The sequence below is a fragment of the Curtobacterium sp. MCLR17_051 genome (assembly GCF_003234395.1).
Lineage (GTDB): Bacteria > Actinomycetota > Actinomycetes > Actinomycetales > Microbacteriaceae > Curtobacterium > Curtobacterium flaccumfaciens.
On sequence record NZ_QKTA01000010.1, the window covers coordinates 1 to 55,680 of the forward strand.

Sequence of the window (55,680 nt, forward strand, 5' to 3'; positions counted from 1 at the left end):
ACCCCGCCCGACCACCCCACGAACACCTGCACCACCGCGCGATCAGCGCCATTGCGAAGGAGCAAGCACATGTCCGCAGACTCGAGTCCGCGCCTCATCAGCGCACAGCTCGTCGGCCTCGACGAGGACCTCGGCGCCACGTCGACCGACGTCATCCGGGTGCTCGCCGATCGCGTCGCCGCGACCGGCCGCGCCGCCGACGGCGCGACGCTCGCCGACGACGCCATCAAGCGCGAGGCGAGCGTCGGAACGGGCGTCCCCGGCGGCATCGCCATCCCGCACGCCCGGTCGGCGTCGGTGTCCGAGCCAACGCTGGCGTTCTCGCGCCTGGCCCGGAAGGTGCCGTTCGGCGCCCCGGACGGCGACGCCGACATCGTCTTCATGATCGCCGTGCCCGAGGGGGCGGACAAGGACCACCTGACGGTCCTCTCGACCCTGGCCCGTGCGCTCATCCGCGAGGACTTCACCGCCGCGCTCCGTGCCGCGACCACCCCCGACGAGATCGTCCGGTTGGTCGACAACGAGGTGAGCGGCGAAGTGGCCGAGGCCGGCGTCGGGAAGGCGAGCGGTGCCTCCGAACCGGCCACCGCGCCGGAGGCGGGCCGCAAGGTCTTCGTCGGCGTCACCGCCTGCCCGACCGGCATCGCGCACACCTACATGGCGGCGGATGCCCTCGTCGCCGCAGCTCAGCGTGCCGGTGCCGAGATGCACATCGAGACGCAGGGGTCCTCGCAGGTCGAACCCCTCGACCCGGCCCTCATCGCCCGTGCGGACGCCGTCGTGTTCGCGGTCGACGTCGACGTCCGCGATCGCGGTCGGTTCGCCGGCAAGCCGCTCGTGTCCGGACCCGTCAAGCGCGGTGTCGACGAGCCCGACAAGATGATCGCCGAGGCCATCCGCGCCTCGGAGGACCCGCACGCCGCACGCGTGCAGGGTGGTGCCGCCGTCGAGGGCGAGTCCACCGCCAAGAACGAGCACTTCGGCCAGTCGCTCAAGCGCTGGCTCCTCACCGGCGTCAGCTACATGATCCCGTTCGTGGCCGGCGGCGGACTGCTCATCGCGCTCGGCTTCCTGCTCTCCGGGTACGGCATCGCGCTGAACCACGGCGACTCGGGCATGAGCAACGCTGCCTACACGCTGACGAACTCGACGCTGCTGAACCTGCCGCCGGAGGGCCTCGGCTACTACCTCGGCGCCGCCGCGTTCCAGATCGGACAGGTGTCGCTCGGGTTCCTGGTCGCAGCACTCGCCGGGTACATCGCCTACGCCATCGCCGACCGCCCGGGCATCGCACCGGGCTTCGTGGCCGGGTCGATCGCGGTGTTCATGAACGCCGGGTTCCTCGGTGGCCTGGTCGGTGGCCTCATCGCCGGTGCCGCCGCGTACTGGATCGGGCGCATCCCGACCTGGCGCTGGCTGCGTGGTCTGATGCCGGTCGTGATCATCCCGCTGTTCGCGTCGATCATCGCCTCGGGCCTCATGCTCCTGGTGCTCGGTGGCCCGATCGCCTGGGTCATGACCGAGCTCACCGCCTGGCTCAACTCCCTGTCGGGTGCCTCGGCCGTCCTGCTCGGGATCATCCTCGGGCTGATGATGGCGTTCGACCTCGGTGGTCCGGTGAACAAGGTGGCGTACGCGTTCGCCGTCGCCGGGCTCGGTGCCGGGACCGCCACGAACGTGGTGCCGTTCGAGATCATGGCCGCCGTCATGGCGGCCGGCATGGTGCCGCCGCTCGCACTCGCGCTCGCCTCGACCGTGCTCTACCGCAAGGGCTTCACGAAGCCGGAGCGCGAGAACGGCAAGGCCGCGTGGCTCCTCGGTGCGTCCTTCATCTCCGAGGGTGCGATCCCGTTCGCCGCAGCCGACCCGCTGCGCGTCATCCCGGCGTCGATGGTCGGTGCCGCGATCACGGGTGCGATCTCGATGGCTGCCGGCGTGACCTCGCGAGCGCCGCACGGCGGGATCTTCGTCTTCTTCGCGATCGGTGACGTCCTGATGTTCGTCGTCGCGATCCTGGCGGGGACCGTGGTGTCCGCGCTGGTGCTCGTCGCCCTGAAGAAGTGGGTCCGTCGTCCGGTCGCGACGCGTGCTACTCGGCGATGTTCGCCGTCACCGCGTCGATGTACGCCGCCCGCTCCTCACGCGAGTGCGGGCGCCCCGGGACGCCCGGTCGCTGCTCCCACGGGAACGGCCCGGCCTCGTGCCGGTACTCGATGCCCATGGCCTCGAGCCGGGCGGTGTGCTCGGCCAGGCGTCCGCGGAACTCGGCGAGGTCGCGCGGCCCGGTGACGTCCGCCGACCACAGTGCCTCGGCGAGGGCGGCGACGCGGGGGAAGAGCTGGTAGTCGAGCCGACGGGCGGAGTCGACGTGCTCCGTCCACATGTTGCCCTGGCCGCCGATGACGTGGGCGCGCTCGGCGTCGGTGAGTCCGGACGGCACCGGGTCGAAGGCGAAGACGTCGTCGACGGTGAGCACGATCGACACCGGGATCGGCTCGGTCGGCAGGTCGCTCTGGCGGTAGTCGAGGTACACCTGGTCGTCCGGCGACGAGATGACGTCGTGCCCGCGGCGGGCGGCGGTCCGTGCGCCGGTCAGCCCGCGCCAGGAGACCACGGTCGCCGAGGGGTCGAGCGTGCCGCCCTCGAGGATCTCGTCCCACCCGAACGCCCGCCGGCCGTGCGACTCGACGTGTGCGGCGAGCTGTCCGATGATCCAGGCCTGCAGCTGTTCCTCGTCCTGCAGCCCGAGCTCGCGGATGCGCTCCTGGGTGCGGGGGTCGGTCTCCCACTGCACCTTCGGGCACTCGTCGCCGCCGATGCCGATGTAGCCGGAGGGGAAGAGCGCGATGACCTCGTCCAGGACGTCCTTGAAGAAGACGATCGTGGCGTCCTCGGCGTTCAGGACGTCGTCGGCGATGCCCCACTCCGTCCACACCTCGACCGGTTCGCCCGTGACGCCGAGCGACGGGTAGGCCGCCAGTGCGGCGCGGACGTGCCCGGGGGTCTCGATCTCGGGGACGACGGTGACGAACCGGTCGGCCGCGTACGCCACGATCTCGCGGACGTCGTCCTGCGTGTAGTACCCGCCGTGCGGGCGGCCGTCGAACCCGGCGACCACGAGTGTGCCGTCCGGCCCGGGGACGTGCGCGCCGACCTGGGACTCCCGACGCCAGGACCCGACCTCGGTCAGGCGCGGGTACTTCCGGATCTCGATCCGCCACCCCTGGTCCTCGGTGAGGTGGAAGTGCAGGCGGTTGATCCGGTGCGCGGCGAGCTGGTCGACCACCCGCATGACCTCGTGCTTCGTCCGGAAGTGCCGGGCGACGTCGAGCATCACGCCGCGCCAGGCGAAGGCGGGGGCGTCCTCGACGACCACGGCGGGGACGGACCACGGACCGGTCGCGACCCGGCCGCGGCGGTACACGTCCGGGGGCAGCAGCTGCAGCAGGGCCTGCACGCCGTAGAAGACCCCGGCGGGCGAGCCGCCGACGACGTCGACGCCGTCCGGCGTCACCGTGAGGCGGAACGACTCCACTCGGTCGCCCTCCGGCGTCGTCGGGCCCGCGGGCAGGGACGGGTCGTCGGCGACGCGCAGCGCGATCGTGCCGGCCCCCGGTGCCGTGTCGTCGAGGGCGTCCCGCACCGGCAGCCCGGTCGATCCCCGCAGGGTCTGCTGCAGGTACAGTCGGACGGACTCGCTCGCCGGGTCGGCGGCGATCCGGGTCGACGGGGTGATCGCGAAGGCCCCGACACCGGGAGCGGTGCGGCGCGGTCGTGGGACGAGCATGTCGGAGCCACCATTCCTCAATGATCTTTCGTAATGTGGAGGCTATGGCCGTGCAGCAGACCGTGTCAACGACCCCGGGCGCCGTCGGGACGACCCCGGGGGTCCTGCGGCAGATGAACTCGCGGGCGATCCTCGACGAGCTCCTGCGCGACGACGTCTCCCGCACGGTCACCGAGCTCGGCCGCACGGTCGGACTCTCCCGCCCCACGGTCGAGGCGGCGCTCGCCGACCTGGTCGACGAGGGCTGGGTGACCGAGGCCGAGGCGATCGCCACCCCGAACAAGGCCGGTCGTCGCGCCAAGCGCTTCGCCGCGGACGCGTCGGCCGGCTCCGTGCTCGGCGTGGACCTGGGCCTGCACGGGATCGTCGGCGTGCGCGCGGACCTGCGCGGCGTCACGCTCGCCCGCGTCGAGGAGCGCTACACCGACCTCGCCGACGCCGAACAGGCCTGGTCGAGCGTGCAGGACGTCGTCCGTCGGCTGACGGCGCCCGTCGGAGGTACGGTCGGCGGCTCCGTCGGTGGTGCGCCGGTGCTCGGTGCCACGTTCGGCGTCCCGGCGGTCGTCGACCGCGACGGCGCGATCGACTACACGGTCGCGGTGCCGGAGTGGGTCGAGCGACGGGTGCCCGGCCGGATCCAGGACCTCTTCCCCGGGGTCGCCACCTTCTTCGACAACGACGCCAAGCTGGCGGCCACGGCCGAGGCCCGGTGGGGGCGGTTCCACGGCGTCCGGGACGCCCTGTACCTGGTGATGGGTCGGCAGATCGGTGCCGCGCTGGTGGTCGACGGCTCGTTGGCGCGCGGTGCGCGCGGTGCGGCCGGGGAGATGGGCGGCATCGCCTCGACGGGCTGGCCCGCCGCACCCGCCCGCCTGGAGGCCCGGATCCCGTCCGGCACGGACCTCGAGTCCGTCTTCGCGGCGGCGGCCCAGGGCTCGGTGTCGGCCGTCGAGACCGTCCGTGCGTTCGCGGCCGACGTGGCACCCGGCGTCGTGCAGCTCGTGACGACGATCGACCCCGAGGTCGTCGTCGTCGGTGGCGAGGTCCTGCCGGCGGCGGAGGTGTTCTGCGCCGCGCTCGACGAGATCGTCACGCCACAGCTCCGGCACCCGGTGGTGTTCGCCCCGTCGACCGTCGGTCGCGACGCCGTCGCCCGGGGCGCGCTCGCCCGGTCGCTCGCCCACGTCCGGTCCGCTCACATGGGACTCGGCTGACACCCAGGGAGCGTGCCGGGTCCTGACAGGGCGTTCAGGGATGCTGGGGGCATGACGACTGCCGTGACCGCCCGTGCCATGACCGTCGCCAGTGGCGACTCCACCGCCCCGTCGGACCTCGGCGGCCTCTCCGGCCTGGTGCTGCAGCTGATCGACGCGCTGGGGGAGTGGGGCGTCGGGCTGATGCTCTTCGTCGAGACGGTGTTCCCGCCCATCCCGTCCGAGGTCATCCTGCCGCTGGCCGGGTTCCTCGCGGGTGCCGGCCAGATGAACCTCGTGCTGGTCCTGGTGCTGGCGACGATCGGTTCGTACCTCGGGGCGCTGGTGCTGTACTGGCTCGGCGCGAAGATCGGGTTCGAACGCACCACGCGGTGGTTCGGCAAGCTGCCCCTCGTCGACGAGGACGACTTCCGCAAGGCAGCCGGCTGGTTCCACCGGCACGGCAAGAGCGCGGTGTTCTTCGGCCGGTTCGTCCCGATCGTCCGCAGCCTCATCTCGTTGCCGGCCGGCGCCGACCGCATGCACCTCGGCACGTTCTCGGTGTTCACGATCATCGCGAGCGGCATCTGGAACAGCGCGCTCGTGCTGCTCGGTGCCGCGTTCGGGTCGCAGTACGACCAGGTCGAGGCGTACACCGAGTGGATCGACCGCGTGCTCTACGTCGCGATCGCCGCGGTCGTGGTGACCTTCGTCGTGCGCCGGGTCCGCCGTGTCCGCGCCGAGCGGCGCACGGGCGGCCCCGACGACGACCACGACGACGCCGCCGGCAGCCCTGCCGTGGGCGGTGCCCGGGGTCGTCGTCGCGCCGAGCCCGCCCGCGACTGAGCCTCAGGCCTTCGTCAGCGCCGACTCCTTGTGGGCGGCCTGCTTGCCGCTCTTCTCCGACTCGACGATCCAGTACGGGTCGTCGTCGGTCGGCCTGAAGTGCTGCCCGTCGAACTCGAAGTCGCTCGTCCGCTTGCGCACGAGCGTGCCGGTCGTCCTGCCCTGCGAGGTGTTCCAGTGCACCTCGTCACCCTTCGACAACGCCATGCTGTCCTCCTTGCGCGATTCCTCGTCCTGGTGGAGGTCGGACTGTACCCCGTCGATCCCCGGGAACTCAGGGAAGTACGGCGATCACGATGTCGTAACGGCCATGCGGATCGAGAGTCGGACGCGTACCGTTTCCCATGAGCCCACACGCCGGCAGGCGCCGCGGAACCACGGGCTCCGGACGGGACGACGGACACCATGACCCTGCTGGACAGCGCGCGGGCGGACACCGTCCTCTCTGCGCGGTACCGGCTCGTGAAGCTCATCGGCACCGGCGGCATGGGATCCGTCTACGAAGCCCGTGACGAGCACACGTACCGGGCCGTGGCCGTGAAGCTCTTCGCGACCCCGGACAAGATGACCACCGCCGACCGTGTCCGCCAGGAGCGCGAGATCCGGCTGCTCAGCATGCTCTCCCACCCGGGCCTCATCCCGCTGTACGACGCCGGCACCCACGAGTTCGAGGACGGCCCGCACCGGTTCATCGTGATGGAGCTCATCGCCGACACGACCCTCCTCCGCCGGCTGTCCGAGGGTGCCCTGCACAACTACGAGGTGGCCGACCTCGGTGCGCAGCTCGCCGACGCCCTGGCCTACGTGCACTCCCGCGGCATCGTGCACCGCGACGTCAAGCCCGCCAACATCCTGATCAGCGACGAGGGCTCGTCCGGGTTCGCCCGTACGGTCAAGCTCACCGACTTCGGCGTCGCCCACTTCGTCGACGGTTCCCGCCTGACGAACGACGGCACGGTCATCGGCACCGCCGCCTACCTCAGCCCGGAGCAGGTCGCCGGCGAACCGATCAGCTTCGCCACCGACGTGTACTCGCTCGGGCTCGTCCTGCTCGAGGCGCTGACCGGCAAGCAGGAGTACTCGGGCACCCTCATCGAGGCCGCACTCGCCCGGCTCCGCCGCGACCCCGAGGTCCCGGACGACGTCGCCGACGAGTGGCGCGAGCTGCTCAGCCGGATGACGGCCCGCGACCCGGAGCGCCGGCCCACCGCGGTCGCCATCGCCAACGCGCTGCGCGGCGGCTCCACCCAGATCACCGGCCCGGTGCCGCTCGGTCCGGAACGCGTCAAGCACCAGCGCGACCACCGCATGCACCGTGCCGCGCACCGGCACGCCAAGCGCGGCACGTTCTCGGCGGTGCGGCGCTGGCGGCGGCGGAACGTCCTGGTCGGGTCCTTCGCGGCCTTCGGCGTCACCGCGGCCTGCGTGGCCGCCTACGTCGCGGGCGCCCTGCACTGACCCGCTCGGCGGCTCCGTGCTCCGGGTACCGGAGCACCCTGGCAGGATGGACAGCATGACCGACCAGCGCTGGATCAAGATCTGTGGCCTGTCGACGCCCGACACCGTGGACGCCGCCGTCGACGCGGGTGCCGACGCCGTCGGGTTCGTCTTCGCGGCGGGCAGCCCCCGGACCGTCACCGCCGACCTGGCGAAGGAACTCGTCGAGCGGGTGCCGGACGGCATCGACGCCGTCGGGGTCTTCCGGGACCAGAAGATCGACGAGATCGTGGGCATCGCCTCCGAGGTCGGGCTCACGACGCTGCAGCTGCACGGTGGCGAGTCGGCGTCCGACTTCGCCCGCGCGCGCGACGCCGGCTTCTTCACCATCCGGGCCATCGCGGCCGAGGACTACCTGCGCGAGACGCCCGAACAGCGCGCCGCGTTCGACCACGACCTGCTGCTGCTCGACGCCGCCGTGCCCGGCAGCGGTCGCCTGATCGACCCGGCCACCATCGAGGGCGTGGACGAGGCCTGGATCCTCGCTGGCGGGCTGACCCCGGCCAACGTGGTCGCCGCGGTCGAGGCGCTCGACCCCGACGGCGTCGACGTGTCGAGCGGGGTCGAGTCCGAGCGCGGCGTCAAGGACCCCGCCAAGATCCGCGCCTTCGTCGAGGCCGTCCGCAGCCTGGGCTGAGCGCCCGGCCGCGTCGGTCGCGTTCGCGGCTCTGGACGCGACCGCGGACGGACAGGAGGCGCGGTGCGGGCCCGCCACGGGCCTCCCGTCCGCCGCGCGGTCAGCGCAGGGTGGGGATGAGCTCCGTCAGGAACGCGTCCGTGTCCTCCCAGCCCTGCACCGCGTGGCAGGGGACCCCGAGCGCCTTCACCGGGTAGTCGTTGCCCTCGGGGTCGAGCCGGTCGCCCACGAAGAGCATGTCGTCGAGTGCGATGCCGGTGATCTCGGCCAGGCGCTGCATGCCGTAGGCCTTGTCGATGCCCTTGCGGGTGATGTCGATGCTGGTGGAGCCGCCCGATCGGACCTCGAGGTCGGGCAGGTCCTGCTGCACCAGGCGGCGCAGGTGGTCCTTCTTCTCGCCGGTCGGGTCCCACTGCTTCTTGACGTCCACCGGGGCGGACTGGCCGAGTGCGGAGAACGTGATCTGCGACCCGCGGTCCTCGAGGATGGCGCCCCAGGTCTCGGACTCCCAGTACCCGGCTTCCTGCGCACGGGCCTCGACCGCGGCGAGGGCGCGGTCCTTCTGCTCCTCGGTGAGGTCCTCGGCGTACTGCAGTGCCCAGTCCTGGTCCTCCCAGCGGTAGTACCGGGTGCCGCAGGTGGGCAGCAGGTGCAGGGCGTCGAGCGTCAGGCCGTCGCGCTGCCGGAGCGGGGTGACGAGCTGCTGCTCGAACTGGGTGAAGTTGCCGCCGGAGATGACCGCGACCGGCACGACCTCGAGCAGGGACGCGAAGGTCTCGAGCATGCGGGGGTCGAGGGAGGACTTCGACGGGGCGAGCGTGTCGTCCAGGTCGAAGGCGACGAGGCGGGGGGTGGTCATGCCCCCGATCCTGCCAGAGCCCGCCGACCAGCCGCAGGGTGCGACCATCCGGGCGCCCCGGTGCTGCGCGAAGTCTGCGGGGTCACGCGCGGTGCGTGGCGGGCACCCGGTCGCGAGCGTAGGTGATGTCGGTGTAGCCGTGCGGTGCGGGGTTGCCGTCCTCGTCGAGGTTCACGAAGACGACCTCGTCGATCGTCAGGATGCTGCGGTGCGTGAAGAGGTTGCGCGCCTCGGCCCGCATGGTGAGCGACGTCCGGCCGAACCGGGTGGCGACGAGGCCGATCTCGACGATGTCGCCCTCCTTCGCCGAGGACAGGAAGTTGATCTCCGACATGTACTTCGTGACGACCTTGCCGTTGCCGAGCTGGATGATCGCGTAGACCGCGGCCTCCTCGTCGATCCAGCGGAGCAGGCTGCCGCCGAACAGGGTGCCGTTGGCGTTGAGGTCCTCCGGTCGCACCCACTTCCGGGTGTAGAAGTTCATCTCCGGCGGGGCGTCGTCCTGGTGCTGATCCATGTCACGTCATGGTACGCCGACGGCCGCGCCCCCGCAGGGACGCGGCCGTCGTGGCGATCGCGGGCGGCGGTGCCGCCGGAGCTCACTCCTTGACGAGGACGACCTCGTCGAGGGGGATGCGGGTGCGCGGGGCGACCTCGCGCTCGGCGGCCTTGTCGTCGAGCTGCAACGGGTGCGCGACGGTGCCGACGGCCGTGACCGTGTACGGCAGGAAGCGCTCGGGCAGGTCGAACGCGGCACGGAGCCCGGCGGCGTCGATGCCCGCCATCTGGTGCACGTGCAGGCCCTCGGCGTGCGCCTGCACGGTCAGCGCGGCGAGCGACTGGCCGAGGTCGTACTGCGCGAAGGGGCGCTCCTCGCCGTCAGCGGTCACGGTCTCGAGCACGCCGACGACGAGGGCGCTGGCGCGGAAGGCCCAGGCGGCGTTGAAGCCGAGCAGGTTCTCGTTGATCTTCCGGAACGTCTCGGTGCCGCGGCGGCCGGCGATGAAGCGGCGGGGCTGGAAGTTCATGGCCGAGGGTGCCCAGCGAGCGGCCTCGAGGACGGCGTCCAGCTGGTCGTCCGAGATCGTCGCGGTCTCGTCGTAGGAGCGGGGGCTCCAGCGCTCCTCGAGCAGCGGCACGAGCGGCTGGCTGGAGTCGGTGGACCGGGTGAGGGTGTCGGCGTTCGTCGAGGTCATGATGCGCTCAACGGTATTCGATGCGTACGCATTTCCGACCTGAGTGACGTCACATCACCGCCGGCAGGTGCCAGGATGGACGGGATGGGTGGCGTGTTGACCGGCTTCGCGATCATCGGCGCGATCATCGCCGGTGGGTACGTCGTCGGACGTATCGGCCTGCTGGGCCCGCACGCGCAGTTCGTGATGAGCCGGCTCGCCTTCTTCGTGCTGATGCCGTGCCTGCTGTTCCACACCATCGCGACCGCCGACATCGCGTCGCTGCTGTCCTCGATGCTCTGGGTCTCGTTGCTGAGCGCCGCCGTGGTCGCCCTCGGTGCCGCCGCCGTGTTCCGCTTCGTGCTGCGCCGCCCCGTCACCACGACCACCGTCGGCGCCCTGGCGTCGAGCTACGTGAACGCGAACAACATCGGGCTGCCGGTGGCCGTGTACGTGCTCGGCCAGGCGACCGCGGTCGTCCCGGTGATCCTGCTGCAGCTCGTCGTGATGGCCCCGATCGCGCTGACGATCCTCGACGCGGCGACCGCGGGTGGCGGCGGATGGGGACGACGGATCGCGGGGCCGCTCCGGAACCCGATCATCATCGCCTCGCTCGTCGGGCTCGTGTGCTCGGCGACCGGGATCACGCTGCCCGACCCGGTGCTCGAGCCGTTCTCGCTCGTCGGCGCGGCCGCGGTGCCCGTCGTGCTGCTGTCGTTCGGGATGAGCCTGCACGGTGCGACCCCGCTGCGGGACCCGGCCATCCGGACCGACGTCATCGTGGCGTCGTCGATCAAGCTCGTGGTGATGCCGGCCGTGGCGTTCGTGTTCGCCCGGTTCGTGTTCGGGCTCGGCGACCAGGAGGTCTTCGTGCTCACCACCCTCGGCGCCCTGCCGGCGGCGCAGAACGTCTTCAACTACGCGCAGCGGTACGGGGCAGCGGTCCCGGTGGCGCGCGACGTCGTGCTCATCTCGACGCTCGGCTCGGTGCCCGTGCTCGTCGCGATCGCCGCCCTGCTGCACCCATAGCGCGCCCTGGACGCGCGACGCCGGCGTGTGGCCGCCCGGAAGACGCCGTCGTGTTGTCGAGACGCCTCGATGTCGCCGAGACGCCGCCGCATTCGGCGGCGTCTCGCGCTCTTGCGGGCGTCCTGCGGACACGCCGGCGTCTTCCGCGCCGTGGTCGCGCGACATGGCGGACGGGAAGCCCGTGGCGGGGGTGCACCGGGCCTCCCGTCCGGCTGTGGTGGCGACCACCGCGGATGGTGAGCAGAAAAGGTCGGGTGGCGGTCGCAGACTCGACCGTTCCTGCTCACGAAGCGCGGACGGCACGCGCGTACCCTGGCGGGCACACGGGGCGGACCGCCTCGTGACCGATGACCACGACGAGGAGACCGGCGATGGACACGATGGCGATGATGAAGGACATGTCGATGACGGACATGCCCATGGAGATGGACATGGACATGATGCAGGACACGATGATGGCGATGAACGCCGCGTCGATGGCGGCGACGATGTGCTCCGCGGCCGACATGCGGATGGGCGGCGAGATGGCCACCTGCGCCGCGATGTGCTCGAACACCGCGATGCTCGCCGACACCGGCATGCGGATGATGATGCGTCCGATGGGGATGGACACCGCCGCGATGCAGGCGATGCTCATGGCCGTCGTCGCGATGGGCACCGCGTGTGCCGCCGAGTGCCGTCAGCACCAGGACATGGACGAGTCGTGCCGCTACTGCGCCATGGCCTGCGACGAGATGGTGTCGAAGTGCCAGGCGATGCTCGACTCGATGGCGGCCTGACCCGCTCCGTGCGCGCTCCGCGACGCGTGCGCGCTACGCGACGCGTGCGGTGGTCTGTCGACCGCCGGCGCTGAGGATCTCTGCGACCGGGTGGTGGGCGACCGGCTCGCCGACCGACAGGACGCCGTCGGCGTCCGCCACCCGCAGCTGCGTGATGCTCCCGTCGAGGAACAGCACCACGGCGTCGGCTGCGCGGGTCTCGACGACGATGCCGTCGCGCCATGCACCGGGGGCCGCGGTCGCCATGAGGCGCTGGATGGGAAGGATCGTCGTGCGGGACATGGCTTCACCTGCTCTCGAAGGGGTTCGGTGCAGGAAACCTACGTCGGCGTGACGGACGGCTCAATCACGGCGGACGCCGGGCGTAACAGAGTCGGACGTGCGCCGATCCCGGGCCGGGCCGGGCCGGACGGGGCCGGTGACCCGACTCCGGTCAGAAGATCATCGGGCGGTCGTCGTCGAGCGACGTGTCCAGGTCGAGGTCGACCACCACGGGGACGTGGTCGCTCGGGGCGTCGCCCTTGCGCTCGTTCCGGTGGATCGAGGCGTCGGTGACGACGTCGGCGAAGGCCTGCGAACCGAGGACGAAGTCGATGCGCATGCCCTCGTTGCGCGGGAACCGCAGCTGCTTGTAGTCCCAGTAGGTGTAGCCGTCGGGCACGATCGGGCGGACGACGTCCTGCAGGCCCCGCGCCTCGAACTCGCGGAACGCGGCGCGCTCGGGCTCGCTGACGTGGGTGGACCCCTCGAAGACCCGCATGTCCCATACGTCCTGGTCGAGCGGTGCGACGTTCCAGTCGCCCATCAGCGCGAGCGGGGTCTCCGGCGACGCCTCGATCCACTCCGAGGTGCGGTCGGCCAGCTGGGCGAGCCAGTCGAGCTTGTACGTGTAGTGCGGGTCGCCGAGCTCGCGGCCGTTCGGGACGTAGAGGCTCCAGAGCCGCACACCGTCGACCGTGACGCCGATCGCGCGGGCCTCGACCGGCAGGTCCGGCCCCTCGTGGCCCTTCAGGAACCCGGGCTGGCCGGGGAAGTCGCGGGTGATGTCGTCCATCGGCAGCCGGCTGGCGAACGCGACGCCGTTCCACTGGTTCAGGCCGTGCGCCTCGACGTGGTACCCCGCGGCCTCGAACTGCTCGACCGGGAACTGCTCCGGCTTGCACTTGATCTCCTGCATGCCGAGGACGTCGACGTCCTCACGCACCAGCCAGTCGACGATCCGACCCACTCGGGTGCGGACGGAGTTCACGTTCCAGGTCGCCACGCGCATGGAACAAGAACCTACCGGTGCTGACTGACGACGAGGTCGGCACGTGCGCCGTCTGTGCGGCGGGCGCGACGTGCGCCGTCTGTGCGGCGTACGGCACGATGGTGTTCGCTGGAGGCCAGCAATCGACCGCACGGAGGCAGCAATGGCATCGACGACCAACCGCGTCGACGGGACCCCGACCGGGACCACGACCGGAGCCACGCTCGGCACCGGGGCCGGGAGCGCCCAGCCCGCCGGCACCACCACGACGCAGGTCACCGCCAAGGGCAGGACCATCATCGACGACACGGTCGTCGCGAAGGTCGCGGGCATCGCCGCCCGCGACGTCCCCGGCGTCTTCGCGCTCGGCGGCAACGCCTCGCGGGCGTTCGGCGCCATCCGCGACGCCATCGGCTCGAGCGCGCTCGGCCAGGGCGTCCGCGTCGAGGTCGGTGAGACCCAGGTCGCCGTCGACCTGACCATCGTCGTCGACTACCCGACGCCGATGATGGAGGTCGCCTCCGCGGTCCGTGCCGCCGTCACGAACGCCGTCACCGAACTCGTCGGCCTCGAGGTCACCGAGGTCAACATCGCCATCAACGACGTGAACATCCCGGCGCTCAACGGCGTCGCGGACGAGCTCGACACCCGGGACGGTCGAGTCCGGTGAACGCCACCGTCGTCGGGATGGGCACCGGCGCCCTGCTCGCGATCGTCGCCGTGACGCTCGGGTTCTGGGCGTTCGTCGTCGTCGCCGTCTGCATGGCGGTCGGTGCACTGGTCGCCCGCATCGTCACGGGCGACGTCGACTTCCGCCGCCTGCTCGACGTGCTGCGCGGACGCCGGAGCTCGTCGTGAGCGACGCCGCCGTCGCCACGACCGGCGACAGCGGCGTCCGGCTCCGCGGCTCCGACCGCATCGGCACGTCGGCGCTGGTGCACACCGCCCAGGCGGTCGCCGCCGAAGCGCTGCGCGTGGCCTTCCGGGAGGTCCGTGCCCGGGTCGCCGACGACGGTCGCGGCGCGCTGGCGGTCGAGATCACCGCCCCGCTCGCCCTGCCGGTGCTGGGCTCGCACGCACTCCCCGACGAACCCGTCGTCGCCACGGCGCACCGGGCTCGCGGCACGATCGCCGAGCGCTTCCGCACCATCACCGGCCGACAGGTCGCCCGCGTGACCGTGACCTTCGCCTCGTCGGTCGTGGACACCCCGCGGAGGGTCCGGTGACCGCCGCGACAGCCGTCGGGAGCACCGATCCGGTCGTCCCCGCCGGCCCCTCGCACGACGACCACCACGCCACCTACCGCCGCCTGCTGCGCCGCGAGACCCACGTCTCCCGCTCCGGCGCCGTCGTCGTCGCGATGCTCATCGCCCTGGTGCTCGCCGCCGCCGCGGTCTTCGCCGGCGCACTCGTCCTGCTCGACCAGAACGTCCTGGGCGTCGACCCCCGTGCCGTGGTCGACGCCGCGCTCGCCGCGCCGGACGGCCTCGACACCACCATCGTGATCGGCATCGCCGCCGTCGTGGCCCTGATCGGCCTCGTGCTCCTGCTGCAGGGGATCCTGCCCCAGCGCCGTCCGCGGCACGTGATGTCGTCCGACCGGCTCGCAGTCGTCGTCGACGACGAGGTCCTGGCCTCTGCTGCGGCCCGCGCCGCCCGATCCGCGACCCGTCTGGGCGCCGACGCCGCCGTGGGCACCGTCGGCCGCCGCACGGTCGACGTCGTGCTCCGTCCCGCAGCCGGGGTGGACGTCCCCGCGGTCGCCGCGACCGAGGCCGTCGAGCGGGAGTTCGCCGCGATCGACGCGCACCCGACGCTGGCCGCGCGGGTCCGGGTGCAGCCGACCGGGCGGGTGGACGGATGAACGCCACGAACCGCGCGCTCGGCCGCGCGGCGCTCGTCGTGCTCGGGCTCGTCCTGCTCGTCGCCGGGGTCGCCGCGATCCTGGTGCAGACCGCCCAGGGGTTGCCCCTCGTCGCATCGTGGTGGCGCACGGTCGGCGATGCCCTCGCCGGACTCGGCACCGGGGCGTCGCGTGACGACTCGGTGTTCGCGTGGACCTGCGTCCTCGGCGGTGGCGTCGTGCTCGGTGTGCTCGCACTCGTGGTGCTGACGACGCTCGGCGGTGGCCGCGAGAGCACCGTCGTGGACAGCGACGGTTCGGCCGACGGCGTCGCCGGCTCGGTGCGCATCGAGTCCACGGCCGTGCAGCACGCGCTCTCCTCGGCCATCGGCGACATGCCCCAGGTCGGCTCGCTCGCCGTCGACGTCTACCGCGTCCGTGGTGGTCGGGCGATCCGGGTGCGGGTCCGTCCGCGCCGGGGTGCCGCGCCGCGGGAGATCGCCGAACGGGTCGAGGCCGTCGTCGCCGACCTGGACGCCCTGCTCGGTGAGCGCCTGCCCGTGCTGCTCGAGATCGCCCGTGGTGGGTCGGGGTCCTCCCGCCCGGACCGCGTGCACTGAGCGTCGCCGTGGTGCGCTCGATCGGTGGACTGCCCCGGCCGGGTGAGACCGTCCCGGTGCCGCGCGTGGTCACCGACGTCGCCCGAGGGCGTGAGGTCGCGCTCGTCTGGCACAACCAGATCGGCGGGACGACGTTCCGGATCGGACCGGACGCGCACGCCGACGAGTTCGTGAAGGTGCTGCCGCGCGCCTACGGTTCGTGGATCAGTGGCGAGGCCGCGCGGCTGACGTGGGCGTCCCGGTACGCCCGGGTGCCGGAGGTCATCGGCCACGGCTCGGACGACGACGGCGTCTGGCTGCACACCCGTGCCGTGCACGGGTGGAGCGCCGTCGACCCGCGCTGGCACGACGAACCCCGGACCGCGGTGGTCGCGGTGGGGGAGGGCCTGCGCGCGCTGCACGACACGTTGCCCGTCGACGACTGCCCGTTCACGTGGGCGACCGCGGACCGGCTCGATCGTGCGCGCCGGGCTGCCGCCGACGCCGACGCCGTCCGCGGCCCGGGCGGTCTCGGTCCGGAGCCGACGAGTGACCGGATCGTCGTCTGTCACGGTGACCCGTGCACGCCGAACACGCTCATCGGTGCGGACCGGCGGTGGAGCGGGCACGTCGACCTGGACGCGATGGGGGTCGCGGACCGTTGGGCCGACATCGCGGTGGCGACGATGGCGCTCGAGTGGAACTACGGACCCGGGTGGGAGCCGCTGTTCCACCGGGCGTACGGGCTGCCGGACGACCCGGAGCGCACCGCCTGGTACCGGGCGCTGTGGAACGCCGGCGACGACGGGATCGACGAGCCGGAACCGGGGTCGATCGGCTAGAAGGCGACCCCGCGAGCGCCCATGAAGGGCACCGGGTCGGTGGTGGCGCCGTTGATGTGCACCTCGACGTGGCTGTGGCAGCCGGTCGACGCCCCGGTGGAGCCGACGAGCGCGATGAGCTGCCCCGCGGAGACCTGCTGGCCGGTGGCGACCCGGAAGCCGCCGTCGACGATGTGGCCGTACGCGGTCTGCACGCCGCCGCCGTGGTTGATGCGGACGTAGTTGCCGTAGCCGCCGTACCAGCCGACGTAGTCGACGGTGCCGGCCGAGGCCGCGACGATGGGCGTGTAGCAGCCGCTCGCCAGGTCGGTGCCCTCGTGCATGGTGACGACGCCGGTGATCGGGTGGACGCGGTACCCGTAGGGGCTGATGACGTAGCCGCTGGCCGGGCGGACCCAGCCGGTCCCGGAGCCCGCGCCGACGGAACCGCCGCCACCCGAGCCGCTGCTGCCGGTCGAGCCGCCGCCTGACGGAGCGCCCCCGCCGGAGTTCGCGGCGGCCTGTGCGGCGGCTGCTCGCTGCGCGGCGGCTGCGCGCTCTGCGGCTTCGCGTGCGGCCTTCTCCTCCGCCGCCTTGCGGACGCGCTCACCCTTGGCGAACTCGGCTTCGGTCCGGACGCGGCCGGAGGTCAGGGTCGCGAGCTGGGCGTCGAGTCGGGCCTTGTTCGACTGCTGCTCGTCGTAGGCGGCCTGCACGGCGTCGGACGCCGCCTGGGCTTCCTGCATGCGGTCTTCGGCTTCGGCAGCGAGGTCGCCCAGCGCTTCGGCGGCGCGGTCGGCCTGTGCCTCGAGCGAGCTGGCGACGGCGGCGTCGGCGCTCGCGGCGGCCTGCACACGCTCGGCCTGCTCGGAGAGCTTGCTCAGCGCACCGAGGTTGTACAGCAGGTCACTGGCGTCTTCGCCCTGGGTGATCACCGAGGTCGTGACGTCGGCACCACCGGAGCGGGACATCTGCGCGGCGAACTGCCCGGCCTGCGCGGCGCTCTGGTCGGCGACCTTCGCGTGGTCCTTCGCGTCGGCGCGGAGCTGCTGCTCCTTCTCGGCCGCGGTCTGGGCCTTGCGCTGTGCCTTGTAGAACACGTCGCCGAGCTTCTGCGCCTTCGCCTCGGCAGCCTCGACCTTGGCGTCGAGTTCGCTGATGATGCCCCGGATCTCGGTGATCTGGCCCTGCTTCGCGGATTCCTTGCCGCGGGCGGACTTCACTTCGTCCCACGTGGGGTAGGTCACCGCCTGGGCGGCCGGAGCGTCGGCGATGACCGTGCCGACGAGGCCCGCGAGTGCCAGACCGGTGACGGCGAGGCGCAGGCGCACGGGGACACGGTGGGCGCGGGGGCTGGTGGGACGAGACATCGAGCACGAGCCTATACATCCGTACAGCGAGCATCGGACGGCAACGCGCCGCTGTGGACAACTTCAGCAGTGGATCAGAAGCCGCGGTCACGCCGGATGACGTCGGCGCTCCCGACGACGTCGCGCCGCAGGATCGCCTGCCCGGGGGTGCCGGCGTAGTCGTAGACGTCGAACCCGGTGCAGTGGGTGATCGTCGCCGGGGGGCCGAGGGAGTCCTCGACCGCGGTGGTCCAGAGGTCGTGCGAGCCGACCACCACGAAGCTCGGGTCGGCGTCGCGGTAGGCGCCGAGGTCGACGAGCCACGGGTACGTCTCGAAGGTGTCGCGGACCTGCAGCAGCCCGACGTTCGCCGCCGCGTAGGTGGCGAGGGGCCGGACCGTCCAGAACTGCCCGACGCCGGTGACCTGGCGTCCGTCGGCCCAGCGGTCCAGGCACGCGGCCGCCGGGTACCGCGCGGTCGACACGGCGTGGGCGGTGCCGGGGGCCACGGCGATCCCGGTCGCGAGGACGGCGGCCATCGCGACCGCCACCCCCGCCCGGACCCCGCGGTGCGGGCGGTGCACGCGGGTACGGCGGACCGCGGTGCGGGTGAGTTCGGCCACGGCGACGATCGCGAGCAGCGGTGCCGTCACGATCGGCTGCAGGTAGCGCGGGGTCTCGGACCCGGCGACGACGACGCCGACGGACACGGCGACGACGGTCACCAGCGGCAGCACCGTCGCGACCAGCACGGTGCGTGCGGTGCGGACCCGCCAGGCCCAGACCGTGCCGCCGACGGTGACGAGCACCCCGGCGAACAGCAGCAGGAGCCCGAGGTCGCCCGGTGCCGTGCCCGCCCGGTCGTCGGTCAGCGCCGCGAAGAACCGCAGGGTCTCGCCGGCCCGCGACGGCTGCACGTACGTCGCCGGGTCGAGGGAGACGAACGGCCGGAGCGGGATCCGCACGAGGTACCCGACGACCGATCCGACCGTGACGGCACCGGCGAGCAGCGCAGCGGGGCGCCACGGCACCCGCCGTGCCAGCACCAGGAGCCCGAGGGTGACGACGACGGGAGCGGCGGACCACGGCACGTACAGCGGGTTCGACGCGGTCGTGCACGCGGCGACGAGTCCGAGCACCACGAGCAGGGGCACCGACGCCCGGCCGAGGCGCACCGCCCGCAGCACCAGCACCGCGGTGCCGAGCACCGCCAGCACGGCGCCGTAGTAGTAGGTCGTCGTGAGCAGCAGGGACGCCAGCTCGAGCGAGGTCGCGGTCGCCGACGACTCGGTCAGCACGAGCAGCGTGACCAGGCCGAGAGCCCCCGCCGACACCGCGATCCGGGCGGGGCGCCCAGCGGACGGCATCAGTTCGTTCGCAGCGGCACGCACCAGCGCGTAGACCGCGAGGAGCACGAGCACCCCGTTCAGCGCCAGGGCCTGCTGCGGGGTCCCGGTCACCAGCGAGCAGAACAGGTACACGGGCAGCTCGGGGAAGAAGAACAGTGCGGGCGACATCGCCCACTCGAACGGCTGGCCGGCCTGCAGCGAGCGCTCGACGAGCGGCAGCAGCACCGAGTCACCGTCGTACCAGAGCAACGCCACCCGTTCCGTCGCGACGACGTGGCGCAGGGCGATGACGGCCAGGGCCAGCGCGACCAGGCCGCCCAGGGCCTCCCGTCCGATCGTGACGGCCACCCCACCGGTCCGGCGGCCGCCGGACGGAGCCGGCTCCACGGCGGGGCGACGCGGTGCTCGGGACATGCCCCGGAGCGTACCGAGGCCGCCTCGGTGCCGGTACGCACAGACCCACAGGCTGGGGGAGCGCGTTGCGGGCCCGACCGACTACCCTTGTGCGCTGTGACCGACGCGCGCGAACAGTTGATCCAGTACATCTCCTCCGAAGCGGTGTTCCACGGCGACTTCACCCTGACCAGCGGGAAGAAGGCGACGTACTACATCGACCTGCGGAAGGTCAGCCTGGACCACCGCGTCGCGCCGCTGATCGGCCAGGTCATGACCGAGCTCGTGCAGCAGGTGCCGGACGTCTCCGCCGTCGGTGGCCTGACCATGGGCGCCGACCCCATCGCCAGCGCCGTCCTGCACCAGGCCGCCGCCCAGGGCCTGACCTACGACGCCTTCGTCGTCCGCAAGGAGCCGAAGGACCACGGCCGCGGCAAGCAGGTCGAGGGACCGGACCTCAAGGGCAAGCGCGTCGTCGTGCTCGAGGACACCTCCACCACCGGCGGCTCGCCGCTCAAGGCGGCCGAGGCGCTCGAGCGCGAGGGCGCGATCATCGCCGCCGTCGCGGTCGTCGTCGACCGGGACACCGGTGCCAAGGAGACGATCGAGGCGGCTGGCTACCCGTACTTCGCGGCCATCGGGTTGGCTGATCTGGGGCTGACCGCGTGACCGAGGAGCGTCCGGACGACGCACGCGAACCCGACGGCACCGCCGGCCCGGCAGACGGGGACGACGGCCTGGAGGCTCGGCGTGCGTCCGGATCGGACGCTCCGTTCCACGGTCTCCGCAGCGCTGCGGACATCTTCGGGGCTCCGCGCGGCGAGGAGGACTGGCCGTCGCGGCGGGAGCGCCGCGAGGCCGAGCGAACCGCCCGTGAGACGGGCGCGCCGCTGCCGGAGCCGTTCGTGGCCGAGGGGGAGGCGGAGGGCGCCGAGGCTGCTGCTCCTGCTCCTGCTCCTGCTCCTGCTGCGCCGGCTCCTGCCGCTTCCGCTCCGGCGCTCGACGACGGCGCGACCCAGGCCATCTCGATGCCGCCCGAGCTGCTCGCACCCTCCGAGAACCCCGACGCCGTCGTCGAGCACGAGCGCTCCACACTGCACGACCGGATCCCGGCCGCCGCCGACGTCGCGCCGGACTCCACCGCGCCGCACCCGTCGTCGATCGTGCTGCCGACGGCGCAGACCCACCGCGACGAACGAGCTGCCGCGTCGAAGGCCATCGAGGACGAGCGTCGCCGCGTCGACCCGTTCGGCGAGGGCCGCGCCGACGTCGACTGGCTCGGCCGCGCGACCGGCAACCACCCGGAGTCCGTGGCGCCCGCTGCTGCTATTCCCGCTGCGCCGCAGCCCCTCGGCGTCGAGAACGTGCTGCCGCCGACCGAGGAACCGCCGACCTTCACCGACCTGCTGCGCATCACCAGCACCGGGCCGGTCCCCACGCAGACGGGCGGGCACGACCGGCCGTTCGACTGGGCGCTCGGTGACGACGAGCCCGGCGAGGTCCCGGCGACGCTGACCACCGACTCGTTCGACACCACCGCGCTGTCCGCCGGGTCCTGGTCGCTCGCCGACGAGTTGGACGACGAGGACGAGGTCGTCGCCGGCGAGGTCGACACCCCGGCCTCCGGGCTGCCGCAGGCACCGCGGACCTACCCGGTGCCACCGGCGGTCCCCGTGCCGCCGGTGGTGCCCCCGGCGGTCCCGGCTGCTGGCGCCGCTGCTGCTGCCGCTGGTGCCGCTCCGTCGGAGGCGACCGAGGCCGTGGACGTGCCCCGTGAGCCCGCCGGAGACGACGTGCCGGACGCGACCGAGGGCCTCCAGGCCGATGCCCCGACCACCGCGATGCCGGCGGCCGGGACGCCCTGGTGGTCCGAGCCCGACGCGACCGTGCCGCCGACCGCCGCAACGCCGCTCGTGGAGCCCGCTGCGGGTGCCCAGGAGTACCCGGCGCACCTGCCGCCGTCGGTGGGGCAGGACCTCGACGCCGTGCTCGGCCTGCGTGGGAACGACACCGGTCCGCAGCCGGAGTCCCTTCCCGCTGCGGCGCCGGACGACCTGGACCAGTCCGAGTGGGACGGCCGCGAGACCAGTGACACGAGTGCCATCAAGGACCTGTTCGGCACCGAGGCCGTCGGGCAGCTCGGCGGGACCGGCTACGACCCGGAGGACACCGGGACGCGGATGATGCCGGCGGCTGCCGTGCCAGCGGCTGCTGCCGCTCCTGCTGGTGTCCCCGCGCCCGCTGCTGCTGCTGGGCGGCCGGCCGGCGGTCCGGACCGGCAGCCCGGCGATCGCGACAACTTCATCAACGAGGGCTTCGCGCGGCTGCGGAACGAGGGCAAGCGCGGCAAGCAGCTGCTGATCTACGGGTCGATCGCGCTGATCCTCGTGCTCATCGTGCTGGTGTTCCTGCTGTCGAAGTGGATCCTCGGGAACAACATCGCCGACCAGGCCGTGCCGACGAAGTCGCCGGTGGCTGCCTCGTCGGCGCCGGCGACACCGAGCGCTGCGCCGTCGGCGTCGGCCTCGCAGCCGGGTGACGCGGCAGCACCGGCCGCCACGCTGCAGTTCGCCACGACCCCGGCCCTGCCCGGCGAGCACCCGTGGACCGACCTGGCCGGCGGGGAGTGCCTGTCGCCGTTCACGAACGCGTGGTCGCAGACCTTCACGGTGGTGGACTGTGCGACGCCGCACATCGGGCAGCTGACCGCACGCCTCGCCGTCGAAGGTGACACCTACCCCGGTGCCGAGGCCCTGGCGACCCAGGCGGCCGACCAGTGCCAGTCCGACACGGCGCTGAACGCCTCGGCCGCCGCTGCCGTGGGGGACGTGCAGGTGCAGGGCTCCTACGCGCCGGACCAGGCGACGTGGGACCAGGGTGACCGGTTCATCGCGTGCTTCGTGACGCGCTCGTCGGGGCAGCCGCTGACCGGGTCGTTGGCGCCGGGGGCGTAGGCGGGTCTGTCGGCGCGGGTCGCACGCGTTCTGCGACGATCCACCCCGTGATCGACTGGTGGTCTGTCGGAACATGCACACGCAGCGACTGCGTGCGCAACGAACGACATCCCACCCGTCGAACGACGAGTGGGATGTCGGAACATGTACGCGCATCGGCTGAGATGCGCCGGCGTCAGGCGCTCGCGGGCACCTTCGCCGACACATCGGACAGGGTCTGCAGCTCGTCGGCGGTGAGCTCGAGCTCCGCCGAGGCCAGCAGCGCCGGCAGCTGCTCGGTGTTCCGGGCGCTCGCGATCGGCGCGACGACGTCGGGCTGCGCCTGCAGCCAGGCGAGTGCGACGGTGGCGATCTCGGAACCGTGGGCATCCGCGATCGAGGACAGCGCGTCCACGACGGCGAGCCCCTCGTCGGTGAAGTAGCCGGACACCTGGCCCTCGCGGTCCTTGCCGGCGAAGTCGTCCTTCGAGCGGTACTTGCCGGTCAGGAAGCCCGCGGCGAGCGAGAAGTACGGCACGACGCCGAGCCCGTGCTCGTGCGCGAGCGGTGCGATCTCCGCCTCGTACGGCTGGCGGGTGACCAGGTTGTAGTGCGGCTGGATGGCGACGGGCTGGGCGAGGCCGTTCTCCGTCGCGATGCGGATCCACTCCGCGGCGCGGTCCTTCGAGTAGTTCGAGATCGCGGTGTAGCGGACCAGGCCGTCCTGCACGAGCTGGTCGAAGGCGCGGACGGTCTCCTCGAGCGGGGTCGACTGGTCGTCGAAGTGCGCGTAGTACAGGTCGATCCGGTCGGTGCCGAGGCGCTCGAGGCTCGCGCGGGCAGCGGCGGCGACGGTGTCCGCGGCGAGGCCCTGGAACTCCGGGTGCTGCGAGCCCTTCGTGGCGATGACGACGTCGTCCCGCTTGCCCGAGGCGCGCAGCCACGAACCGATGACCCGCTCGGACTCGCCGCCCGAGTTGCCCGGCGCCCAGGCCGAGTAGACGTCCGCGGTGTCGATGAAGTCGCCACCGGCTGCGGTGTAGGCGTCGAGGACCTGGTGCGAGGTCGACTCGTCCGCCGTCCACCCGAAGACGTTGCCGCCGAGGGCGAGGGGGAACACGTGCAGGTCACTGGTACCGATGCGGGGCATGCGGAGGTCCTTTCGTGGTCGGAGGTGCGGTGGGAGCGAACCGCACGTCTCCCGACGCTATGCCCCGATGCTTGACACGGCCCCGGCGCGAGGGGCTTCGATGGACGGATGACCACGCTCACCGATGCCCTCGCCGACCCGCGATCCTCCGCCCGGCTGCAGGCGGTGATGGCCGCGGGGACCACCCCGGACCCCGCGGACCTCGAGGTGCTCGTCGCGCAGTGCGCCGTCGAGCCGGACTTCTTCGTCCGCGACATGCTGACGTGGGCGCTCACCCGGCACCCCGCCGACGACGTCGTCGCCCGCGTCCTGCCCGAGCTCGAGCGCCCCGAGCCCCAGGCCCGCAGCCAGGCGCTCCACACCCTGTCGAAGATCGGCGACCCGGACGCGTGGCCCGCGGTGCGCCCGCTGCTCGAGGACCACGACGACGAGGTGCTCCGCGCCGCCTGGCGCACGGCCGTCGCACTGGTGCCGGACGACGAGCGGGCGTCGCTCGCGCGGACCCTCGCCGTGCAGCTCGGCATCGGTGACCGCGAGCGTCGGCTCAGCCTGTCGCGTGCCCTGGTGGGACTCGGCGAGGACACCGTCGGACCGGTCCTCGCCGCGGCCGCGGACCGGGCGACCGACGCCGTCCGGGAGCACGTGCACGAGACCGAACGGCTGCTGCACGACCCCGGCGTCGCGTCCGAGTACGCGCTCGAACGGGCTCGGCGCGAGGTCGCCCTCGGCCGGACGCGCTCCGTCAAGGGCTAGGGCAGGCGGGCGCTCCCGGCCGGGAGCGCGGGGCGGTCGCGAACCGTCGCTGTCACGGTGGTGGGGTGGGCGCGTCGCGCGGTCACGACACCCCGTGGGCGGGGTGCCGAGTGGTCGCGAACGGTCGGTTGCGGGGCTGCCGGGCGACAGGTGGTGACCGCTCGGCGGACGTGAGCGGGGTGTCGTGACCGGTGGGGGCGTCGGACGGGAGGCGCGTGGCGGTCGCGCGCCGGGCCTCCCGTCCGTCGCCACGCGGGTTCGCGGGCCGCGGTGCGGTCGCGACGCCCCGTGCGTTGGGTGCCGAGTGGTCGCGAACTGTCGGTTGCGGGGCTGCCGGGCGACAGAAGGTGACCGGTCGGCGGAAGTGAGCGGGGTGTCGTGACCGGCAGACCACCCGACTGACCCGCCCGCGCACGCCGTGCGGTCAGTCGCCGTCGGGTGCGAGCCAGATGGAGGACGCGGCGGCGGCCGGCAGGTCGACGAGGGACTCTGAGCCGTCGGTCGCCCGCCGCGACACCGCGATGACGCCGGCGTAGTCCCGCACCCGCTCGACCCGCAGGTGCGTGCCCAGCCCCACCCCGAGCTCGTCGAAGTACCGCAGCAGTGAGGGGTCGTCGTCCGAGACCCGGTCGACGGTGCCGCACGCTCCCGGCTCGATCGCGCCGAGCAGGGTGCCGGGGGAGTCCGGCACGATGCCGTCCGCCCCGGGGATCGGGTCGCCGTGGGGGTCGTGCGTCGGGTGGCCGAGGTCGGCGTCGACCCGGTCGAGGAACTGCTCGGACACGGCGTGCTCCAGGGCCTCGGCCTCGGTGTGGACCTCGTCCCACGAGTAGCCGAGCCGCTCCACCAGGAACGTCTCGATCAGCCGGTGCCGCCGGACCATCGCCACCGCGACCTGCTGCCCGAGCGGGGTGAGCACGACGCCGTAGTACGGGGTGTGCTCGATCAGGCCGTCGCGGTCGAGCTTCTTGAGGTTGCCCGACACCGTCGACGCCGACACCTTCAGCGACGCCGCGATGTCCCGCGTCGCCAGGCCGGGCCCGCCGCGCTCGCTGGCCTTCCAGATGAGCTTGACGTAGTCCTCTGCCATGGTGGACAGGGAGGGCAGGCGCATACCGCCAATCGTACGACCCGCCTGGTACAACCAGCAGATGACCACCACCGCCCCCGTCCGAGCCCGCCGCCGTCGCTGGCCGGTGCCCCCGTCGCTGCTGCTCGGGCTCGCGCCGATCGTGGTCTTCGCGGCGATCAGCGCCTGGCGGTCTCGGCCGAGTGACGACTACGCGACCCTCGCGCAGACGGTCGACAGCGTCGTGCACGCCCTGGTCATCCCCGAGGGCATCGCCGTCGTGGCACTCGCCCTGTTCGTCACGGCGCTCGGCTGGTGGCGGATCGCCACGGTCGACCCGGTCCGGACGCGGCTGCGGTGGACGATGCTCGCACCGATCCTCGTGCTCGTGGTGTGCGTCGTCCGGCTGCCCCTGATCGACTGGACGGCGCTGCCCGCGCACTACTTCCTGCTGCTCGCCGTCGGGGTGCTGTTCGTCGGGGTCTTCGAGGAGCTGATGGCCCGCGGGACCCTGCTCGTCGGGCTGCGACGGCGCCTGCCGGAGATGGGGGTGTGGGCCGTGTCGTGCGCGCTGTTCGGGCTGCTGCACCTGCTCAACGCGCTCGCCGGTGCCGGGATCGGGCCGACGCTCATCCAGGTCGTGTTCGCGGCGTCGTTCGGGTCGACGCTGTACGTCGCGCGCCGGCTGACCGGCTCGCTGCTCGCCCCGGTGCTGCTGCACGCCTTCTGGGACTTCGGGTCCATCGGGTTCTCGGCGACCGCGGACACGGGCGACTTCGGCAAGCTGACGCTGCTCGGCCTGATCGGGCTGTTCTCGTTCGGGGTGCTCGCGTTCGGCATCGTGGCCGGCGGGGTCATCGCCTGGTACGACGACCGACCCCGTCGGCTCGCGAAGCGGTGGCGGACGGTGCCGCCGATGGCGGCCTTCGCTCTGGAGGCCCGTGGCGCGTCCCACGAACCGGCTGCGGCGGGTGCCGCGGTCGCGTCCGGTGCGGGGGTCGACGCGCGGTAGCGGCCGCGCCGACGCGCGCGGTCGCGTGCGACCGGCTAGAGCTCGACCTCGAACGGCTCGGTGCGCACGAGCTCGTGCACGCCGGAGATGACCTCGCTCGGGCGGAACGGGTACCGGTCGATCTCGGCCTGGTCGCTGATCCCCGTCATCACGAGCACGGTGTGCAGCCCGGCCTCGATGCCGGCCTGCACGTCGGTGTCCATGCGGTCGCCGATCATGCCGGTGTTCTCGGAGTGGGCACCGATCCGGTTCATCGCGGAGCGGAACATCATCGGGTTCGGCTTGCCCACCACGTAGGGCTGCTTGCCGGTTGCCTTCTCGATCATCGCCGCGATGGCACCGGTGGCCGGCAGGACCCCCTCGGCGCTCGGGCCGGTGGCGTCGGGGTTCGTCACGATGAACCGGGCACCGGCGCGGATGAGCCGGACGGCCTTGGTGATCGCCTCGAACGAGTAGTTGCGGGTCTCGCCGACGACGACGTAGTCGGGAGCGGTCTCGGTCATGATGAACCCGGCCTCGTGCAGGGCGGTCGTCATGCCGGCCTCACCGATCACGAACGCCGAGCCGCCGGGCATCTGCGACTTGCAGAAGTCGGCTGTGGCGAGCGCACTCGTCCAGATCCGCTCCTCGGGCACGTGCAGGCCCGAGCCCCGCAGTCGGGCGCTGAGGTCGCGCGGCGTGAAGATCGAGTTGTTCGTCAGCACGAGGAACTCGGTGCCGTCGTCGAGCCACTGCTGGATGAGTTCCGGCGCGCCCGGGAGCGCCTGGTTCTCGTGGACGAGCACGCCGTCCATGTCGGTCAGCCAGCACTCGACGTCGTCTCGGGTCGCCATGGCCCTCACCCTACTGCGCAGGGGTTCAGGCCCGGCTCGTGGCCGGCTCGGAAAGGGCCGGGAGGCCCGGGGCGGCTCTTGCGCGCTGCTCCGAGACCCGAGAAGGTCGAGACACCGAACCGCGGTCGGCTTTTGCCCTACGCTTTTCGGGACACGTACCGAATCAAGGAGGCCCCTCGTGCTCGTCGAACCCGGAACCCCGTCCGCCGCGCCCCGACCCACCCCGGTGTCGGAGACGGAGCTCGAGGTGACGCCGCGACGACGCCGAGGCCGCCCGAACGTGCTCTCCCGCGAGCAGGTGATCGACGCCGCCACGACCATCGCGAACGAGGACGGCCTCGACCGGCTGTCCTTCCGAGCCCTGGGTGTACGGCTCGGGGTCGCCCCGATGACCGTGCACCGGACCATCGGCGGGCTGGACGACCTGCACGCCGAACTCGTCCGCCGAACCGTCGACGAGTTCACCGCCACCTTCGTCTGGCCGGACGAGTGGCACGCCGTCGTCCGCACCTTCGCCACGACGTTCCGCGACCTGATGCGCACCCACCCGCTCGTGCTCGAGTCGCACAGCCAGCGCGCCCCGCTCGCCTCGACCGAGTCCGACGCCGTCGTGGCGAAGGTCGTCGGTGCCCTGCAGGACGCCGGGCTGCCGCCGGCCGAGGCGATGTACACCTTCTTCGTCGTCTACGACTTCGTGGTCGGGCACGCCGGGGTGCAGGTCGGGCGCGGGGACTCCGAGGCCGGCCGCCCCGAGCGGCACCGGCTGGTGGGCGAGATCCTCGGTGAGCACTCCTACGACGACCGGTTCGCGCTCGGCCTCGACATCCTGATCGCCGGCATCGAGTCGCGCATCGCCCACGGGGCCGGCACCGCCTGAGCCCGCGGCGCCGCCGGGCGCGGCCGTCGTCGGGCCGGTGCTGTATGCGCCGTACGCTGGTCGGGTGACCACTGCGCCCGAACCGTCGCACGAGCTGACGACCAACGGGGTGGGGCCGCACCCGGAACCCTGGCCCGACGACCCGAGGCTCGACCCGGAGCTGCTGGCCGCGGGGGACTCCCGGAACGTGCTCGACCGCTACCGGTACTGGTCGATGGACGCGATCGTCGCCGAGCTCGACACCCGACGGCACGCGTTCGACGTGGCGATCGAGAACTGGCAGCACGACCTGAACATCGGGTCGATCGTGCGGAGCGCCAACGCCTTCCTCGCCGGCACCGTGCACATCATCGGACGACGCCGGTGGAACAAGCGCGGAGCGATGGTCACCGACCGGTACCAGCACGTCCGCTACCACCCAGACGTCGAGGCCTTCCTCGCCGCGATGGCCGAGGAACAGCGTCCTGTCGTCGCGATCGACAACACCACGGGTGCCGAGCGCATCGAGACCGCGACGATCCCGGAGCGCTGCGTGTTCCTGTTCGGGCAGGAGGGCCCCGGGCTGACCGAGCAGGCGGTCGCCGGTGCCGACGCACACCTCGAGATCACGCAGTTCGGGTCGACGCGGAGCATCAACGCCTCGGCGGCGGCCGCGATCGTCATGCACTCGTGGGTCGTCCAGCACGCGGAGTTGCCCGGCGCGACTTCGTGAGCAGAAATGGTCGGGTACGGGTCCTGGACCCGACCATTCGTGCTCACGAAGCGGGCGGGGCGGAGGCGGGGCGGGCCTCCCGGCCGGGGTCCGTGCTGACGCGTCAGCGTGCGGCGGTGGTGCGGCGCGCGACCAGGCGGGGTTCGACGAGGAGTTCCGTGGCGGCGATCCGCGGATCGGCGATGCGGGCCAGCAGGCGCTCGCCGGCGCCGCGGCCGATCTCGACACTGCGGTCGTCGATGCTCGTCAGGCCGACGTACCGCATCGCGGCCACCGGGGTGTCGTCGTAGCCGATGACGGAGACGTCCTCGGGGACGCGCAACCCGCGTTCGGCGAGTTCGGACAGGGCGCCGAGGGCCATCACGTCGTTCGCGGCGAAGACGGCGGTGACGTCCGGGTGCTCGTCGAGGAGCATGCCGAGGGCGCGGGAACCGGCCTCTTCGGTGGGTTCGCCGGGCAGCACCGTGGTGACGACGGACGCACGTGTCGCCGCTGCCTGCTCGAAACCGGACTGGCGTTCGGCCGAGGCCGCCGAGCTCGCACCGACGAACCCGAGTCGGGTGTGGCCGAGGTCGAGCAGGTGCTGCGCCGCGATGCCGCCACCGGCGTGGTCGTCGTTCGCCACGGTGTCCGCGCGGGGGATCGCCACGCGGCCACCGGCGATCACGAGCGGCATCGAGGCGGGGATCGCGAGGTCGGTGGTGGGCTCGCCGGCGATCACGATGCCCTCGACGCGCATGGAGAGGAAGCCCTCCACCGGAGACGCATCGAGCCCCGTGTTGAGGAACCGGTCGGCGACCACGAGCCGGTGCCCCTGGTCCTGCAGGCTCTCGCGCAGACCGGTGAGCAGGTCCACGAACCACTGGTTGCGGAAGTCGTCGAGCACCACGCCGATGGTGCGGCTGCGCGTGCCGGCGAGGGAGACCGCGGCGGTGGAGGGGCGGTAGTCGAGCTCCTGGATCGCCTTGAGCACGGCGGCCCGGCGCTGGTCGCTGACCCGGGGGGAGCGCTGCAGCACGAGGGAGACGAGGGACTTCGAGACCCCGGCGCGTGCGGCGACGTCGTAGATGGTCGCGGGCTTGCCGTCTCCCATGATGCGCTTCGACCTCCGTTGGCTCGTGCGTCGATCGTAGCGGTTGACGTGACATGGGCCGGCGGTGGGGGTGTGCGGTCGGTTCGCTTCGTGAGCAGAAATGGTCGGGTGCGGGGCGGCGACCCGACCTCTTCTGCTCACGATCCGCGCGTGGCTGGTCCTCCACACGGGAGGCCCGGGGTGCGTTGTGCACAGAAGTCGCGTTCGGCGCGCGGGCGGTGGGCGCGGGGCGCGAACGTGGTCGTCATGCGAGCACGACCACTTCCGACACCGCTGCGCGGGCGCGCGTTCGACGTCGGTGCCGCCGACCGCGCGGGCGTCTCCCGACAACGACTCCGGCGGCGTGACCTGATCCGGCCGACCCGGTCGATCCGATGGGCACGTGACCGTCCGCCCGACCCGGTCCACCGGATCCGGGCGTTCCGGCCGGTCCTGGTTCCCGGGCAGTTCATCAGTCACGTCTCGGCGGCGGTCCTCTGGCAGCTGCCGGTCCCTGCCGCGGACGACGGACCGGTGCACGTCACGAGTCCCGTGCCGACCGCACAAGCACGACGCCACGGGGTCGTCGGGCACCGCATCACGCCGGACCGTGCCCGGGTGACGGAGCGGTGGGGCATGCCGACGAGCACACCCGCGGCGCTGTGGGTGGACTGCGGTGCGATGCTCTCGGTCGACCAGCTTGTCGTGCTCGGGGACGCCATCGTCACGGAACGACGGTGCGGGACGACGATCGACGATCTCGCTGCCGCCGTCGCCCTGGCCGGAGCGCGATCGGGTGTCCGACGATTGCGCGTGGCACTCGAGCTCGTGCGGGTGGGGGCCGGGTCGCCACAGGAGACCCGAGCACGGCTGGCGATCGTCCGCGCGGGGCTGCCCGAGCCCGAACTGCAGGTCGACGTGCTCGACGAAGCCGGGCGGTTCGTCGGCCGCGTCGACCTGGCGTACCCGGAGTACCGCATCGTCATCGAGTACGAGGGTGACCACCACCGGACCGACGCCGAGCAGTGGGGCCGTGACCTCCGCCGCTACCGCGAGATGGAACGACTCGGCTGGGCGGTCGTCCGGTGGACGAAGTCCGACCTGAACCACCCGGCGTTCGGCGCGGTCGGACAGCTGAGGTCGCTGCTCGCTCGTCGGGGGTAGCGTCCGCGGCATGGCGACGTTGCTCATCACCGGAGCCGCGGGCCGGATCGGGAGCGCCCTGCGTCCTCGACTGCGGTCCGCGGGACACGACCTCGTGCTGCTCGACGAACAGCGACCCCACGATCCGATCGTCGCCGGGGAACGGTTCGTGCCCGGTTCGGTGAACGACGCGGCGGCGGTGGACGATGCGCTCGCCGGGGTCGACACCGTGGTGCACCTGGCGGGCATCCCGACGGAGGCCGCCTGGGACGACCTGATCGCGGCGAACCTGACGGGCACGAAGAACGTGCTCGAGCGGGCGGCCGCCGCCGGGGTGCTCCGGGTGGTGCAGGCCAGCTCGATCCACGCGGTGGGGCTGGTGCCCGAACCCCTCGACCAGCCGGGGAGCGTGCCCGGCGACCGGCTGCCCCGTCCGGACACGTACTACGGCGTGACGAAGGCCGCGATGGAACTGCTCGGCAGCCTGTTCGCCGACCGGTACGAGATGTCGATCGTGTCGGCGCGGATCGGCGCGTTCGGTGCGCTGCCGCCGACGACCCGGGGGCTGCTCATGTGGACCTCGCCCGACGACCTGACACGCCTGGTCCTCGCGACCGTGGCACTCCGCGACCCCGGGCACCACGTGGTCTGGGCCCTGTCGCGGAACACCGGGTCGCCGGCTGATCTGTCCGCCGGGGAGCGCATCGGGTTCCACCCCCTCGACGACGCGTCCGCCGTGCTCGATGCGGACGCTCGAGCAGCCCTGCCGACCGACGACCTGAGCACCCTCGGCGGCGGGATGGTGCACCAGCCGCTCGGCGAACGCACTTCGTGAGCAGAAGAGGTCGGGTGACCTGATGCCACCCGACCTCTTCTGCTCACGAAGTGTGCGCGCGGGCACCCGGCGCGCCCGAGCGCCCGCGCCGCCCGGCGCCCGCGCCCCCGCGCCCGCTACCCGATCAGGCTCGGGCGCAGGTCGCGCAGCGTGCGGGAGCGGGTCTGCCGCGCCGTGACCACGAAGGACACCAGGAGCGCCCCGAGCAGCCAGCAGAGCAGCACGCCCGCGTCCGACCACGCGGCGCCGAGGTTCCCGCCGTACATCGTCTGCCGGATCGCGTCGACCGAGTACGTCATCGGCAGCGCGAAGTGCAGCGCCGCCAACGGCCCCGGCAGCGTCTGCCACGGGAACGTCCCACCGGCGGTGACGAGCTGCACGAGCATCAGCACCAGGCCGAGGAACTGCCCCACCGATCCGAGCAGCACGTTGAGCGCCATGATGATCGCCGCGAAGGTCGCCGAGGCCAGCACCATGATCCCGATCGTGCCGCCGACGTGCACCACGTTCAGGTCGAGGGCGAAGCGCACGATGAAGAACAGCGCCACCATCTGCACCAGGCCGAGGAGCGCCGGGGTCAGCCAGCCGCCGAACACCACCGCGAGGGGCTTCCGCACCGCCGTGATCGCACGCTTCGAGATCGGCTTGAGGATGAGGAACAGCGCGTACATGCCGATCCAGGCCGCGAGCGAGATGAAGAACGGCGCGAGGCCTGCACCGTAGTTCGACGCGGCGGCGACGTTGTCGTCCCCGACCTTGACCGGGTCGGAGATGACCGAGGCCTGCGACGCACGCTCCGAGGCGTTCGACGCCGGGATCTTCGTGCGGCCCTCGTCGAGGGACGACGCGAGCTTCGACGAGCCGGTCGTGAGCTTGTCCAACCCCGATGCGAGTGATGACGCGCCCTGGTCGGCGGTCTTCGCACCGGTCGCGAGCTGCGACGCACCGGACGACAGCGTCGGAGCGGCCGAGGCCAGCTTCGATGTACCGGCGGCCACCTTCGACGCGCCCGACGAGACCTTCGAAGCACCGTCCGCGGCGGTGGCGATGCCGGACGACAACTCCGGGGCCTTCACGGCGAGCTTGCCGGTGCCGGCGGCGAGCGTGTCCGAGCCGTCGGAGAGCTGCTGGATGCCGCTCGTCAGCGCCGGGGCCTGCTCGGCGAGCTGGGAGGCGCCCGCGGACACCTGCGCGCTGCCGGTCTTGAGCTTCTGCAGGTTGCCGGACAGGTCGCCGGCACCGGTACCGAGCTCGGTGCTGCCGGCCTGCAGGTTGTCGAGCCCGGCGAGCAGCCGGGTCTTCTGTTCCTCGGAGAGCACCGTGGAGGCTTGGACGACGGGCTTCAGCGACGCGACGAGTTCCGGCGACTGCGCAGTGAGCTGCTGGACGCCCGCGATGAACGGTGCGGCCTCGTCGGCCAGCGTGGCGTTCCCGGCGGCGACCTGCGACGCACCAGTGGACAGGCGCGCAGAGTCGGAGGGAAGCGAAGCCGTCTGGTCACGGAGCTGGTGCAGCCCGGACTGCAGCTGCTGCGCCCCACTGTCCAACTGCTGCGTCTGCGACGGCAGCGCCGCAGTCTGCTGCTGCGCGCTGGCCAGCCCGGACGCCAGGGTCGACGCCCCCGACGCCACCTGCTGCGCCCCGCTGTCGAGCTGCTGGGTCTGCGACGGCAGGTCGGCCGTGCCGGACGCGAGCTCCGCCGCACCGGACGACAGCTTGCCGGTGCCGTCGGCGAGCGTGTGCGCACCACGGTCCGCCTTCTTGGTCCCGGAAGCGAGCTCATCGGCACCGTCGACGGCGTCACCGAGGCTGTCGCGGACGTCGGCGAGCCCGACGAGCAGGGTCTTCGCCGCCTGCTTGCCGACGCGCTCGGCGACGGCGGTGCGCATGGTCTTGCCCGCCTGCTCGGCGATGGTCGAGGCCAGGTACGAGTTGGTGTCGGCCGTGGTCATGACGAGCTTCGCCTGCGTCGGGTCGTCGGACTGCGCGGACACCAGGTGCTCCGAGAAGTCGTGCGGGATGGTGACGACGAAGTCGTACGTGCCGTTCCGGACGCCGGAGCGGGCATCGGCGGCGCTGGTCTTCGTCCACTTGAAGTCGGCGCCGTCGATGGCCTCCTTCGTGACGTCCTTGCCGTAGTCGACGTGGTCGCCGTCCAGCGTCGCACCGGCGTCGAGGTTCACGATCGCGGCGGGGATCTGGTCGAGCTTCGCGTACGGGTCGCGGTTCGCCCACAGGTAGGCGCCGCCGTAGAGCAGCGGCACGATCATCAGCGCGATGAACGCCAGGCGTGCGAGCGGGGTAGCGGTGAGCCGCGCGAGTTCTGCGCGGACGAGCGAGGTGGTGGTCACTTCTGTGCCTCCGTCGGGACGGTTGCGGATGCTTCGGTGACGGAAGGAGCGGCCGGGAGGCCCGGCTCGGTTCCGTCGGTTCGGGCCACGTCCTCGGGGTCCTCGGTCTGGGGCGTCGCGAGCGTCGCGACGTCGTCGTGCGGTTCGACGTCGTCGTGCGTCTCGACGCCGTCGTGCGTGTCGATCGTGTCGAGCAGGTGCTCGACGGTGGTGGCGGCGGCCTTCGAGGTCACGAGGACCACGGTCACGCCCCGCCGTGCGACGTCGCGGACCACCTGGAACCAGTCCTCGACGGCGCCGCCGTGCCGCTCGGGCGAGGTGATCACGATGCCGGTCACACCGTCGCGCAGCAGGGCGAGCTCGACGAGCAGCCGGACGCGCACGACGGTCGGCACCCGCTGCACGGCGGTGTCGACGTAGCCCCGCAGACCGAGCTCGTCGAGCACGGTGTCGACGTGCTCGCGGTTCGGGCGCTGCCCGGCGAACGCGAGCTCCTCGCGCACGATCTGCTTGAGGGTCATGACGGGGAAGGGCTCGGCGACCCCGGGGGTGTCCACGAGGGCGAACGAGCGCCGGACGGCTGCCGGGTCCTCGTCGCCGTCGAGCAGCAGCCGGCCGGTGTCGGGCTGCATGCGGCCACCGGCGACGAGTGACGCGAGCACGGGTGCCTGCTCGGTCTCGACGGCGAGGACCCCGGGGCGTCCCGGGGCGGCGACGGCGGAGACGACGGGCAGGGGTGCGCCGGGCTCCTCGCCGATGCCGACGTGGTCGAGTTCGAGCGTCATGCGTGGTCCTTCGGGGCAGGAGTGGGAGCAGCGGGTTCGGAGAGCAGTGCCGTGCGCCAGTCGATGCCGGCCATGCCCAGCGCCGACACCACCACCATGCGCCGTCCGTCCTCGTCGCTCGTGCCGGAACGGGTGGCCTCGTCGAGGACGGCGATGCACGCACCCTCGACCAGACGGCCGAGGGTCTCGGGGTCGACGTCGTCCCGCATGGCGCCGTCGGCGATCCCGAGCGCGCACGCCTGGCGTACCTGTGAGCGCAACGGCGCGAACACCTCGGCGACGGGTTCGGCGAACGGGCTGCGGACGGCGACCCGGGCCATCGAGCGGACGTGCGACACCTCGGTCCAGAGCGTCACCGCGATGGCGGCGAGACGTGCTGCCGGCGGGAGCTCCTGCAGGTCCGATGCGGTGGGCATGGCTGCGGCGATCCGGGCGGCACCGGCGGTCACGACCTCGCGCACCAGGTCGTCGCGGGAGGGGAAGTGTCCGTACACCGCACGGCGCGAGAGTCCCGCAGCCGCGGCGATCGTCTCGATCGAGGCGTCCGGGTCCTGCTGCAGACAGGTCTTCGCCGCGTCGAGGAGGGCTGCCCGGTTCTCCGTGGCGTCGCGGCGGGGCGCGCGGGAGGGCTGCTCGGTGGTGGTCACGCACCCCATCGTAATAACGTGCACACGGGTGTGCAACTTAACAGGTTCCGGCCCCCGGACGAGGGGAGTCCCCCAAAGTGCGGACTGTCTTCCCTGAGAACGAACGCATAGCTTCACAGGAATCTCATGCGAACCACGGACTGAGCCAGGAGTGCCCTCTTTGAACCGTGCAACACCGAACACCGACCCGAACCCAACCCCCCATCGCTTCACCCGCGTCCTGACCGCCGGCATCGCCGTCGCGGCCCTCGCGTGTGGCGGTCTCGCAGTCGGGGGCGCGGCCTCCGCAGCTCCGGCCGGGATCTCGGTGGCCGACCTCAAGCTCTCCGCCCCGCTCCGTGACGCCAAGCCGACGAAGACCGTCGCCGCGTTCGTGCGCACGACCGGCCAGGGTGCCCTCGAAGTGGACGCCAAGGCGAAGGGCGGGGACCTGACGAAGTCGCGGACCCAGTCCTCCGCGGCCAAGGACCGCGTCGAGGCGATCCAGTCGACCGTCGCCGCGGTGCGGTCGGCCGTCAAGCGCGCCGACGCCGACGCGACCGAGCTCTACTCGACGGAGTACACCGTCCCCGGCGTCGCGGTCGTCGCCGACGTCGACGCGTTCCGGAAGATCGCGGAGCGCTCCGACGTCGAGAGCATCATCCCGCTCACGCCGAAGAAGATCGTCGAGCCGACGGTCAACGAGAACGCCGACGCCGCTCCCTCGGGTGTCGACCCCAGCCTGGTCCAGCCCGGTGTCGACGGCGTCGCGCCGAAGAACGCCGCGAGCGACGTCTACACGCGCTCGCTCAACGCCTGGCAGCAGACCGGCCACACCGGCAAGGACGTCAACGTCGCCGTCCTCGACACCGGTCTCGACTACACGCAGGCCGACTTCGGCGGCCCCGGCACCACCGAGGCGTACCAGCAGGCCCTGGCGAACGCGAGCGGCGGCGCCCCGGACCCCAGCCTGTACGACGCGTCGAAGTTCCTCGGCGGGTACGACTTCGCCGGTGCGACCTACAACGCCGACCCGACGGACCCGGACGCCTACGACCCGGTGCCGGCTCCCGACGACAACCCGATCGACGGCAAGGGCGGCGACCACGGCACGCACGTGTCCGGCTCGATCGCCGGCTACGGCCTGACCGCCGACAAGAAGCAGTTCGACGGCGACTACACCAAGCTCACCACGCAGCAGGTGCAGGACATGTGGATCGGTCCGGGCACCGCGCCCGAGGCCGGCCTGTACGCCCTGAAGGTCTTCGGTGACAACGGCGGCTCGACCGACGTCACCGGTGCCGCGCTCGACTGGGTGGGCCAGGCGCTCACCGAGGGCAAGGACATCAACGTCCTGAACCTGTCGCTCGGCTCCGACTACGGCGCACCGGACGACCCCGACAACGCCAAGATCGACGCACTGACCGCTCGCGGCGTGCTCCCCGTGATCGCCTCGGGCAACGCCGACGACTTCACCGACATCGGTGGGTCGCCGGGCAACGCCGAGGGCGCGCTCACCGTCGCCGCGAGCGCGACCGGACAGTCGCTCTACGACGGCGTCCAGGTCACCGCACCGGCCGACGTCGCGAAGACCTACCGGTCGCAGTACTCGTCGAACTTCAAGGGGACCCTGCCCGTCGAGGGCGACGTCGTCGTCCCGACCGCGAACATCGACGGCTGTGCCGCGTTCAGCGCCGCCGACGCCGCGAAGATCAAGGGCAAGGTCGTCTGGCTGAAGTGGACGGACGCCGCGCTCGAGTGCGGTTCCGCCGTGCGCTTCGGCAACGTTCAGGCTGCCGGCGGTGTCGGCGTCCTGCTGGCGGGCACGCTCGACACGTTCGAATCCGGCATCGGCGGCAACGCGACCATCCCGGGTGCCGAGCTGACCGCGAAGAGCGTGGCGAGCCTCCAGGCCACCGCCAAGGCGGGGACCCTGCACGTGCGCTTCGCGGACGAGCTCAAGGGCTTCGAGGTCGCCATCGAGGCGGACGCCGTGAACACGCTCGCGTCGTTCACCAGCCGTGGTGTGCACGGATCGTTCGACGACATCGTCAAGCCGGACATCGCCGGCCCCGGGGTCAACGTGATCTCGGCGGCCAACGGCACCGGTGACGGCCGCATGTCGATGAGCGGTACCTCCATGGCGACGCCGGACGTTGCGGGCATCGCGGCGCTGACGTTCCAGTCGCACCCCACATGGTCCGCCCCGCAGGTCAAGGCGGCCCTGATGAACACGGCGACGCACGACGTGAAGGACGGCAACCGTTCGGCCACGCTGCTCCGCCAGGGCACCGGTCGAGTGGACGCACTGCAGGCGGTCACCGCCGGCACCACGGTCCGCAGCGCCGAGAACGACCAGCTCGTCACCGCCTCGTTCGGCGTCGTCGAGGTCGCGAGCGGGACGAGCGAGACCCGCACCCTGCAGATCGACAACACCGACAGCACGGCGCACACGTACAACGTGTCGTACCAGCCGCAGGTGTCGCAGCCGGGTGTGACCTTCGCGCTCAGCTCGAAGCAGGTCACGGTGCCCGGCAACGGCACCGCGTCGGTCACGCTGACGTTCTCGGTCGCCGACGCGACGAAGCTCCGCCGGGTCATCGACCCGACCCAGGAGGCCGTCCAGCAGGGCTACCAGCGCGAGTTCGTGGCCGCCGCTTCCGGCATCGTGGCGTTCGCGCCGACCGACAGCTCGCTCAACCCGATGCGCCTCGGGGCCTACGTGGCCCCGAAGCCCGTCAGCGCGGTGCGGGCACGGACCACGGTCTCGTTCACGGGACCGGGTAAGTCGGCCGAGCTGACGCTCAAGGGCCGCACGCTCGACCAGGGCGGACTGACGACCGGCTACCACGCCGCCGTCGCTCCGTTCGTGCTCGGCGGCACCGACCCGGCCGAGGCGTTCCCCGAGGGTTCGGCGACGCGCTCGCTGCAGGCGGCCGACGTCCGTTCCTACGGTGCGTCGTACGACAAGGCGTCGGGAACCCTGGCGTTCGGTGTGCAGACCGCTGGTCCGGACGCGAACCCGGGCGCCGTGACCAACGTCGAGGTCCTCATCGACACGGACCGTGACGGCGAGCCCGACTTCCTGGTGTACAACGCGAAGTCGGCTGCCGTGGACGCCACGTTCGCCACGACGGTCGACCTGGCGAAGGCCGCCCTGGACGACCCGGACGTCGACCCCGTCGTCGACGTCCAGCCGCTCAACGGCGGTGCGCCCGGCCAGGACGTGAACACCTTCGACAGCTCGGTGAAGGTGCTGACCGTCGCTGCGAAGGCCATCGGTTCGTCGAAGAAGTTCGACTACACGGTGCTGACGGAGTCGGCCTACGCCCCGGGTGCCGCCACCAGCGGTTCCTCGGTCGTGGACGAGACGAAGACGGCCACGTTCGACCCGTCGAAGCCGAAGCTGTCGTTCTCGCAGGACGGCACCTCCGGCGTGCTGTTCGCCGACGCCGACTCGCTCACGGTCACCCGTGCCTCGGGTGTCACCAAGGCGACGGTGCTGCTGCTGCACCTCGACAACGCGGCGGGCAAGCAGGCCGACACCTCGACGATCAACGTGGTCCCGCCGAAGCTCGCGCTGGCGAAGGGGAGCAAGGTCACGGTGAGCGGGACGGCGAAGGTCGGCTCGACCCTCACCGCGAAGCACGGCACGTGGAGCACGACGAAGGCGACCTACAAGTACCAGTGGCTGCGTGACGGCAAGGTCGTCAAGTCGGCAACGGGTACCAAGTACAAGCTCGGCTCGTCCGACGTCGGGCACCGCATCAGCGTGCAGGTGACGGCCCACGCCTCCGGGTACAAGGACGGCACGGCCAAGTCCGGGGCGACCGCGAAGGTCACGCGCCGCTAGGACAGGGCGCGCGCGCGGTTCACGCGCCACATGGTGAGCAGAAGAGGTCGGGTCCCGAGTGGAGATCCGACCTCTTCTGCTCACGAAGCGCGGGGCATCCCACCCCGCGAACGCGTGTTCGGGACAGGTAGTTAGACAAACTAGTGAAGTGGTGCCAGTGTGAATCCCATGCAGAACACGCTGAACCAGCTCCGGTCCAACCCGGTCGAGTGGCACCGTCGTGGACTCACCCCGCCGGACGTCATCCAGGCCATGATCGAGCAGCGCCTGGCCGAGCCGGGGCACTCCCAGCCCGTCGGCGACCCGTCGTACCAGGACTTCTTCCGGAGCTGATCCGGGGTCGGCCGGGTGGTTCGGGACGCACCGGCGGACAGACGGGAGGCGCGGTGCCAGCTGGCACCCCTCCCTCGCAGGCTCGGTCGGCGCGCCCCGCGCAACGCTTCGCGTCGCCGCTGAGCGGAACGCGCCCGTTCGTCTCCGGTGACGTCTCGGACGTCACTTGCCGATCTTGCCGTCGGCCGCGTCCTCGGCCTTGCCGATCTGGTCGCCGTGTCCGCCGCCGGTCGCCTTGTCGGCCGCGTCGCCGGCCTTGTCGAGGCCGGCGTCCGTTGCCTTCTCGCCCTTGTCGCTGTCGGCGAAGTCCTTCGCCTTGTCTCCGATGCCGCTCATGTCGTGCTCCTTTCGCGTCGTGGATCTGGACGCGTCCGACCGTGCTCCGACCGATCCGGACGGACATCCAGGTGCGCTCCATGTGGACAAGCGACCCGCCGTCCACAGGACGTCACAGCGGGTGACGCGCAGGTGACCAGCCGATAGACTCGGGTGGACCACCGGCCCGGACGGCCGTGTGCGGTCCTCCGCCAACGTGAGGAGAACCAGATGCCCGCAGCAGTCATCATCGGAGCCCAGTGGGGCGACGAGGGCAAGGGGAAGGCCACCGACCTCCTCGGCTCCCGCATCGACTACGTCGTGAAGTTCAACGGCGGCAATAACGCCGGCCACACCGTCGTCGTCGGCGGCGAGAAGTACGCCCTGCACCTGCTGCCCTCCGGCATCCTGACGCCCGGCGTGACCCCGATCATCGGCAACGGCGTCGTCGTCGACCTCGAGGTGCTGTTCCAGGAGCTCGACGCCCTGCGCGCCCGCGGCGTCGACGTCTCGAAGCTCCTCGTGTCGGCCAACGCCCACGTCATCACGCACTACCACCGCACCGTCGACAAGGTGACCGAGCGGTTCCTGGGCAAGCGGCAGATCGGCACCACCGGTCGCGGCATCGGCCCGACCTACGCCGACAAGATCAACCGCGTCGGCATCCGGATCCAGGACATCTTCGACGAGAACATCCTGCGGCAGAAGGTCGAAGCCGCCCTCGACCAGAAGAACCACCTGCTGGTCAAGGTCTTCAACCGCCGTGCGATCGACCCGGAAGAAGTCGTCGAGTCGCTGCTCTCGTTCGCCGAGCGCCTGCGCCCGATGGTCGCCGACACCGCCCTCGAGATCCACCGTGCGCTCGAGCGCGGCGAGACGGTCCTGTTCGAAGCCGGCCAGGCCACGATGCTCGACGTCGACCACGGCACCTACCCGTTCGTCACCTCGTCGTCCGCGACCGCCGGTGGCGCCGCGACCGGTTCGGGCATCGGCCCGGGCAAACTCGAGCGGATCATCGGCATCGTCAAGGCGTACACGACCCGCGTCGGCGCCGGTCCGTTCCCGACCGAGCTGTTCGACGAGTCGGGCGAGTTCCTGCGCGCCAACGGCTTCGAGTTCGGCACCACCACCGGCCGCCCGCGCCGCTGTGGCTGGTACGACGCCCCGATCGCCCGCTACACGGCACGCATCAACGGTGTGACCGACTTCGTGCTCACCAAGCTCGACGTCCTGACCGGGCTCGAGACGATCCCGGTGTGCGTCGCGTACGAGGTCGACGGCGTCCGCGTCGACGAGGTCCCGGTCAACCAGTCCGACTTCCACCACGCGAAGCCGGTGTACCAGGAGTTCCCCGGCTGGACCGAGGACATCACGGGAGCCCGCACCTTCGACGACCTGCCGAAGAACGCGCAGGACTACGTCCTGGCGATCGAGGCGATGTCCGGCGCACGGATCTCCGCGATCGGTGTGGGACCCGGCCGTGACGCCATCGTCGTGCGGCACGACCTGCTCGGCGACGACGAGCGTGCCGACCAGCGCGCCGGCGAACGCACCGACGCAGCGTGACGATGCGGATCCTGTTCGTCTGCAGCGGCAACATCTGCCGGTCGCCGCTCGGCGCGCAGGTCCTGACGGCACGACTCGGCCCGGACGCTCCGGCGTTCGTGGTCGAGTCGGCCGGCACCATCGCCGACGACGGTGCCGCGATGGACGCCGCCGCTGCCGAGCAGTCCGTCCGGCTCGGGGGCGACCCGTCGGCCCACCGGTCGCGGTACCTGACGGCCGAGATCGTCGCGAACGCCGACCTGGTGCTGACCGCCGAACGATCGCACCGTGCAGCCGCCGTCTCCCTGGCGCCCCGGGCATCAAAGCGGACGTTCACGATCAAGCAGTTCGCGCGGGTGCTCGCCGGCCTCGAGCCCGGTGACCTGGCCGACGTGACGACCCCGCAGGAACTCGTGGAGCGTGTCGCGCGGTTGCGCGGCACCGTCCCGCCGCCCGCCGACCCGGCCGACGACGACGTGGACGACCCCTACCGTCGCTCGTCGGCGACCCACCAGCGCGTGGCCGACGAGGTCGACGTGGCGCTCGCGCTCATCGACGACGCACTCCGGGCGACGCTGCGCTGACGCCGCCGCTGACGCTGACGCTGACGCTGACGCTGACGCTGCCGCTGCCGCTGCCGCTGCCGCTGCCGCTGCCGCTGCCGCTGCCGCTGCGCACGGTGCGCGGTTGTTCGCCCGGTGCGAGGTTGACGGCCTGGTGCAGGGCTGTAGCGGCGCACGGAGCGAGCAAGCTCGCACGGGCTGAGGGACGCCGCACGGAGCGAGTCCGGCGGATCTCGAACGGGTCGGCGCACAACGCACGGTGCGAGTCCGGCGGTGCTTGCACGGGCCGGCGCACGCCGCACGGTGCGAGGTTGGCGGCCTGTTGCAGGGCTGTAGCGGCGCACGGAGCGAGCAAGCTCGCACGGGCCGCCGCACGCCGCACCGTGCACGTGCGAGGATGACTCATGCCCGTCGTCGAGTCCCGCTGCGTCGTCCCGGTCGAGCCCGACGTGGCGTTCGCCGTCTCGCAGACACAGGGAGCGATCCGCAAGCGGTGGGACCCCTTCATCCGCCGCCAGCACCTGATGGACGGCGCCACCGTGCCGGCGAAGGGCGTCCGGACGTACACGGTGCAGCGGTTCGGGCTGGCGATGGAGAGCGAGTACGTCTCGTACCACCCGCCGTCGAACGTGGGGATGAAGATGACGAAGGGCTCGTGGTTCTTCGAGCGGATGGGCGGAGGATGGCGCTTCCAGGCGGCTGAGGGGCAGCCCGGGCACACCCTCGCGACCTGGCGCTACAACTTCACGTGCCGGCCGAAGTGGCTCGCTCCGATCGCCGAGCGCATCGGCGTGCTCGTGCTGCAGCGGGACATCGACCGGCGCATTCTGGGGTTCGCCCGCGGCTGCGAGGACCCCTTCGTCCTGGCCCACGTGGCCGCACAGCGCGCTACCTGACCGGACCCGCGAGACGTCGGGGTCCTGGGGGCCGAGTCGGTTCGGAAGACGCCGGCGTCGAGCGATCACGACGGCGTGTTCAGGAGTGCCGAACCGACCGACCGGCACTTGCATCCTTCGATGGAACTCCCGCAGGTGCATCCCGAAGCCGGTCGTCCCCGAGCGCCCGGTTTCCTAGCGTCGTGTGCATGACGAACACCACCGAAGTCCGGCCGACCGCCGGCACCGCAGCCCGCGACCGAGGGGGTGTCCGCGGCCTCATCGCCCGGCACCCGCTCGTGTCCTTCTTCACCATGGCACTCGGCCTGAGCTGGCTCGCGTGGGTGCCGTACATCCTGTCGCCGCACGGCATGGGCGTGTGGGACATCCACTTCCCCGAGGTCCTGGGCAGCGGACAGTTCACGGGCGTCCTGCCCGGTGCGCTCCTCGGCCCGCTGGGCAGCGCGTTCATCGTCACCGCGGTCGCCGACGGTCGCTCGGGGCTCCGCCGCTGGGTGGGACGGCTGTTCCGCTGGCGGGTCGCCTGGTACTGGTACGCGCTGGCGCTCGTCGTCGTGCCGGCCCTGATCGTCGTCTCCGCGCTGCCGTTCGCCGGTGGTGACGTGCGGGCCCCCTCGGCCCTGGCGTTCGCCATGCTCGTGCCCGGACTGATCATCCAGCTGTTCTCGACCGGCCTGAGCGAGGAACCCGGCTGGCGCGACTTCGCCCTGCCCCGCCTGCAGCACCGGTTCGGGGGCCTCGGCGCCGCCGCGATCCTCGGCCCGATCTGGGCGCTCTGGCACATGCCGCTGTACTTCAGCGACTGGGGCGGCTGGCCGAACGCGCACTGGAGCGAGCCCGTCGTGTTCGCCCTGTTCACCATCACCTTCAACGTCGTGATGATCCAGGTCTTCAACAAGACCCGCGAGAGCCTGCCCCTGGCCCTGCTGCTGCACGTCGGCGTGAACAACACGATCTCGACGCTGTTCCCCGAGATGTACCCGAGCATGACCGCCGGCACGTTGATGATCGGCTTGACGATCATGTCGACGATCGCCGCCGCGGTGCTGCTCGCCGTGACCCGCGGCCGCCTGGGCTACGACCCCGCCCGACGCGCCCTGCCCCTCGACGCACCGGTCCCCACCCGCGCCCGCCTCGTAGGATCCAACGATGGCACCCGCTGAGCACGACCCGCAGCGCGCACCGGCCGAGCCGGCAGCGCAGCGCGAGCCGGCAGCGCAGCCCGCGCCCCCGGCCCAGCCCGGGCAGCGCGCCCGCCGCGTCGACGTCTTCGTCGCCCTCGGCACGGCCGTCGTCGCCCTCGGGCTGCTGCTCGGCCTGCCGCCCCTGGACAGCCTCGAACCGGACGGCCCCGCCCTGGCACTGGGGGTCCCTGCAGTGTTCTCGGCCGCCTGGACCGTCTTGGCCCTCGGCCTGCTGGCCCAGTCGGCCGCCCTGCTCGCCGCCCGCCGGGCACCACGCACCGTGCTGATCGTGGTCGCCGCCCTGCCGGTGGTGGTCGCGGCGCTCGCCCCGGAGTCGTCCGACCTGTTCGGCCTCACCGCACTGCCCGTGGTCGTCGCCGTCGTCCTCGCCGTGCTCCGTGTCCCGCTGGCCCGCCTCTGGTCGACACTCGTGGTCGCCGCTGCCCTGGTGGCAGCCGGCAATGTGGTGCTGGCGGTCACCGGTGACACCACCGCCGCCGTGTCCGGCTCGCTCGGGCAGGGCGTGCTGCAGGCGATCGGTGCGGTCGGCCTGCCCCTGCTGGTCACCCTGCTCGTGCAGTCCCGCCGCGAGGTCCGTGTCGCCCGCACCGCCGAGGCCAGCGCCGTGAACCGGGAGCAGGACGCCCTGGTCGACGCCGCGGTGTCCCGCGAACGTGCCGCGATGGCCCGTGAGCTCCACGACATCGCCGCGCACCACCTGTCCGGCATCGCGCTGATGGCCGCCGTCATCGACCGGCAGATCGACGCGGACCCGGAGCGTGCCCACGAGGGTGCCCGCCAGGTCCGCGAGCAGAGCACCGCCGTGCTCGAGGACCTCCGCCGCCTGGTCGGCCTGCTCCGCGACGACGCTCCCGCCGAGCGCGCCGTCGAGACGGTCGCCGGGATCGTCGACCTGGCCGAACGCGCCCGGTTCCGCAGCGACGTCCGGCTCGACGTGCTGCCGGGGGACCGTCCGCTGGCCGACGGCGTCGGCCCGCTCGCGCAGCTCGCCGCGTACCGCACCGTCCAGGAGGCACTCGCCAACGCCGCCCTGCACGCCCCGTCCGCCCCGTGCACCGTCACCATCGACGACCGCGACGTGACCCGGGTGGTGATCCGGGTGGAGAACGCACCGGCCACCGTGCCGGCAGCGGGGACCTCTCCCTCGGGCGGCAACGGCCTGCGGGGGATGCGCGAGCGGGCGGACCTGGTCGGGGCGCGCCTCCAGACCGGCCCGACCGCGACCGGCGGATGGCTGGTGGAGCTGGCGCTCGGCCGGGAGGCACCTGCCGCACCCACGCAGGCCGCCGACGGAACCGAGGTGGTCGCGTGATCCGCGTACTGGTCGCGGACGACCAGCCCCTCGTCCGCGCCGGGGTGTCCGCGCTCCTCGGTGCGGAGCCGGACATCGAGGTGGTCGGCGTGGCCGCCGACGGCGGCGAGGCGCTCGCGCTGGCGCGCGAGACGCGACCCGACGTCGCCTGCCTGGACATCCGGATGCCGGTGATGAACGGCATCGAACTCGCCCGGATCTTCTGCGCACCGGACGCCGATCCGGCGATCCCCGCGCTCATGCTGACGACGTTCGACCTGGACGACTACGTGTTCGGGGCGCTCGAGGCCGGTGCCTCCGGGTTCCTGCTCAAGGACGCCGAGCCGGACACGATCGTCGACGCCGTGCGGCAGGTCGCCGCCGGCAACGGCACGCTCGACCAGGCCCTGACCCGGCGGGTGCTGCGGGAGTTCGTGTCGCGGCGGAGCCTGCAGCCGGTGTCCGGCGACCGGGTCGACGGCGTGCTGACCGCCCGCGAGCGCGAGGTCCTCCTGCTGCTGGCGCAGGGGATGTCGAACGAGGAGATCGCCGTAGCCCTGGTGCTCGAGGTCTCGACCGTCAAGTCGCACCTGGCGCGGATGCTGCCGAAGCTCGGGGTGCGGTCGCGGCTGCAAGCCGTGGTGTGGGCGTACCAGAACCGGATCGTGACGGTGCCGGAGCAGCCGTAGCGGGCCCGGAGTCAGCCCGCGGGCTGCGGCGTCAGTCGGCGGGCCGCGGCTCGGCGGCGCCGGGGACGACGAGCTGCCAGACGTCGTCGTCTCCGTCGTGGGAGAGGTACAGGCGGAAGGCACCCTCGTCGGCGAGGGGGTCGCCCGAGGAGTACTCGACCGGTTCGCCGCTCGTCTCGCACTGGTCCGAGGTGCTGATGACCTGGATCGTGTCGCCGGGGGCGGCGGCGTCACCCTTCGTGACGTCGGTGACCGTCGCCTCGTACACCTCGTAGATGCCCTGCGGTTCCACGGTGCGGTCGGTCTTGGTGACGTCGGCGTCGACGACGAGTTCAGCGACGTCGCGGCGTTCGGTCGGAATCTTCAGCTGGACGTAGTCGGTGCACCCGGTGCTCTGCACGTTGTCGTCGTTGATCGACTGCACCCGGCTCTCGCTGCCACAGCCCGCCAGGGTGCCGCCGAGCACCACGACGAGTGCCACGACCGGTGCGATCCGTCCCCACTGCATGGGGCGAGTATGGCTCACTCCGAGCGACGACACCAGGGTGGTCACGCCTGTCCGGGGAACGCACGTTCCCGTTCGGGGGACTGTGCGCGGGCGCGTCGGGCTGGTGCAGTGTATGCATGCACATCGAAACGCCGCCGGTGACCACCCCCGACGACCCCGCCCTGCGGGGTGAGGTCATCCACGGGATGATCACGGCGCTGCGTTCCCGTCCGCTGCACGAGGTGACCCCCGAGGTCGTCGCGGCTGCGGCCGGGGTGGACACCGACGTCGTCGGCCGGACGTTCCCGAGCTGGGACGGCCTGCTGCTCGCGACCATCGACCGGTGGAACGAGGACCGCACCGTGCCGCTCATGCCCCTGGCCGAGCAGCACGGCACCATCCGGTTCCTGCGTGCGATCGTCACCGCGAACGTGGCCGACCCGTCGCTCATGCGGTTCCTGACGGCGACGTTGAACATCGCGGCATCGCCCGAGCACCCGCTCGCGCCGATGCTGCACGCCCGGTGGCGACGCTTCCACGCCTTCGTCCAGCACGCCCTGGAGCGCGACGTCCTGCTCGGGCGTGAGCCGAGCACGATGGAACCGGCCCGCGGCTCGGAGCAGCTGCTCGCGACCTACGAGGGGCTGCAGCTGCAGTCCATGGTGCGACCGGAGATGGACCTGCTCGAGGCCTTCGACCGCGCCGTGACGCGCCTGCGCGAGGGCTGGTCCCGCGCGTACGTGCCGCCCGTCTGGGACCTCGCCCGGGTCGGTTGACCCTCCGGGCGGCTCGTCGGGCCGCCCCCACAGACCGAGGACGCTAGGGCGTCCGAGGGCAGACGCTCACCGTCTGCACGCGTCGCCGCACGATTCGGGTTCGAGCGGCGGCGCGTACCAATCTCTGCGCGACGGACGTGCGTTCCGAGCCGGTTGCCGTGCGCCGGTCGCTCGTTCCGCGCCGTCAGTCCGCGTGCATCGCGAGCGGTCGCTCCGTGTCCACCTCGACCGGCTGCCGGCGGATCGCGATCACCGTGACGTCGTCGTCGTGCGGCACCTCGTCGGCGCGGGCCGACAGCGCGAGGACGACCGCATGCGGGTCGCGGCCGGCGCGGGCGATCGCGGCGACGGACTCGATCGTGTCATCCAGGTCGTCGTACAGGTCGAGCACACCGTCGCTGAACGAGACGAGCAGGTCGCCCGGTTCGAGGGTGCCGTCGGAAGTCGCCCACTCCTCGCGGATGCCGAGCCCGAGCGGCATGTCGCCGGAGCGCAGCCGGTCGACGTGCCCGTCGGCCCGCAGGACGAAGCTCAATCCGTGCCCGGCGTCGGCCCACTGGAGGGTGCCGTCGTCGGAGATCCGGGCGTGGAACAGCGTGGTGAAGGCGAGGTCGGGTCCGACGCCCTCGGCGGTCAGCCCGTCGGAGGCCCGCTTCAGCGCCTCGCCGGGGTCCTCGACGGTCCGGGCGCTGCGCAGTGTCGCGCGCACCGCGGCCGCGATCAGCCCCGCACCGACGCCCTTGCCCATGACGTCACCGAGGCTCACTGCCACGCCGGTCGGCGTCGGGTACCAGTCGAAGAAGTCCCCGCCGACGCTCCGGGCCGGCAGGCAGGCACCCGCGACGACGACGTCCTCGGTGATGCGGCCGGTCGTCGTCGGGAGCAGGGAGCGTTGCACCGCTGCTGCCCGGTCGATCTCGGCGCGGACCTTGCCCTCGCGCGCTTCGGCGGACCGCAGACTCCGTCGAGCCCGGCGGGAGAGCTCGTGCACGACGACGGCGACGGTGCCGAACACGACGACGAGGATGCCCAGACGGACGAGTTCACTCGCGCCGGGCGCGTCGGACGGGGTCAGGACGTAGGGGGCGAGGATCACGACCACGATGCCCGCGATCGCGAAGAGCACGGTGCGACGGCCCTCGAGCGACGCCCACCAGACCACCGGGAGCACCACGATCGCCGTGAACAGCGAGGAGCCGGAGCCCGTCCCGGTGCGCAGCAGCGCGATCGTCAGGAAGTCGACGGTGAGCAGGACCGGCACCACCCAGGCCGCGCGGCGCACGAGTGCGGGGATCGCGCTCATCAGCGTCGCGACGACGACGCCCACCACACTCGCGACGAACAGGTGGTGCTGGGTGATCGGCAGCGTCGGCATCACGACGCTCAGGAACGCCGACAGCGCCAACAGGCCGCTGATCGGAGCCTGACGGACGAGAGGGTTGTCGACGATGCTGGTTGGGCGAGTCATGCTCAGTGCAGGCTAGTGGTCCGCGCTGCCGAGCGACCGCCCCTGACCCCATCTGGGGACGCAGCCCTGGCCGCTCAGCGCGGCCAGGTGGCGACGACCGCGACCGCGTTGAACAGCACGTGCGCCAGGATCGCGCCGCCGATGCGGTCGGTCATCGCGACGAGCGTGCCGGTGAGCAGGCCGAGCAGGAACGTCGTGACGAACACCTGGAACCCGCCGAGCGACGTGCCACCCGCACCGAGCAGCAGGTGGAGCAGCGCGAACAGGAACGCCGTGACCAGCACCGCGAGGAACCGGGTGCGGGGCGTGAGCTCGGCGGCGAGCCGGCGCTGGAACAGCCCGCGGAACACCACTTCCTCGAGCACCGGGCTGACGACGACGATGCCGATGGCCGACACGAGCAGCAGCCCGACGTCCGGCGTGCCGAGCGTCGGTGCGGGGACCAGCCCGGTCGTCCCCGTGAACGCGAGCGACATGAAGACGTCCACTGCGCGGCACACGATCACGATGCCGATCGCGAAGACCACGATCCCCAGGTCGAGCCGCAGCCGCGACACCATCGCCGCACGCGGGGTCCGACGGAGCACCACGGCGGCCGCGACGACGAGCGGTACCCACACGGCGGCGTCCGCGGCGAGCACCTGCAGGACCGGCGAGGGGATGCCCCCAGTCCGGGTGACCTGTCCGACGATCCGGGTCAGGATCACGGCGACGCCGAGTGCGACGAGGATGACGATGAGGTCCCGCTGTCGCCGCACGCTGGGCTCGGTGGTGGTCGTGGCCGGCTCGGAGCGCATGGGGCCACCGTAGAGGACACCGCGCGGCGGATGGCGACTTCCCCCGAGCAGTACTCGTTCCTGTGGCACTATTTGTATGCCGTGCGCTGGGAGTACCCCGGCGTGCCTGTGTCGGGACCACGGGGACGGCCATGATCGGGGAAGGCAAAGGCGTGGAACTCCGCGACTACATCACGGTGCTCCGCAAGGGATGGGTGCTGATCGTCGTACTCGCCCTGGTGGGAGTGGCCGCAGCCGCAGGGTTCTCCCTGCTGAAGAAGCCGGTCTACTCGGCATCGGCGCAGGTCTTCGTCTCCACGGAGACGTCCGGCAGCGCCAGTGACCTGGCGCAGGGCAACACGTTCACCCAGCAGCGGGTGCTGACGTACTCGAACCTGGTGTCGACGCCGATCGTGCTGCTGCCGGTCATCTCGTCGCTCAAGCTCGACATGAACGCGGACCAGCTCGCGACGATGGTGTCGGCGACGGCGCCGACGAGCACGACCCTCATCTCCATCTCGGTGGAGGGCACCGACCCGGTGCAGGCCGCCGACATCGCGAACGCGACCTCGCAGAGCCTGACCAACGTCGTGCAGGACATCGAGGCCACCGACGCGAGCGGCAAGAGCACGGTCAAGCTCACCCGCGTGAAGCAGGCCGACGTGCCGAGCGTCCCGGTCAGCCCGAACGTGCCCGTCAACGTGGCGCTCGGTCTGCTCGTCGGGCTCGCCCTGGGCATCGGCATCGCCGTGCTGCGCCAGACCCTCGACAACCGGATCCGCACCGAACTCGACGTCGAGAAGATCAGCGACAAGCCGGTCGTCGGTGGGATCGCCTTCGATGCCAAGGCCGCCGAACGTCCGCTCATCGTGCAGGTGGACCCGCGCAGCCCCCGTGCCGAGTCCTTCCGCACGCTCCGCACCAACCTGCAGTTCCTCGACATCGGCACCGGTGCCCGCACCTTCGTCATGACGTCGTCGATGCAGTCCGAGGGCAAGAGCACCACCGTCGCGAACCTGGCGATCGCCCTGGACAGCGCCGGGTTCCGCGTCATCCTGATCGACGCCGACCTGCGCCGCCCCCGCGTCGCCGAGTACATGGACGTCGAGAGCAACGCCGGTCTGACCGACGTGCTGATCGGCCGCGCCGACCTGGAGGACGTCGCCCACCCGTGGGGTCGCGGCAAGCTCGTCGTCCTGCCCGCGGGTCAGATCCCGCCGAACCCGTCCGAGCTGCTCGGCTCGCGCGCGATGCAGGACCTGATCGACCTGCTCGAGCAGCAGTTCGACTACGTCCTGTTCGACGCCCCGCCGCTGCTGCCCGTCACCGACGCGGCGATCCTGGCCAAGAAGGCCTCCGGCGCGATCGTCGCGGTCGCCTCGGGACAGACGCTGAAGGGCCAGCTCGCCGCGGCCGTCGCCACCCTCGAGAACGTGGGGGCCCCGGTCTCCGGCTTCGTCCTGACGAAGATGCCGCTGAAGGGCCCGGGCGCCTACGGTCACGGCCGCTACGGCTACGGCTACAGCTACGGCCACGACGAGGACGACAACACCGTGACCACGTCGACGCACCCGCCGAAGCGTTCCGGCAAGAAGCTGGGCGTGCTCCGCCGCGCCGGGCGCTGAACGGGGCCGATCAGATGAAGAATCGCCGGGGAACCCGAAGCCTCGGCCGCGCACTGCCCCGGACCACGTTCATCCTGGTGGCCGTCGTGGTGGTGGCGCTGATCGTCGTCGACGTCGTGCTCGTCGCGCTCGCCCTGGGCCGGACGGCGCCCGAGGAGAACGGACCCGCCGGCCCCATCCCCACCTTCTCGGGAACACCTGACCGGCGCGAGACACCGCGACCGAGTGCGTCCGCTGACGCAGACGCCGCCTCCACCAAGCAGCAGGGTCGCCGCCTGCTGACAGCGGTCGACGGCCAGGAGGCGTGGCGCGCGTCCGGTGGGTCGTGCGGCGGTCCGCGGCCGGTGCTGGAACACTCCGTGGACGGCGCCGCGACGTGGGTCCCGGTGGGACTCGGGACGGATGTCGGATCGCTCATGGCGATCCGGGCCTCCAGTGCGGAGCTCTCGGTCCTGGTGGGCGTCGGCGACGACTGCACCACGACGGCGCGGACCAGCACCGACGCCGGCGTGACGTGGGAAGCCGGGGCGCCCGGCGCCGCCGGCGCCGGCATCAGCACCGACGGTGTCGTGCTCGCGAGCGGGACGGAGCAGTCGCCGTGCGGCGACCCGATCGACGCGTTCCAGGGCGAGAAGACCGCGGTCGTCATCTGCGACGGCCAGCTCGAGTGGCGCACCGGCGATGCCGCGTGGGTCGACGTGCCGATGGGCGGGGTGCGTTCGATCGGCGTCGACGGCGGCAACTACACGCTCGCCCGCGTCGGTGCAGCAGCCTGCGACGGCGTGCAGATCGAGACCATGTCCGCGTCGGACGTGACGCCCTCCTCGTCCACCACGCCGATCGGCTGTGCCGACGGCGCGGACACCGACAACACCGTCACCATCGACCGTGCCGGCCAGGACGTGTGGCTGTGGGACGGCAAGACCGTGCGGGTCTCGTCGGACGGCGGCGCGTCGTGGTGACCGGACGGCGACCGTGACAGCGGACGCACTGCGCGCACCACGCGCCATCGGCGCCACCGACGAGTGGAGCCGCACGTACTCGCGCCGCGTGCTCTTCACCGACCTGCTGGCCCTGATCTGGGTCGTCTTCGGTGTGCAGATCGCCTGGCTCGGGCTCGAATCGAACCTGGCGACCAACACCGCCGACCTGCGGCTGAGCTACTTCGCCATCTCCATCGTCGTGATCGTCGTGTGGATGAGCGCACTCGCCCTGTACGACACCCGCGGTGCGCGGGTGATCGGCGTCGGCAGCACCGAGTACCGCCTGGTCGCGGACTCCAGCGTCCGCGTGTTCGGCCTGCTCGCGATCGCGGCGTTCCTGCTGCACGTCGACCTGGCCCGCGGCTACGTGCTCATCGCGTTCCCGATCGGGATCCTCGTCCTCCTGCTGTCCCGATGGATCTGGCGACAGTGGCTCGTGGCCCAGCGTCAGCAGGGCGCCTACTCGGCGACCGTGCTGCTCGTCGGGTCTCCGGCCAGTGTGCTGCACATCGGCCGCGAACTCGCGCGTTCCCCCGAAGCCGGCTACCGCGTGGTCGGGGCGGTCGTGTCGACGAACCACCGAGGTCTGTTGGCGGGTTCGACCATCCAGAGCCACGGCGGCTTCGACGACGTGGGCTCCGCGCTGCGCGAGACCGGCGCCGACACCGTCGTGATCACGAGTTCCGACGACCTGCCGCCGGAGCGCGTCCGCGAGCTCAGCTGGTCGCTCGAGCCGGGCAGGCGGCACCTGGTGGTCGCGCCGAGCCTGACCGACATCGGTGGCCCCCGCATCCACACCCGGCCGGTGCAGGGCCTGCCGCTCATCCACGTCGAGACACCGACATACTCGGGGCGCAAGCTCTACACGAAGCGCGCCTTCGACCTGATCGGTGCAGGGTTGCTCGTCGTCGTCCTGTCGCCGCTGCTGCTCGTGCTCGCCGTGCTGGTGAAGACCACCTCGACCGGTCCGGTGTTCTTCCGGCAGGAGCGCGTCGGCCTGAACGGCAGCACCTTCCGGATGATCAAGTTCCGCTCGATGGTCGTCGACGCCGAGGAACGCCTGCAGGAGCTCAGCGCGCTCGACCGCGCCGAGGGCAACGACGTCCTGTTCAAGATGCGGAACGACCCCCGGGTCACCCGGGTCGGCGGGTTCATGCGCCGCTACAGCCTGGACGAGGTGCCGCAGCTGTTCAACGTCCTGGCCGGCAGCATGTCCCTCGTCGGACCCCGACCGCCGCTGGCGCGTGAGGTCGCCCGCTACGACACTCACGTCCACCGTCGCTTCCTGGTGAAGCCCGGCATGACCGGCCTGTGGCAGGTGAGCGGTCGATCCGACCTGTCATGGGAGGATTCCGTTCGGCTCGATCTGTTCTACGTGGAGAACTGGTCCCTCGTCGGTGACTTGGTGATCCTGTGGCGTACCGCTAAAGCTGTCGTCCGGAAGAACGGAGCGTATTGAGCGAGCAGGAGAGCGGCTTCCGCGTGTCCGTTGTGGCTCCCTACGCGGAAGGCGCCATCGTCGAATACGCCCGATGGGCAGAGCGTTGCGGGAACCTTGTGTCCTTCTGGCTTCCGTCACGCGGGTTGACCAGCGGACTGGCAAAGATCGTGCCCGGAGCCAGAGGGGCGTCGATCAGGTCGAGACTCACGCGGGGGACCGATCAGGTTGCCAGGGTCAGAACGATCGCGCCAGCTCTCGAGATTATTCGGCTGTTGTCGCGGAGCCCGCTCTTGAGGTCCTTCGCGCCCAGCGCGATGGACCACTACAAGCGAGTGTTCGATCGAGCGGTGAGCCGACGGTTCGTCGCTGGGGACGCTGTCGTTGCCATGCCCGGTGCAGCGGAAGAAACGTTCAAGCGGTCAGCGGGTGCGGTGAAGGTGCTCCATGCCGTCGATGGTCACCCGAGAGCAGTGAACGAGTTGCTCCGATCGACGTTCGGCTCTGCCGCAGAGCGCGAGATCGTGCCCGACAGGCGAGTGGCACAGATTGAACGGGAACTCGCCTCCGCGGACATCGTCATCGTGCCGTCCGACCTGAAACGTCAGCAGTACATCGAATACGGTGTGGACAGCAGGCGGCTGGTAACGGCCCCGTACGGAGTCGATCTTCGTCGATTCTTCCCTTCCGGGGACGACGAGGTCGATCGGATCCGTCCGGTGCTCTTGTACGTCGGGCAGATCAGCTATCGAAAAGGCGTCCCGCTTCTGATCGACGCGGCCCGGGGACTTGACGTCGACGTGGCGATGATCGGGCCGGTCGTCCAACCCGCACTGCTTCGCAGCCTGCCGTTGAACATCACTCATCAGGGTGCGATCGCACCCGAGGCGTTGAACCATCAAATGAATCGAAGCGACGCTCTCGTGCTCCCCAGTCTGGAAGACGCGTTCGGCCTGGTGGTCCTCGAAGCTCTGGCAGCCGGGCTTCCGGTGTTCACCACTGATGAAACAGGGGCCGCCGAAGTGATCGGCGTGCAGGATGGGCTCGTCCTGCCGGCCGGCGATCGCGAGCGCCTTCGTACCGCAATCGCCGCTACCCCGATCCTGAAAGCCTCCGAGAGACGAGCGCGTGCTGAACGCGTGCGCGCAACTGGTGGAGGGCGGACTTGGCGTCACTTCACAACGACCATCGACGACGCCATAGTCGCTGCACGCGCTACTCAGGAGGGCGAAGCGTGAGATCGCGCCGCAATCCTGCCTGCCAGGAGCGAATGTCGGGAGACGAGGTGCGGCCACGATGAGGGTGATCCACCTGCTCCTGCCGCGGGTCGGGGCACAGGCATTCTTGGCCCTCGCGAATTACCTCGTCTCGATCACGGCCGCCCATGCTCTCGGCACTGGGCCGCTTGCCGCCTTCTTTGCGGCGTGGGCTCTCGAATCCACCTGGGTCGGCGCGGTCCGAATGGTCCTCGTGCCTGCGTTGCTGCTTTCCAAACGGACGCCACGCCTCCTCCCGCTGGCATTGATGAGCGTGCTCCTGGGGACCCCGATCGCTGCTGCCGTCTTCATCACAGCTCATGTCGGGCTGTCGACGCTGACCGCTTCGCTCCTGGCCGTCTCAGTTTGGGCGCTTGGGGCGTACGAGGTGGCTCGGTCGCTCCTCTCGCGAGAGCACCGTTCCACGTATTCGATTGCCGTTGCCGATGGCGTCGTGTTCGGCATTGCGTTCGTTGTGACGTTGGTGGCCACGACGACAGGGCGTGCAGGTCTCGACGCTGCCTTGATGTCCGTGGTCGGGGCCGCTGTGGTCGTTGCGCTCTGCATCGGCGGAGCCCTTCGTCGGGCTGATCCGGCTCCGAGAACTCCACTACTCCCGTGGTTA

At 71.7% G+C, this 55,680-nt stretch carries 55 protein-coding genes and 1 pseudogene (1 of these 56 only partly in view); 35 read left to right on the forward strand and 21 right to left on the reverse strand.

Annotation, left to right across the window (positions count from 1 at the left end; genetic code table 11):
- Positions 1-69 precede the first annotated feature (69 nt).
- Entirely contained in the window at positions 70-2,289 is a 2,220-nt protein-coding gene (locus DEJ06_RS09905) for a fructose-specific PTS transporter subunit EIIC (protein ID WP_258372592.1), read from the forward strand.
- Between the two features lie 16 nt (positions 2,290-2,305).
- On the opposite strand, the pseudogene DEJ06_RS09910 reads toward DEJ06_RS09905, so the two are convergent.
- Positions 2,306-3,787: pseudogene (locus tag DEJ06_RS09910) on the reverse strand (beta-N-acetylhexosaminidase); the annotation flags it as partial.
- A gap of 44 nt (positions 3,788-3,831) precedes the next feature.
- Here DEJ06_RS09910 and DEJ06_RS09915 point away from each other — a divergent pair.
- Together DEJ06_RS09915 and DEJ06_RS09920 are read left to right on the forward strand one after the other, a co-directional pair.
- Positions 3,832-5,001: an ROK family transcriptional regulator gene (locus DEJ06_RS09915; RefSeq protein WP_181436769.1), complete on the forward strand. Its 1,170-nt coding sequence runs from the start codon at positions 3,832-3,834 to the stop codon at positions 4,999-5,001.
- Positions 5,002-5,052: 51 nt separating this feature from the next.
- Positions 5,053-5,826, forward strand: a complete 774-nt coding sequence (locus DEJ06_RS09920; RefSeq protein WP_253183683.1) for a DedA family protein — start codon at positions 5,053-5,055, stop codon at positions 5,824-5,826.
- Positions 5,827-5,829: 3 nt separating this feature from the next.
- Here DEJ06_RS09920 and DEJ06_RS09925 read toward each other — a convergent pair whose 3' ends face one another.
- Positions 5,830-6,033: a DUF2945 domain-containing protein gene (locus tag DEJ06_RS09925; RefSeq protein ID WP_027464869.1), complete on the reverse strand. Its 204-nt coding sequence runs from the start codon at positions 6,031-6,033 to the stop codon at positions 5,830-5,832.
- 198 nt (positions 6,034-6,231) lie between these two features.
- Here DEJ06_RS09925 and DEJ06_RS09930 point away from each other — a divergent pair, with 198 nt between their 5' ends.
- Both DEJ06_RS09930 and DEJ06_RS09935 read left to right on the forward strand, forming a co-directional pair.
- Complete coding sequence (locus DEJ06_RS09930) at positions 6,232-7,284, forward strand: serine/threonine-protein kinase (protein ID WP_110864242.1); 1,053 nt, start codon at positions 6,232-6,234, stop codon at positions 7,282-7,284.
- Positions 7,285-7,339: 55 nt separating this feature from the next.
- A complete protein-coding gene (locus DEJ06_RS09935; RefSeq protein WP_071404336.1) occupies positions 7,340-7,960 on the forward strand; it encodes a phosphoribosylanthranilate isomerase in 621 nt (206 codons plus the stop codon).
- Between the two features lie 100 nt (positions 7,961-8,060).
- On the opposite strand, the gene DEJ06_RS09940 is transcribed toward DEJ06_RS09935, so the two are convergent.
- From DEJ06_RS09940 to DEJ06_RS09950, 3 genes are all read right to left on the reverse strand, one after another.
- Positions 8,061-8,819, reverse strand: a complete 759-nt coding sequence (locus DEJ06_RS09940; RefSeq protein WP_111039178.1) for an HAD-IIB family hydrolase — start codon at positions 8,817-8,819, stop codon at positions 8,061-8,063.
- A gap of 82 nt (positions 8,820-8,901) precedes the next feature.
- On the reverse strand, positions 8,902-9,336 hold the full coding sequence (locus tag DEJ06_RS09945; RefSeq protein ID WP_017886352.1) for an acyl-CoA thioesterase: 435 nt from the start codon (positions 9,334-9,336) through the stop codon (positions 8,902-8,904).
- Between the two features lie 82 nt (positions 9,337-9,418).
- Positions 9,419-10,015 (reverse strand): nitroreductase family protein, encoded by a 597-nt coding sequence (locus DEJ06_RS09950; RefSeq protein ID WP_111039179.1) that lies wholly within the window; start codon positions 10,013-10,015, stop codon positions 9,419-9,421.
- 84 nt (positions 10,016-10,099) lie between these two features.
- On the opposite strand from DEJ06_RS09950, the gene DEJ06_RS09955 reads away from it, so the two are divergent.
- Complete coding sequence (locus tag DEJ06_RS09955) at positions 10,100-11,023, forward strand: AEC family transporter (RefSeq protein WP_111039180.1); 924 nt, start codon at positions 10,100-10,102, stop codon at positions 11,021-11,023.
- A gap of 283 nt (positions 11,024-11,306) precedes the next feature.
- Here the strand turns inward: DEJ06_RS09955 and DEJ06_RS18265 are convergent, their stop codons facing one another.
- On the reverse strand, positions 11,307-11,456 hold the full coding sequence (locus DEJ06_RS18265) for a hypothetical protein (protein WP_181436780.1): 150 nt from the start codon (positions 11,454-11,456) through the stop codon (positions 11,307-11,309).
- On the opposite strand from DEJ06_RS18265, the gene DEJ06_RS09960 reads away from it, so the two are divergent.
- On the forward strand, positions 11,455-11,802 hold the full coding sequence (locus DEJ06_RS09960; protein WP_232536581.1) for an aldehyde dehydrogenase: 348 nt from the start codon (positions 11,455-11,457) through the stop codon (positions 11,800-11,802). The two genes, DEJ06_RS18265 and DEJ06_RS09960, sit on opposite strands and share 2 nt — an antisense overlap.
- A 33-nt stretch (positions 11,803-11,835) precedes the next feature.
- On the opposite strand, the gene DEJ06_RS09965 is transcribed toward DEJ06_RS09960, so the two are convergent.
- Both DEJ06_RS09965 and DEJ06_RS09970 read right to left on the reverse strand, forming a co-directional pair.
- Positions 11,836-12,084 (reverse strand): hypothetical protein, encoded by a 249-nt coding sequence (locus DEJ06_RS09965; RefSeq protein ID WP_027464862.1) that lies wholly within the window; start codon positions 12,082-12,084, stop codon positions 11,836-11,838.
- Between the two features lie 151 nt (positions 12,085-12,235).
- A complete protein-coding gene (locus tag DEJ06_RS09970) occupies positions 12,236-13,072 on the reverse strand; it encodes an exodeoxyribonuclease III (RefSeq protein ID WP_111039182.1) in 837 nt (278 codons plus the stop codon).
- A 142-nt stretch (positions 13,073-13,214) separates the two neighbouring features.
- On the opposite strand from DEJ06_RS09970, the gene DEJ06_RS09975 reads away from it, so the two are divergent.
- Genes DEJ06_RS09975 through DEJ06_RS10000 form a run of 6 tightly spaced genes read left to right on the forward strand, consistent with a single transcriptional unit; the run spans position 13,215 to position 16,335 of the window.
- Positions 13,215-13,721, forward strand: coding sequence for an Asp23/Gls24 family envelope stress response protein (locus DEJ06_RS09975; RefSeq protein WP_071404342.1), 507 nt, complete (start codon positions 13,215-13,217; stop codon positions 13,719-13,721).
- Positions 13,718-13,909: a DUF2273 domain-containing protein gene (locus DEJ06_RS09980; RefSeq protein WP_027464859.1), complete on the forward strand. Its 192-nt coding sequence runs from the start codon at positions 13,718-13,720 to the stop codon at positions 13,907-13,909. The genes DEJ06_RS09975 and DEJ06_RS09980 overlap by 4 nt, the downstream gene beginning before the upstream one ends.
- On the forward strand, positions 13,906-14,277 hold the full coding sequence (locus tag DEJ06_RS09985) for a hypothetical protein (RefSeq protein ID WP_110858768.1): 372 nt from the start codon (positions 13,906-13,908) through the stop codon (positions 14,275-14,277). The genes DEJ06_RS09980 and DEJ06_RS09985 overlap by 4 nt, the downstream gene beginning before the upstream one ends.
- Complete coding sequence (locus DEJ06_RS09990) at positions 14,274-14,915, forward strand: hypothetical protein (protein WP_111039183.1); 642 nt, start codon at positions 14,274-14,276, stop codon at positions 14,913-14,915. The genes DEJ06_RS09985 and DEJ06_RS09990 overlap by 4 nt, the downstream gene beginning before the upstream one ends.
- Positions 14,912-15,514, forward strand: coding sequence for a hypothetical protein (locus DEJ06_RS09995; RefSeq protein WP_111039184.1), 603 nt, complete (start codon positions 14,912-14,914; stop codon positions 15,512-15,514). The genes DEJ06_RS09990 and DEJ06_RS09995 overlap by 4 nt, the downstream gene beginning before the upstream one ends.
- Before the next feature lie 8 nt (positions 15,515-15,522).
- Positions 15,523-16,335: a phosphotransferase gene (locus DEJ06_RS10000; RefSeq protein ID WP_111039185.1), complete on the forward strand. Its 813-nt coding sequence runs from the start codon at positions 15,523-15,525 to the stop codon at positions 16,333-16,335.
- On the opposite strand, the gene DEJ06_RS10005 is transcribed toward DEJ06_RS10000, so the two are convergent.
- Complete coding sequence (locus DEJ06_RS10005) at positions 16,332-17,684, reverse strand: M23 family metallopeptidase (RefSeq protein WP_111039186.1); 1,353 nt, start codon at positions 17,682-17,684, stop codon at positions 16,332-16,334. The two genes, DEJ06_RS10000 and DEJ06_RS10005, sit on opposite strands and share 4 nt — an antisense overlap.
- A gap of 74 nt (positions 17,685-17,758) precedes the next feature.
- On the reverse strand, positions 17,759-19,426 hold the full coding sequence (locus DEJ06_RS10010; RefSeq protein WP_146245824.1) for a hypothetical protein: 1,668 nt from the start codon (positions 19,424-19,426) through the stop codon (positions 17,759-17,761).
- A 96-nt stretch (positions 19,427-19,522) separates the two neighbouring features.
- Here DEJ06_RS10010 and pyrE point away from each other — a divergent pair, with 96 nt between their 5' ends.
- Together pyrE and DEJ06_RS10020 are read left to right on the forward strand one after the other, a co-directional pair.
- Entirely contained in the window at positions 19,523-20,074 is a 552-nt protein-coding gene (pyrE, locus tag DEJ06_RS10015; RefSeq protein WP_071404348.1) for an orotate phosphoribosyltransferase, read from the forward strand.
- Entirely contained in the window at positions 20,071-22,359 is a 2,289-nt protein-coding gene (locus tag DEJ06_RS10020) for a septum formation family protein (RefSeq protein ID WP_111039188.1), read from the forward strand. The genes pyrE and DEJ06_RS10020 overlap by 4 nt, the downstream gene beginning before the upstream one ends.
- Positions 22,360-22,534: 175 nt before the next feature.
- Here the strand turns inward: DEJ06_RS10020 and DEJ06_RS10025 are convergent, their stop codons facing one another.
- Positions 22,535-23,488, reverse strand: a complete 954-nt coding sequence (locus DEJ06_RS10025) for an aldo/keto reductase (protein ID WP_111029748.1) — start codon at positions 23,486-23,488, stop codon at positions 22,535-22,537.
- Between the two features lie 108 nt (positions 23,489-23,596).
- Here DEJ06_RS10025 and DEJ06_RS10030 point away from each other — a divergent pair, with 108 nt between their 5' ends.
- Positions 23,597-24,241, forward strand: coding sequence for a HEAT repeat domain-containing protein (locus DEJ06_RS10030; RefSeq protein ID WP_111039189.1), 645 nt, complete (start codon positions 23,597-23,599; stop codon positions 24,239-24,241).
- A gap of 424 nt (positions 24,242-24,665) precedes the next feature.
- Here the strand turns inward: DEJ06_RS10030 and DEJ06_RS10035 are convergent, their stop codons facing one another.
- Complete coding sequence (locus DEJ06_RS10035) at positions 24,666-25,355, reverse strand: metal-dependent transcriptional regulator (protein WP_027464846.1); 690 nt, start codon at positions 25,353-25,355, stop codon at positions 24,666-24,668.
- A gap of 37 nt (positions 25,356-25,392) precedes the next feature.
- On the opposite strand from DEJ06_RS10035, the gene DEJ06_RS10040 reads away from it, so the two are divergent.
- Positions 25,393-26,322, forward strand: a complete 930-nt coding sequence (locus DEJ06_RS10040; RefSeq protein ID WP_181436770.1) for a CPBP family intramembrane glutamic endopeptidase — start codon at positions 25,393-25,395, stop codon at positions 26,320-26,322.
- Between the two features lie 35 nt (positions 26,323-26,357).
- Here DEJ06_RS10040 and DEJ06_RS10045 read toward each other — a convergent pair whose 3' ends face one another.
- Entirely contained in the window at positions 26,358-27,155 is a 798-nt protein-coding gene (locus tag DEJ06_RS10045) for an HAD-IIA family hydrolase (RefSeq protein ID WP_027464991.1), read from the reverse strand.
- Positions 27,156-27,333: 178 nt separating this feature from the next.
- Here DEJ06_RS10045 and DEJ06_RS10050 point away from each other — a divergent pair, with 178 nt between their 5' ends.
- Together DEJ06_RS10050 and DEJ06_RS10055 are read left to right on the forward strand one after the other, a co-directional pair.
- Positions 27,334-28,032 carry a TetR/AcrR family transcriptional regulator gene (locus tag DEJ06_RS10050; protein WP_163343243.1) on the forward strand — a complete coding sequence of 233 codons (699 nt, stop codon included), beginning with the start codon at positions 27,334-27,336 and terminating at the stop codon, positions 28,030-28,032.
- 64 nt (positions 28,033-28,096) lie between these two features.
- Positions 28,097-28,744 (forward strand): TrmH family RNA methyltransferase, encoded by a 648-nt coding sequence (locus tag DEJ06_RS10055; RefSeq protein ID WP_111029753.1) that lies wholly within the window; start codon positions 28,097-28,099, stop codon positions 28,742-28,744.
- Positions 28,745-28,847: 103 nt separating this feature from the next.
- Here DEJ06_RS10055 and DEJ06_RS10060 read toward each other — a convergent pair whose 3' ends face one another.
- Positions 28,848-29,837 (reverse strand): LacI family DNA-binding transcriptional regulator, encoded by a 990-nt coding sequence (locus DEJ06_RS10060; RefSeq protein WP_111022781.1) that lies wholly within the window; start codon positions 29,835-29,837, stop codon positions 28,848-28,850.
- Positions 29,838-30,368: 531 nt separating this feature from the next.
- Between DEJ06_RS10060 and DEJ06_RS10065 the strand changes: the two genes are divergently transcribed.
- Together DEJ06_RS10065 and DEJ06_RS10070 are read left to right on the forward strand one after the other, a co-directional pair.
- On the forward strand, positions 30,369-30,980 hold the full coding sequence (locus tag DEJ06_RS10065) for an endonuclease domain-containing protein (RefSeq protein WP_146245825.1): 612 nt from the start codon (positions 30,369-30,371) through the stop codon (positions 30,978-30,980).
- A 10-nt stretch (positions 30,981-30,990) separates the two neighbouring features.
- Positions 30,991-31,794, forward strand: coding sequence for an NAD(P)-dependent oxidoreductase (locus DEJ06_RS10070; protein WP_111039193.1), 804 nt, complete (start codon positions 30,991-30,993; stop codon positions 31,792-31,794).
- Between the two features lie 116 nt (positions 31,795-31,910).
- Here the strand turns inward: DEJ06_RS10070 and DEJ06_RS10075 are convergent, their stop codons facing one another.
- The 3 genes from DEJ06_RS10075 to DEJ06_RS10085 are packed head-to-tail and all read right to left on the reverse strand — an operon-like array spanning position 31,911 to position 35,577.
- A complete protein-coding gene (locus tag DEJ06_RS10075) occupies positions 31,911-34,145 on the reverse strand; it encodes a YhgE/Pip domain-containing protein (protein WP_111039194.1) in 2,235 nt (744 codons plus the stop codon).
- Entirely contained in the window at positions 34,142-34,930 is a 789-nt protein-coding gene (locus DEJ06_RS10080) for a hypothetical protein (RefSeq protein ID WP_111039195.1), read from the reverse strand. The genes DEJ06_RS10075 and DEJ06_RS10080 overlap by 4 nt, the downstream gene beginning before the upstream one ends.
- Positions 34,927-35,577, reverse strand: coding sequence for a TetR/AcrR family transcriptional regulator (locus DEJ06_RS10085; protein WP_111033721.1), 651 nt, complete (start codon positions 35,575-35,577; stop codon positions 34,927-34,929). The genes DEJ06_RS10080 and DEJ06_RS10085 overlap by 4 nt, the downstream gene beginning before the upstream one ends.
- A 160-nt stretch (positions 35,578-35,737) precedes the next feature.
- Between DEJ06_RS10085 and DEJ06_RS10090 the strand changes: the two genes are divergently transcribed.
- A complete protein-coding gene (locus DEJ06_RS10090; protein WP_146245826.1) occupies positions 35,738-39,409 on the forward strand; it encodes a S8 family serine peptidase in 3,672 nt (1,223 codons plus the stop codon).
- A 168-nt stretch (positions 39,410-39,577) separates the two neighbouring features.
- Complete coding sequence (locus DEJ06_RS18270) at positions 39,578-39,742, forward strand: hypothetical protein (protein ID WP_181436771.1); 165 nt, start codon at positions 39,578-39,580, stop codon at positions 39,740-39,742.
- Positions 39,743-39,904: 162 nt separating this feature from the next.
- On the opposite strand, the gene DEJ06_RS10095 is transcribed toward DEJ06_RS18270, so the two are convergent.
- Complete coding sequence (locus tag DEJ06_RS10095) at positions 39,905-40,078, reverse strand: antitoxin (RefSeq protein WP_071248465.1); 174 nt, start codon at positions 40,076-40,078, stop codon at positions 39,905-39,907.
- 210 nt (positions 40,079-40,288) lie between these two features.
- Here DEJ06_RS10095 and DEJ06_RS10100 point away from each other — a divergent pair, with 210 nt between their 5' ends.
- The 6 genes from DEJ06_RS10100 (at position 40,289) to DEJ06_RS10130 (ending at position 46,246) form a co-directional block, all read left to right on the forward strand.
- Positions 40,289-41,623 carry an adenylosuccinate synthase gene (locus DEJ06_RS10100; RefSeq protein WP_017886319.1) on the forward strand — a complete coding sequence of 445 codons (1,335 nt, stop codon included), beginning with the start codon at positions 40,289-40,291 and terminating at the stop codon, positions 41,621-41,623.
- A gap of 2 nt (positions 41,624-41,625) precedes the next feature.
- A complete protein-coding gene (locus DEJ06_RS10105) occupies positions 41,626-42,186 on the forward strand; it encodes a low molecular weight phosphatase family protein (RefSeq protein ID WP_111113922.1) in 561 nt (186 codons plus the stop codon).
- 383 nt (positions 42,187-42,569) lie between these two features.
- Positions 42,570-43,061: an SRPBCC family protein gene (locus DEJ06_RS10115; RefSeq protein ID WP_111039198.1), complete on the forward strand. Its 492-nt coding sequence runs from the start codon at positions 42,570-42,572 to the stop codon at positions 43,059-43,061.
- 188 nt (positions 43,062-43,249) lie between these two features.
- Positions 43,250-44,224: a CPBP family intramembrane glutamic endopeptidase gene (locus DEJ06_RS10120; RefSeq protein WP_111039199.1), complete on the forward strand. Its 975-nt coding sequence runs from the start codon at positions 43,250-43,252 to the stop codon at positions 44,222-44,224.
- Positions 44,211-45,578 carry a sensor histidine kinase gene (locus tag DEJ06_RS10125; RefSeq protein ID WP_111039200.1) on the forward strand — a complete coding sequence of 456 codons (1,368 nt, stop codon included), beginning with the start codon at positions 44,211-44,213 and terminating at the stop codon, positions 45,576-45,578. Before DEJ06_RS10120 ends, DEJ06_RS10125 begins: the two co-directional genes overlap by 14 nt.
- Positions 45,575-46,246: a response regulator transcription factor gene (locus DEJ06_RS10130; RefSeq protein WP_111039201.1), complete on the forward strand. Its 672-nt coding sequence runs from the start codon at positions 45,575-45,577 to the stop codon at positions 46,244-46,246. The genes DEJ06_RS10125 and DEJ06_RS10130 overlap by 4 nt, the downstream gene beginning before the upstream one ends.
- A 31-nt stretch (positions 46,247-46,277) precedes the next feature.
- Here DEJ06_RS10130 and DEJ06_RS10135 read toward each other — a convergent pair whose 3' ends face one another.
- Positions 46,278-46,754 (reverse strand): hypothetical protein, encoded by a 477-nt coding sequence (locus DEJ06_RS10135; RefSeq protein ID WP_111039202.1) that lies wholly within the window; start codon positions 46,752-46,754, stop codon positions 46,278-46,280.
- A gap of 116 nt (positions 46,755-46,870) precedes the next feature.
- On the opposite strand from DEJ06_RS10135, the gene DEJ06_RS18275 reads away from it, so the two are divergent.
- Positions 46,871-47,509: a TetR/AcrR family transcriptional regulator gene (locus DEJ06_RS18275; RefSeq protein WP_111099897.1), complete on the forward strand. Its 639-nt coding sequence runs from the start codon at positions 46,871-46,873 to the stop codon at positions 47,507-47,509.
- 184 nt (positions 47,510-47,693) lie between these two features.
- On the opposite strand, the gene DEJ06_RS10145 is transcribed toward DEJ06_RS18275, so the two are convergent.
- Positions 47,694-48,977 (reverse strand): PP2C family protein-serine/threonine phosphatase, encoded by a 1,284-nt coding sequence (locus DEJ06_RS10145; RefSeq protein ID WP_111039204.1) that lies wholly within the window; start codon positions 48,975-48,977, stop codon positions 47,694-47,696.
- 74 nt (positions 48,978-49,051) lie between these two features.
- Positions 49,052-49,774, reverse strand: coding sequence for a type II CAAX prenyl endopeptidase Rce1 family protein (locus DEJ06_RS10150; RefSeq protein ID WP_111039205.1), 723 nt, complete (start codon positions 49,772-49,774; stop codon positions 49,052-49,054).
- 152 nt (positions 49,775-49,926) lie between these two features.
- On the opposite strand from DEJ06_RS10150, the gene DEJ06_RS10155 reads away from it, so the two are divergent.
- The 5 genes from DEJ06_RS10155 to DEJ06_RS10175 form a co-directional block, all read left to right on the forward strand.
- A complete protein-coding gene (locus tag DEJ06_RS10155; protein WP_110864273.1) occupies positions 49,927-51,378 on the forward strand; it encodes a polysaccharide biosynthesis tyrosine autokinase in 1,452 nt (483 codons plus the stop codon).
- Positions 51,379-51,392: 14 nt separating this feature from the next.
- Complete coding sequence (locus DEJ06_RS10160) at positions 51,393-52,340, forward strand: hypothetical protein (RefSeq protein ID WP_146245829.1); 948 nt, start codon at positions 51,393-51,395, stop codon at positions 52,338-52,340.
- A gap of 13 nt (positions 52,341-52,353) precedes the next feature.
- A complete protein-coding gene (locus DEJ06_RS10165; protein ID WP_258372432.1) occupies positions 52,354-53,820 on the forward strand; it encodes a sugar transferase in 1,467 nt (488 codons plus the stop codon).
- 329 nt (positions 53,821-54,149) lie between these two features.
- Entirely contained in the window at positions 54,150-55,037 is an 888-nt protein-coding gene (locus DEJ06_RS10170) for a glycosyltransferase family 4 protein (RefSeq protein WP_181436772.1), read from the forward strand.
- Positions 55,038-55,101: 64 nt separating this feature from the next.
- A protein-coding gene (locus DEJ06_RS10175; RefSeq protein ID WP_181437343.1) for a hypothetical protein crosses the window boundary here: on the forward strand, positions 55,102-55,680 show its 5' portion. The gene runs 642 nt beyond the window's last position; only the first 579 of its 1,221 coding nucleotides appear in the window; it begins with the start codon at positions 55,102-55,104; the stop codon falls past the right edge of the window.

Bases quoted from the DNA above. Each gene is read 5' to 3' on its own strand.
- DEJ06_RS09905 (WP_258372592.1), top strand. From the start codon at position 70: ATGTCCGCAGACTCGAGTCCGCGCCTCATCAGCGCACAGCTCGTCGGC.
- DEJ06_RS09915 (WP_181436769.1), top strand. From the start codon at position 3,832: ATGGCCGTGCAGCAGACCGTGTCAACGACCCCGGGCGCCGTCGGGACG.
- DEJ06_RS09920 (WP_253183683.1), top strand. From the start codon at position 5,053: ATGACGACTGCCGTGACCGCCCGTGCCATGACCGTCGCCAGTGGCGAC.
- DEJ06_RS09925 (WP_027464869.1), bottom strand. From the start codon at position 6,033: ATGGCGTTGTCGAAGGGTGACGAGGTGCACTGGAACACCTCGCAGGGC.
- DEJ06_RS09930 (WP_110864242.1), top strand. From the start codon at position 6,232: ATGACCCTGCTGGACAGCGCGCGGGCGGACACCGTCCTCTCTGCGCGG.
- DEJ06_RS09935 (WP_071404336.1), top strand. From the start codon at position 7,340: ATGACCGACCAGCGCTGGATCAAGATCTGTGGCCTGTCGACGCCCGAC.
- DEJ06_RS09940 (WP_111039178.1), bottom strand. From the start codon at position 8,819: ATGACCACCCCCCGCCTCGTCGCCTTCGACCTGGACGACACGCTCGCC.
- DEJ06_RS09945 (WP_017886352.1), bottom strand. From the start codon at position 9,336: ATGGATCAGCACCAGGACGACGCCCCGCCGGAGATGAACTTCTACACC.
- DEJ06_RS09950 (WP_111039179.1), bottom strand. From the start codon at position 10,015: ATGACCTCGACGAACGCCGACACCCTCACCCGGTCCACCGACTCCAGC.
- DEJ06_RS09955 (WP_111039180.1), top strand. From the start codon at position 10,100: ATGGGTGGCGTGTTGACCGGCTTCGCGATCATCGGCGCGATCATCGCC.
- DEJ06_RS09960 (WP_232536581.1), top strand. From the start codon at position 11,455: ATGGACATGATGCAGGACACGATGATGGCGATGAACGCCGCGTCGATG.
- DEJ06_RS18265 (WP_181436780.1), bottom strand. From the start codon at position 11,456: ATGTCCATCTCCATGGGCATGTCCGTCATCGACATGTCCTTCATCATC.
- DEJ06_RS09965 (WP_027464862.1), bottom strand. From the start codon at position 12,084: ATGTCCCGCACGACGATCCTTCCCATCCAGCGCCTCATGGCGACCGCG.
- DEJ06_RS09970 (WP_111039182.1), bottom strand. From the start codon at position 13,072: ATGCGCGTGGCGACCTGGAACGTGAACTCCGTCCGCACCCGAGTGGGT.
- DEJ06_RS09975 (WP_071404342.1), top strand. From the start codon at position 13,215: ATGGCATCGACGACCAACCGCGTCGACGGGACCCCGACCGGGACCACG.
- DEJ06_RS09995 (WP_111039184.1), top strand. From the start codon at position 14,912: ATGAACGCCACGAACCGCGCGCTCGGCCGCGCGGCGCTCGTCGTGCTC.
- DEJ06_RS10005 (WP_111039186.1), bottom strand. From the start codon at position 17,684: ATGTCTCGTCCCACCAGCCCCCGCGCCCACCGTGTCCCCGTGCGCCTG.
- DEJ06_RS10010 (WP_146245824.1), bottom strand. From the start codon at position 19,426: ATGTCCCGAGCACCGCGTCGCCCCGCCGTGGAGCCGGCTCCGTCCGGC.
- DEJ06_RS10025 (WP_111029748.1), bottom strand. From the start codon at position 23,488: ATGCCCCGCATCGGTACCAGTGACCTGCACGTGTTCCCCCTCGCCCTC.
- DEJ06_RS10030 (WP_111039189.1), top strand. From the start codon at position 23,597: ATGACCACGCTCACCGATGCCCTCGCCGACCCGCGATCCTCCGCCCGG.
- DEJ06_RS10035 (WP_027464846.1), bottom strand. From the start codon at position 25,355: ATGCGCCTGCCCTCCCTGTCCACCATGGCAGAGGACTACGTCAAGCTC.
- DEJ06_RS10040 (WP_181436770.1), top strand. From the start codon at position 25,393: ATGACCACCACCGCCCCCGTCCGAGCCCGCCGCCGTCGCTGGCCGGTG.
- DEJ06_RS10045 (WP_027464991.1), bottom strand. From the start codon at position 27,155: ATGGCGACCCGAGACGACGTCGAGTGCTGGCTGACCGACATGGACGGC.
- DEJ06_RS10060 (WP_111022781.1), bottom strand. From the start codon at position 29,837: ATGGGAGACGGCAAGCCCGCGACCATCTACGACGTCGCCGCACGCGCC.
- DEJ06_RS10070 (WP_111039193.1), top strand. From the start codon at position 30,991: ATGGCGACGTTGCTCATCACCGGAGCCGCGGGCCGGATCGGGAGCGCC.
- DEJ06_RS10080 (WP_111039195.1), bottom strand. From the start codon at position 34,930: ATGACGCTCGAACTCGACCACGTCGGCATCGGCGAGGAGCCCGGCGCA.
- DEJ06_RS18270 (WP_181436771.1), top strand. From the start codon at position 39,578: ATGCAGAACACGCTGAACCAGCTCCGGTCCAACCCGGTCGAGTGGCAC.
- DEJ06_RS10095 (WP_071248465.1), bottom strand. From the start codon at position 40,078: ATGAGCGGCATCGGAGACAAGGCGAAGGACTTCGCCGACAGCGACAAG.
- DEJ06_RS10100 (WP_017886319.1), top strand. From the start codon at position 40,289: ATGCCCGCAGCAGTCATCATCGGAGCCCAGTGGGGCGACGAGGGCAAG.
- DEJ06_RS10105 (WP_111113922.1), top strand. From the start codon at position 41,626: ATGCGGATCCTGTTCGTCTGCAGCGGCAACATCTGCCGGTCGCCGCTC.
- DEJ06_RS10115 (WP_111039198.1), top strand. From the start codon at position 42,570: ATGCCCGTCGTCGAGTCCCGCTGCGTCGTCCCGGTCGAGCCCGACGTG.
- DEJ06_RS10120 (WP_111039199.1), top strand. From the start codon at position 43,250: ATGACGAACACCACCGAAGTCCGGCCGACCGCCGGCACCGCAGCCCGC.
- DEJ06_RS10125 (WP_111039200.1), top strand. From the start codon at position 44,211: ATGGCACCCGCTGAGCACGACCCGCAGCGCGCACCGGCCGAGCCGGCA.
- DEJ06_RS10135 (WP_111039202.1), bottom strand. From the start codon at position 46,754: ATGCAGTGGGGACGGATCGCACCGGTCGTGGCACTCGTCGTGGTGCTC.
- DEJ06_RS18275 (WP_111099897.1), top strand. From the start codon at position 46,871: ATGCACATCGAAACGCCGCCGGTGACCACCCCCGACGACCCCGCCCTG.
- DEJ06_RS10145 (WP_111039204.1), bottom strand. From the start codon at position 48,977: ATGACTCGCCCAACCAGCATCGTCGACAACCCTCTCGTCCGTCAGGCT.
- DEJ06_RS10150 (WP_111039205.1), bottom strand. From the start codon at position 49,774: ATGCGCTCCGAGCCGGCCACGACCACCACCGAGCCCAGCGTGCGGCGA.
- DEJ06_RS10160 (WP_146245829.1), top strand. From the start codon at position 51,393: ATGAAGAATCGCCGGGGAACCCGAAGCCTCGGCCGCGCACTGCCCCGG.